Source organism: Dorea amylophila, from assembly GCF_025567265.1.
Taxonomy (GTDB): Bacteria; Bacillota; Clostridia; order Lachnospirales; family Lachnospiraceae; genus Dorea_A; species Dorea_A amylophila.
Map to the genome: position 1 here is coordinate 111280 of NZ_JAOQJW010000005.1, position 57671 is coordinate 168950.

Sequence of the window (57671 nt, forward strand, 5' to 3'; positions counted from 1 at the left end):
ATGAAGATTTCGCCATTTTCGTCCGTTTCAAGGGTAACATCATAGCCGTTTGCTCCGGTAATGCGGAAAGCGAAACCTTCCACCTTTCCGTCAGACGATGTTTTCACGATTTTCAGGTTTCCACGCATAGGCGCATTTGCGAAGCCTTTGCCCTCCGTGTTTTCCACCTGATAGGTCTTACCGTCCGTGTCGATGAATACCTCGTACACACCCTCGTCAAGAACGAAGTCCTCCGGCGCTTTGCTTTCTTTCACAAAATAGCGTCCGTAGAGCAAATCGTTCATTTCATACTGCCCGATTTCCTTTTCGGTCAGTGTCCCAATCAGCTCGTCCTCACTGTCAAGCTCGCCGTTGTCATTGGAATCCTTGTAGACTTCAAAAACAGCGCCTGCCAGTTTGGTATCTGTATATTCAGCGTCCACTTTCGTAAGAGCGATATTGCCACGCACCAACTTATTTACGATTTCAATCTCAATAACTTGCTCATTCTCTGAAATGTTTACATCGTAAACCGTTTCATCAAGGACGAATCCGGTCGGCTGCTTGATTTCACGGATATACCAGCTTCCGTAAGGCACATTCTCAAAGGAGAAGCTGCCATCGTCGCCGGATACGGCGGTCATCAGGGCGTTTTCTTCGGTAAATTCCACATCATTGCTCTTAAACAGACCAATGAGCGCACCGCCGAGTCCATCGCCGTTTTCGTCAACCTTCTTACCTGATACAGAGCCGTAGATCAGCTTATTTTCCATCGGCTCACCATTATTCACTGCAATCGCTACCGTTGCAGTTTCCTGTCCCGCATATTCAAATACAACGGGATATTTTTCGCCGCTGAGCTGATAATGCTCATCAGTCGCCAGCTCTTTTACATAATAGCTGCCCAAAGGCAGGTCAGTCCCTACGGTCGCTCTGCCGTTTTCATCAAGCGTGATGATTTCAAGCAGACCGTCTTTCGGAATGGAAGTGCCGCTTGCGGACACAAGCTCCTCATCGGCGAACAAGCCGAAGCTGATATTTTTGATTTCTCCGTTATTGCCGATACCAAACAGTTCGTTTGTCTCCAGCGCTTTTTCAAGGCTTACCTCAACCTTCTGCCGTTCATTGACAAAGGAAGTCGCCGTTTCGGTTACAGCTACATTCTGTCCGGCGTAAATGAGTTCTACGGTATGGACTTCACTGCTCAGCACCATTCCATAGCCTGCCTTGACCTCTTTTATCTCATATTTTCCGAGGTAGAGTTCCTTGCTTTTTGCAAAGCCGGTTTCATCGGTCGTAACCGTATCGACCAGCTCGCCCTTGCTGTATCGGAGAGTTCCGTCAGGCGTTACCACATCTTCGGCGGCACGGATTTCATAAACGGTATCCGGCAGCCCCTGTGTTTCATAGACCGGCTGATAGATAACGGGAAGCTCCTGCCCGTTTTCATCTGTTCCGCCGCTTACCGAAACGCCGAAGAATACCTCGCCCGTTTTTTCAATGCTGATCGTGCCTTTCTGCGGCATATTGGTTTTTTCAACTTTTATCACTGTTACCCCGCTTTCCTCAGAAGAATTTTCTTCCGTGACATCAAAATAGACGGGCGTAGAATCAAGGACATATCCATAAGGACTCTGTACCTCAACGATAGAAAAGCCCTGACCGTATGGCAGTGTTTCCGGCGTTACGAGCGAGCCGTTAGCGTCGGTATAGAAAGTGTCAACGGTTGTCGGGGTAGGATAGGTAAACTCCATCGTGATAAGATTGCCGGACGGATCATAAATCTGGAATCCTGCGCCCGCATAGGGAATGGTCTTGCCCGTTTCTGCGTCTACCTTGACTACTTGGATATAGCTTTCAAAATTGCTGTTGTTAATCAGATAGCGGTAGGTCTGGGCGTCCTTTGCGATGAATACATCAAAATCGTCCATCAGCTCCCTGCCTTCCCAGCCGGATACCTGATGAACGGTATATGTGCCGTAAGGCATATCCTTTGTCTGTGCAAAGCCATTCTCATCGCAGATGAGCGTATCACGCTCGGATTCCTTTGCGTTCGCAAAAGAGCCTGCGGATTTGAGATACACTTCAAAAACTGCGCCTTCTTCGGGCGTTTCAATCTGTGTTTCGCCATCGTCCGTATGTTTGATAATGGCGATATTGCCCTTGATGACCTGTTCTGTTACATCATTTGCGGTCTGGTTATGCTCGATGGTATAAAGCTCCGGCTCTGCGCCGACCTTATGGACGGTCGGATCGAGCAAATAGCCTTCACTCGGCTCCAGTTCCTTGATCGTCCAGTCCGCACCGCAGATATATTCTTTTGTGGTAAACTGACCGTTTTCATCGGTATAGTATTCATCAATGAGCTGTTCGCCTTTGAAAATCCCGTATTTTGCGCCTGCAAGCGAGGCATTGCCCTGAGCCGTTCCCGTCTCAGCGTCGCTTTTTGTGACGGTAACGGTAAACTTCTTCAGGATATTTGTGAAATTGCGGGTAGTGACCTCATTCCACTTGACGGGTGCGGTCTGATCTGCGGGAATGACATAACGGATTGCGGTATCCACTTCCTCGATGGTGTACGGCGTTGTGCCGCTGATCAGCACATCTTCAAAGGTCGCCACACCGTTTTTATCCGTAACGGCATACTCGTCCACGGCAATGCCGGAGAGCGATGTGCCGTAAAGATGGAAGGTCACGCCTTCATTGAAGTTATCCTCCGAGGATTTGATAACCTCAATATCGCCACGCTTCAGCGTGTTGTTGAAGTTGACGGTCGCAACCTGTCCCGCAACTACGGTTACTCTGCGGGACTCCTGCGGCTCGTAGCGGTCATATTCCTGCTCGGTTACGGTATATACTCCGGGCATTAGGTTATCGACCTGAATCTGACCGCCGTTTTCTGTCTTAACGGTTTTATCAATGCCGTTGCCCTGAATACGGAAGGAAATACCGTCAACTTTTCCGTCCTCACTGGTTTTGACGATTTTCGCTGATCCATAGGAAACCTTTAACTTAAGGAATCCCTTAACCGGATCATTGACCGTCTGAGCATAGGTTACGGTATCCTGCACACCGCCGTTCGGCCCATAGATACCGTCCGTCCAAGTGATAACGCCCTTTCTCTGAGCTGTTTTCTCTGCGGTAATCGTCAGCCCATCGCTCGGCGCTTTTTCAGCAGTGATCGTCAGCTTGTTGCCGCTTACGGAGAACTGAACACCCGAATTATTGGACGAAAACTTATATCCGGAAAGGACATTGTTGCTGTCCGTCAGCGTAACCGTGTATTTAGAGCCATCCCATTTAAGCTCAATTTCCTGTGCGCTTCCCGGCGTTTTGGAAAGGAAGCTCGGCAGCTTGGAATGCTTCTGCACACTTGCAGCCATTGAATTGTAGTAGCTCATAATCTTGTCATAAATCGGGTGGCTGCGACTGATCTGATCCAGAACAGCGTCCCTGCCGCCTGTGCTGACCTTGTTAAAGTTTTCATCACGCTCGCCGATCACGGTTTCCCAAATGAGAAGCTGTGTAGCGACTGCGTGAGCCAGCTTATCGCCGCCCTCGTTCTGAGAACGCCACGAGGTTGAGATTGTTCCCGTATAGCCGTACTGGAAGATACGACCAATGAACAGCTTAATATCGTCAGGAGAAATGGTGCTGTTATAGGACGCAGGGTAGTTGTCCCAAAAATCCTCGCCCTTTTTGGTAAAGCTGTCTCCGGTCTGCTGCGGGACGCCGATCTCAATACAGTAGCAGATATTTCCGTTGTACGATCCCATCGCACGGACGGTTGTATAACGGGAAGTGCCTGTTTTCCAGCCGTTCATAAAGGTAAGGCTGCCGTGTCCCCATTCGGCGTTGTAATTCGAGTCCCCATCACGGGGATATGAGATAAGGTACACATCGTCCGTTTCCTCTGCGGCATAGGCAGTCGTACCAATCCCTACAAGGGAAGTCACGCACATCAGCGCTGCAAGAAACAGCGACATAATGCGCTTTGGTTTCTTAATTTTCATCTGAAATCCTCCTTGAAAAAGAAAAACGCACCGTTTTTTTCGGTGCGTCCTCAAAATGGAATATTAAATTTAAGCATAGCAGATATAGATGTCGTAGATTCCGTCAGAGACTTCCTCCGCCCAAATCCATACGGCTGTGATTTCTTCGTCAGCCTTGTACCGATCCAAGCGGCTGTGAATATCCCTTTCAAGATATTTGCAGTGCGCTCCGGCTCGGATCGGATTATCCCAACAGTAAATTGCCTCGCTGTCTAACAGAAGTCCCACACTCTGAGCGTAGCCTTTTACAAAGGAAATCCAGTAGTCAATGTCAAAGTCGGTTTCGGTTTTGCTCGGTGTTTCTTCCGTTTCAGGCGGCTCAAGCGTTTCGCTTTCTTTTGGAATATCCGGCTGCGATGTGGATACGGAATGTTCGGTCTTATCCGCTTTATCGGGCTGTTCGGCGGACTGTGCCGCCTGCCCGCTTTCAGAAACAGTCTGAGGCTGTTCGGAGCTGACCGTATCCGTTTCCGTCGTTTCTTCCTGCTTTTCCGGCTTTACTTCCTGCACGGCTTCAGGCGTTGTTTCAACCTCCTTGCTTTCCTTTCCCGCAGGTGTTTCGGATTCAGAGGTGCTTTGAACACTCTCCGAAAAAGAAAACGGCTGCGGCGTATCTTCATTCGGCGGGGCATTGTTGCAGCCTGCAAGCACAGTCAGCAAAAGAGCCAATAAAAAAACAATCGTTTTTGTTTTCATTGCGTTTCACTCCTTTTCTGCCGCCATTGTAATGCGAAACAGCATTTCAGGCAAAGGTGTGAAACGAAGGTTAATCTTACATCATAGGGCATACCTCCTGTGCTTTGGAATGGTGCGTTTTTCTGAGATAGATTGAGTTAGGTGAGATAGCTGTAATCAGGAGAGATAGTTTTATTCTTTCGGATAGTGAGATAGTTTAGGGGTTGGAGTGTGAGGAAGGGGAAGAAGAAAAACACACTCCGCCTTACCTGCTGTCACGCTCGGCACGGTTTCGCAAAAACTTGTTGTAATGCTCCAGCGCCTTGCAGACATACTCCTCCGTTTGGTTGATGGGGATATTTTTCGGAATCAGGTTTCGCACCCTGTCCCCACGCAAAACAATCTTCTCACGCTGATTCGGCTTTTCCTCGCTCATAATTGCAGAGATTGCCTCCGTAGTCAGCTTGCCTTCCTCGAAAAACTTCCGCATACGGATTGCCTGATCGTGTGACGGGGTACAATCGTTTAAGTCGATTTCGTCCACCAAATCCCTCTGGCAGTCCTCGTTCAGATAGGACAGCTCAACGGCGGGGCGCATTTTAATCCTGCCCTCGTCCACAAATTCAAGCAGTTCGGGGACAAGGTTAGTCAAGCGGATATATCGGCGAACTTGATCTTTGCTTTCGCCTACTTGTTCAGCGAGTTCACTGTCAGAACGCCCTTTTGAAAAATTAGTCGCCACTGGCGACGCATTTTCTTTTCTCGGTCTGCCTGCCTGTCTTTTCATAGCGTCAAGCCGCATTTTATATGCGTGGGCTTTCTCCGAGGGAAGTATCTGCGACCTTTGGAAGTTGCTTTCGACCATTAAAATCGTTGCTTCATCACGGTCGAGGTCTACCACCTCACAGCGCAGCGTTTCAAATCCGGCAAGCTCGCAAGCCCTTTTTCGCCTGTGTCCTGAAATAAGCTCGTATCTTCCGTCCTCCTTCTGCCTTACGGTAGCGGGAGTAATCACGCCACGCTCTTTGATACTTTCCACAAGCTGAAACATATCCTCATCTTCCCGCACCTGAAACGGGTGGTCGGGAAAATCGTCGATTTCCTCAAGCGGAATATCCCTGATTTTTGACAGCTTCGCTTCGTCCCTTTCCTCCTGAGAGGAAAACAGCTCATCGAGCGTGTTCGTGGGCAGCGTGAAGTCGCTCTTTCTGCCTGCCATCGGCTAACACCTCCTTTGTGAAACTGGCGTAAGCCTTAGACACCGGACTGTTCGGCTCATAGGTGTAGATACTTGTCCCTTTAGAAGATACCTCTGCGGCTTTTACGGCTGCCGGAATCATTGATCGATATATCCTGATATGGCTGCCGAAATTCTCCCTGAGCGCTTCCACTGTGCTTTTCGCAAGATTTGTCCTTCCGTCCACAAGCGTCAGAAGAATACCGTCGATTTTCAAATCGGCGTTTGTGTGTTTCCTCACTTTCGCAATCGTCCCCAAAAGCTGCGTCATTCCCTTAGCGGGAAGATACTGCGCCTGAACGGGGATAATCACGCTGTCCGCCGCCGTTAGAGCGTTAAAGGTAATCATGCCCAAGCTCGGCATACAGTCAATAAGGACATAATCGTACTTGTCTTTTACAAGGCTCAGATAATTCTTCAGGACGCTTTCTCGGCTCATCGCCGTTACAAGCGTCATTTCCAATGACGATAGACTGAGATTGGACGGTACAAGGTCTACTTTCTCTTTATGTTGCAGAATACCGTCAAAAGGATTTTGCTCCTGTTCCGATATGATTGCCTGAAGCTTCTCTGTCAGCGTTACGGAAAGACTGTCGGTATCCCTCCAGCCGAGGCAGGTCGTTAAATCGCCCTGCGGATCAGCGTCAATCAGAAGCACCTTTTTCCCTTGCATAGCAAGTCCGACGCCTAAATTGACCGTAGTCGTGGTCTTGCCCACACCGCCTTTTTGATTGCATACCGCAATGGTCTTGCAGTTTGACATCTCCGGCTTTACCTCCTTTCATAGATTTCACAGCCTGCCTCAATAAGAGGCGGCTATGTAAAGACCGCAGTATTTGTTCTCAACGCCCCCTGCGGAAAGCGATTTGCTTTGTACGGGAAGCGCTAAGGTTACAGTTTGCGAAACCGTATCATAGGAATCTCACCTCTGCCGGGTACTCCGCCAGCTCCGTAGAGAAGTATCATTATCATTCTGACTGTCATTGCCGTTTCAGTAGCAAGCTGAATTTCAGGTCGGGGATTCTCGCTCATTCTCCATAAATACAATGGGAAAGTCTCGGCGTACCCACCTTCGGGCTATTCATCAGAACTAATGTCCTTAGCGCCTGACTATTCAATTTTCAAGGTACTTTGAAGGGGGAAATCCCTATCGGGAAAATAACCCCTTCACTCATTTGGACAAAGGGGGTCAAAATGCACACCCAAAATCGCCCCTTTTCCGAAAAAAATTTGAAAAAAATTTTTTTGACCTTGAAAATTGCCCTAAAAACGCAAAAAAGCCGCCTGCTTCTCCGTAAAGAAACAAGCGGCATAACTACAGTTTTATTTAGATGTATTGGACGGTAATTTTTTTCTTTCGTGCTTTTGTAAATTTGATAAGGACATCATCTACTGCGTCTGTATATCTGCCTTGCGCTATCAGATTATTTTTAAGGGCGATTAACGCCTGCAAAACCTGTCCGTACTCCTCGTCATCAAGATAGATATGAAATTGCCTGTCTTTCATCAAACCGCCTCCTTTATTTTTTCTGTCCTTTTCTCCATTCAAAAAACCTCTGCCGGATAAACGCTGTATCCTCATCTTCATTCGAGGTTATGAAAATATGTAAGCTGCGAAACGCTTTTTTGATTTTCATAGCGAAGTCTATTTCGCTGTTTCCTAATGTATAGGGGATTTTAATCAGTTTGATCTCCCGCTTCCGGCACAGATATGCTTTCAAGGTTTCTACATTCTCTGTCCGACTAACCGTTTCAATCGCTGCTTTTTCTTCAGGCAAATAGATTTCAAGCGGTATGCCGATAATCTTATCCGTATCCGTCTGTACCTTTATGCGCTTCTTCGCTGCATAATACATAACTGCCAGCTTCGGAAAAACCGTCAGATAGTCTTTTTCACACACCTTACAGCCTTTTCCTTCAATCGCTCTTTCTGAAATTTTTGCCTTCCACGAGTGTCCGAGTGAACATTTCCACCACACGCTCTGCATTGAGTGCCTTGATATTTTGTTTGGGGAAATATTTTTGTTCTTTTCGTAGTCCCATTCCGAAAGAAGATGTGCGTCCGTCGTTGCTAAATCATTATACCCTGCCATAACCGCCCGATCCGCACAGACAGGGCATACCGTTCCTTTTACACGGGCATAAACAACAGACTGCCATTCATACCCGCACTCTCTGCACTTCCACCAGACATTTCTGCGGGACTTTTCATTTATCATATCAGGAGTAAAGGGCAGATTCCGGTCTGACCATTCCTGTGCAAGCTGAGGGTGTGTTGTGGCGAAATCAATAAATCCTTTCAGCAGAAGTTGACCGCTGCAATAAGGACACCCGCTTCCGCCTGAACGAGTGGAAATAAGCGTGTTCCATTCGTGACCTTTGCTGCACCGCCACCATACCTTCCGATTTGCAAAGACCGTAACCATATCAGGCTTTAGTGGGTAATTTCTCTCAGACCATTCAGAAGCGATTTGAGGGCGCTGTGAGGCAAGGTCATTGAATCCTACTAAGATTTTATTATGGGAGCAATACGGACAGCCTGTGCCGTTTAACGCCCTGCTCTTAACCGTTGCTGTCCATTCGTGACCATATTTATCCCGCCAGATTACTTTCTTATGAGAGCCTGTCGTTACCATTGTCGGTTTCAGCGGATCATTCTTACTCGACCATTCATCAGCCAGTTCCGGCTTCAGCGTTGCCAAATCATTGACGCCCTCTATCACTCTTGCGCCTGAGCAGATTGGGCAGTTTTCGCCGTTTGAACGAGCCTTAACACTGGTCTGCCATTCGTGACCGCAAGCGCCCTTCCACCAAACGACTTTGTTTGAGCCGTATGTAATCCTATCCGGTGTAAGCGGCAGGTTTTTATCCGACCATTCCGCAACAAGTTCAGGGTGTACCTCTGATAAAATATTGCTCATACTCAATCCTCTCCTTCCTCTGCGATTAGCTTCATTATATTGAGAAAGCGTGGATTGGTATAGTTTGCGACGGGGAGAGTAAAAACTATGAGAAAATACAGAAGCCCCTGAGAAGCTATACCTTCTCAGGGGCGGTGTGAAACTAAAAATTATGCGATTTTTTTGTTACTGCACCGATTTTAGCACCGATTGGTGTAAAATTGGTGTATTTGTGTAAAATCCGAGGTTTTCGGAAAATGAAGTACATCCCGTTTTAGTAGAGCTTTGCGCCTGCCGGAATGTGGTCGTCTACCATCAAAAGATGGAGCTTTTCTTCGCCTTCCTCGTGGTGTACCGCACTGATCAGCATACCGCAGGAGTCAATGCCCATCATCGGTCTTGGCGGCAGGTTGACGATTGCAATACAGGTCTTTCCAACCAGTTCCTCCGGCTCGTAAAAGCTATGAATACCGCTTAAAATCGTGCGTTCCGTGCCTGTTCCATCGTCCAGCGTAAATTTGAGTAGCTTCTTGGACTTTGGTACGGCTTCGCAGGCAAGTACCTTGACTGCTCTGAAATCGGATTTACTGAAGGTTTCAAAGTCCACAAAATCCTTGAACAAAGGCTCAATCTCTACTTTGGAAAAATCTATCTTTTCCGGCTCGGCTTTTGGTGCTTCGGACTCGGTTTTGTTTACACCAATTTCGTCCTTTACACCATTCAAGGGTTTCATTGTGGGGAATAATAACACATCACGAATAGCCTGAGCATCTGTCAGCAGCATTACCAGTCTGTCGATTCCGTATCCGATTCCACCTGTTGGCGGCATACCGATTTCCAGTGCATTCAGGAAATCTTCATCTGTGTGGTTTGCCTCTTCATCACCGGCTGCAAATGCTTCTTCCTGTGCTGCAAAACGTTCTCTCTGATCAATCGGGTCATTTAACTCTGAGTATGCATTACACATCTCACGTCCATATACATATAACTCGAAACGCTCTACATAATTCGGGTCTTCCGGATTCTTCTTTGTCAGTGGTGAAATCTCGATTGGATGATCTGTTACAAATGTTGGCTGAATCATCTTCTCTTCACAGAACTCATCAAAGAAGAGGTTCAGGATGTCACCCTTCTTGTGACGTTCTTCATATTCTACATGATGCTCATCTGCTAATGCTTTAGCTTCTTCGTCTGTCTTAACTTCTGCAAAATCAACACCTGCATACTTCTTAACAGCATCGATCATAGAAATTCTTTCGAATGGTTTTGCCATATCGATAACTGTTCCGTTGTAGCTGATAACTGCGCTTCCGCACACTTTTTCTGCGAGGTAACGGAACATACTCTCTGTCAGTTCCATCATTCCCTCATAGTCTGTATATGCCTGATATAATTCCATCAGTGTGAATTCCGGATTGTGACGTGTATCTACACCTTCATTACGGAATACTCGTCCGATCTCATATACTCTCTCAAGTCCTCCGACGATCAGTCTCTTCAGGTACAATTCCAGAGAAATACGGAGTTTCACATCTTCATTCAGCGCATTGTAATGTGTCTCGAATGGTCTTGCTGCCGCTCCACCTGCATTGCTTACCAGCATCGGAGTCTCTACTTCCATAAATCCACGTCCATCTAAGAAGTTACGGATCTCTTTGATGATCTTAGAACGTTTGATAAATGTCTCTTTTGACTCTGGATTCATGATCAGATCTACATATCTCTGACGGTAACGTGTATCGGTATCTGTTAATCCATGGAACTTCTCCGGAAGGATCTGTAAACTCTTAGAAAGAAGTGTCATCTTCTCTGCATGGATAGAAATCTCTCCTGTTCTTGTTCTGAACGCAAATCCTTCTAATCCGAAAATGTCACCAATATCAGAACGTTTAAAATCTGTATAAGAGTCTGTTCCAATCGCATCTCTTGCAACATATACCTGGATACTTCCCTGCAGATCCTGAATGTTGCAGAAAGAAGCCTTACCCATAACTCTCTTGAACATCATACGTCCTGCGATAGATACATGAATTGGATTGGCATCCATGATACTTCTTCTCTCTTCATAATCTTTCTTCAGGACCTCTTTTGCCTGCTCTTCATCCATTCCCTCTACGTCTGGTGTCTGGTGGTCTTTTAAAAGTTCTGCTTCATGTGCTTCATACAGACTCTTCACTTCCAATGAGTGATGTGTCTGATTGAATTTTGTAATCTGAAATGGATCTTTTCCATTCTGCTGAAGGTCTGCTAATTTCTCACGTCGAACCTTTCTTAACTGGTTCACGTCCTGTTCCTGTCCGTTGTTCTGCTGCTTAGCCACTTTTTTATTCTCCTTCCTTATCCGAATTCAGACCTCCCGTGTGAGAGAGGCCTGAGTCATGTATTCTGGTTATTCTTCGACGGATGCCCGTCTGTCTCTTATTTTATAATGTTATAATGAACGGCTGATATCCAGTACCTTGTACTCCATTACTCCAGCCTGCGTCTCTACAGTTACGACATCTCCGATCTGTTTGCCCATCAATGCCTGGCCAACCGGTGATTCATTGGAAATCTTTCCTTCCAGACTGTTCGCTTCTGTAGAACCAACCAGTTTGAATTCCATCTCTTCATCAAATGTGATGTCGAATACTTTTACCGTACATCCGATATTAATCTTATTAAAATCAACTTCGTCTTCTACTACAACTTCTGCATTCTTAAGAATTGCTTCCAGTTCTTCGATACGTGCTTCAATGTCTCTCTGTTCATCTTTTGCTGCATCGTACTCTGCATTCTCTGATAAATCTCCCTGTTCTCTTGCTTCTTTGATCTTCTGGGCGATCTCTCTACGTTTTACAACCTTGAGGTTCTCAAGTTCATCTTCCAGTGCTTTTAAACCAGCATAAGTAAGTAATTTTTTCTTTGCTTCCATCTGTCTCCTGCTCCTTTTTCTGTTCCATATTACTCTGACATTTTTATGCCTGAATCATCTATCTGAATAATTAATCTGTCATAGAATAATGATACTTTCACAATTTCATTATTATACATAAATGCATGTTTTATGTCAATCTTTTTATCACCTGCAAGTACCCGTTTTTCCTTTATTTTCAGCATTTTTGTACATTATACGATTGCTTTGTCCAGAAGTACTTCCAGTTCCTCATAAGATTCCACCTGATTGATCGCATCCCTGAGTTTTGCAGAACCTTTCATTCCTTTTGTATACCAGGCGACATGCTTACGCATCTCCCTGATTCCGATGAAGTCTCCTTTGAATTCAATCTGCAGTTTTGCATGTCTTAGCATCGTCTCTTTGATCTTCTCCGGAGTCGGTCTCGGCGGAACAACACCGGTCCTTTCGTATTCCTGGAGTTCGTGGAATATCCATGGATTCCCCTGTGCACCTCTTCCGATCATCACACCATCACAGCCTGTTTCTCTTCTCATCTGAAGTGCCATCTCTCCGGAAGTCACATCACCGTTTCCAATCACCGGAATGGATACAGCCTCCTTGACCTGACGGATGATATCCCAGTCTGCTTTTCCGGAATAGTATTGTTCTCTTGTCCGTCCGTGTACTGCAACAGCTGCACCTCCTGCATCTTCGATAATCTTTGCGATCTCCACAGCATTGATATTATCATCGTCGAATCCTTTTCTGATCTTCACCGTTACCGGCTTTTTAATTGCCTTTGATACTGCCGATACGATCTCATGTACCAGCTCTGGATTCTTCATAAGTGCGGATCCCTCTCCATTCCGCACTACTTTTGGCACCGGGCATCCCATATTAATATCCAGGATCTGAAATGGCAGTTCTTCTATCATCTTTGCCATCTCGCTCATAATCTTCGGATCCGATCCAAAAAGCTGCAATGACACCGGATACTCATCCGGATGGATTGCCAGCAATGCTTTTGTATTTTTATTCTTATATTGCAAAGCTTTTGCACTGATCATTTCCATACAGAGAAGCCCTGCTCCCTGTTCTTTACATAAAAGTCTGAAAGGCAGATCCGTTACTCCCGCCATCGGTGCGAGTATATATGGATTTGCCAGATTAACATTCCCGATTTTCATTTTTCTACTCCTGTTATCACACTCAGATTACAATTATCTGTAATTTTTTCAAGAAACACACAGCACTATATATCAGATAAGACAGCCCCTAACATTCATAAACGAAGCTTTCTTGATATATAGTGCTGCATATTTCTTTGCAAGTCTACACTGTCAACACTGCAGATTATTTATTTTTTTTATTTTTTTCGTAAATGAACCGAAGTCCCTTTAACGTAAGCTGTGAATCATACACATCGATCATATCGGTCTCATTTGCAATTATCTTGCCAAGTCCGCCGGTTGCCACTACTTTCGCATTCGGATATCCGGATTCTTCTTTCATTCGTCTGATAATATATTCCGTCTGACCGATTTGTCCGTATACAAGGCCGGCCTGCATTGCCGTAATTGTCTCTTTTGCAAGAATTGATTTCGGTTTGCGGATCTCTATTGCCGGAAGCATATCTGCCTCTCCCCAGAGAGACTGTGCCGAAGTCCTGATTCCAGGTGCGATCACACCTGCTTCAAATGTTCCGTCCGGACCGATCACGTCAAATGTTGTTGCTGTTCCAAAATCCACAACAATTGTTGGTCCTCCGTATAAAGTATACGCACCGACTGCATCTACAATGCGGTCCGGACCGACCTGTCTCGGATTCTCTGTGACAATGCGGATTCCGGTCTTAATTCCAGCAGATACAACCACCGGTTTTACGCCGAAGTATTTGATGATCGCACTGCCAAGTGAATGCATCACATCCGGTACTACGGATGCAATGATCACTGCATTGATCTTGGAACTTTCAATCCCATGTCTTTCTACGAGTTCCTGTAAAGTAATTCCATATTCATCCGATGTTCTCGGCTGCTTTGTCTTCATACGGAATGTACCAAATAATTCTTCTTTGTCAAACACACCAAGTGTAATATTTGTGTTTCCTACATCGATTACAAGAAGCATCTTTCTCCTCCTGTTTTGTCTGCTGCCTTCTGGTTACTCTTCGCTGTTTATCTCTTCGCCCAGGAAGAATACTTTATAATATAACTGCAATGCCTGCAGAAGATCCTGTTTCTCTCTCTGCAGCTGCTTGATCTTAAGCTGGCTTCCGATCTCATCGAACATCGGATCAAATTCCTCGGTCGATACCTCAAAGCATAATTCTCCATCTTCTTCAAACACCAGCGTAAGGATTCCCCCTACGTCATGCACATACAATACGCACATAATCTTCAGTTCATTCTTCACATCATCCGGAAGCTGTTCAAAATCCGGATTCAGATAATACTTTTCTTCATATGAATTAGCACCGCAAAGCACTACTTTTCCATCATACATATCCATATACTCCTCTAACTGATACCTCTCCGGCATAGATTTCTTTCTCTTTTCCATCCGGCGTTCTTACAATCAGTTCTCCGGTCTGATTGATGCCGATAGCATATGCTTTATATTCATTCCCCGGTTCCAGGACCTTGACCTCCCGGTCCTTATTCACCAGCATGGAATTATAAAGTTCCTGCAATCCTGACAGATCTTCTGTCTCCTGAAAGATCTCATAATATTTTTCAAAGATTTTCATTACTGCTGCGATCAGCCCGGAACGCTTTATGCGCTTTCCGAGTTCCATCTTAAGTGATGAGGCAGTTTCCTTAATATCATCAGGGAACGTATCCTGATTCACATTAATTCCCACTCCGATCACTACATGATTGATGTAATCGATCTCTGTACTCATCTCTGTCAGGATACCACAGATTTTCTTTCCATTCACAACGATATCATTCGGCCACTTAATCTTTGTCTCAAGACCGGTAACCTCCCGGATTCCTTCTGCCACGGCAATCGCCATGATCAGTGTAAGCTGTGGCGCTTTTACAGGCGGAATATCCGGATACAACAATATCGTCATATAGATACTGCTCCCGGATGGCGATTTCCAGACACGGCCCCTTCGCCCTTTCCCTGCCATCTGCATATCTGCAACAAATAATGTCCCATGAGGTTCCTTATTATTTCCGGCTTCCTTTGCCCGGTTATTTGTGGAATCAGTCTCATCATAATATATGACGTTCTTTCCTGCCCACTTTGTATCTACCAGACTGTCGATCTCTGCTTTTGACATAACATCCGGACTTTCGATAAGGCGGTAGCCTTTGTTACGCACCGCCTCTATCTGATAGCCTTCCTTCTTAAGCTGATCGATCACTTTCCAGATGGCTGTTCTGGACACCTGGAACTGTTCGCACAGCTGTTGTCCGGAAATATATGTATCATTCTCTTTTAACAAACGTAATATTTCTGATTTCATACTCTGTCTGCTCTTGCCTACTCTCTTTCACCAAGTGTTGCCACCATGACAGCCTTGATCGTATGCATACGGTTCTCAGCCTCGTCAAATACCTTTGACTGTGGAGACTCGAATACTTCATCTGTAACTTCCATATCGTCCAGTCCGAATTTGTCATGGATCTGTTTGCCGATCTTCGTCTTCAGATCATGGAATGCCGGCAGGCAGTGTAAGAAGATAGCCTGTTCTCCTGCATTTTCCATTACTTTCTTTGTTACCTTGTATGGAGACAGTTCGCGGATACGTTCTTCCCATACTTCGTCCGGCTCACCCATGGATACCCATACATCCGTACAGATAACGTCTGCATCTTTGGTTCCGCTTTCGATATCTTCCGTCAGTGTGATGGTTGCTCCTGTCTCTTTTGCATATCCTTTGCAAGTCTCTACCAGTTCCTCATTCGGGAAATAGTTCTTAGACGTACATGCCACGAAATGCATACCTAATTTGGCACATGCGATCATCAGGGAATTGCCCATATTGTATCTTGCATCACCCATGTATACCAGTTTGATACCTTTCAGATGTCCAAAATGTTCACGGATCGTCAGCATATCCGCCAGCATCTGTGTCGGATGATACTCATTCGTCAGTCCGTTCCATACCGGAACGCCTGCATATTTGGCCAGTTCCTCCACCATCTCCTGTCCAAATCCACGATACTCGATTCCATCAAACATTCTTCCGAGAACTCTTGCTGTATCTTCGATACTTTCTTTCTTCCCGATCTGTGAACCTGAAGGATCAAGGTAAGTCGTTCCCATACCCATATCGTGAGCAGCTACTTCGAAAGAACAGCGGGTTCTGGTACTGGTCTTTTCAAAGATCAATGCCACATTCATTCCTCTGTATTTATCAACCGGAATTCCTTTTTTCTTTTTTTCTTTTAATTCTGCGGAAAGATCAAGCAGATATGTGATCTCTTCCGGTGTGAAATCTTTCAGTGTCAGGAAATTTCTGCCTTTTAAATCCATTGTTTTGTACCTCGTTTTTATTCTTTGACTTTTATCTTATGTCTTTTGTCTACTTTTCTTCTTTTTTATCATCTGCGCCAATCTCTGTAACAGATTTTACCAGACCTGCAATGCTCTGGATCTCTGACGGGATGATAATCTTCGTTGCTTTTCCATCAGCAGCTTTTGCAAATGCTTCCAGACTTTTCATGGTAAGAACAGCCTCATCGGCTCCTGCTTCTTTCAGGAAACGAATTCCATCGGCATTTGCCTGCTGTACTTTCATGATGGCTTCTGCCTTACCTTCAGCCTCACGGATCGTGGCTTCTTTCTGTGCTTCTGCTTTCAGGATAGCCGCCTGCTTCTCAGCTTCCGCATCCAGAATTGCAGACTCTTTGTGGCCTTCTGCCACAAGGATTGTAGATTTCTTCTCACCTTCTGCACGTAAGATTGCTTCACGGCGTTCACGTTCTGCCTTCATCTGCTTCTCCATTGCATCCTGGATGGCTGCCGGTGGGATAATGTTCTTAAGTTCCACGCGGTTTACCTTGATTCCCCAAGGATCGGTTGCCACATCCAGAGATGCTCTCATCTTCGTGTTGATCGTCTCTCTGGATGTCAGTGTCTGATCCAACTCCAGATCACCGATGATGTTACGAAGTGTTGTCGCTGTCAGGTTCTCGATCGCCATGATCGGATTCGCCACACCATAGCAGAACATCTTCGGATCCGTGATCTGATAAAATACAACGGTATCAATTCTCATCGTTACGTTATCTTTTGTGATAACCGGCTGCGGTGCAAAATCCACTACCTGCTCTTTCAGATCCACTCTTCTTGCCACACGGTCAAAAATCGGAATCTTAAAGTGAAGTCCGGTTCCCCATGTTGCCTGATATGCCCCCAGTCTTTCAATAACCAATGCCTGCGCCTGTCTGACTACCTTTACACAGGAAATCACCACGCAGATAATAATCACTAATAAAATCAATCCAAAAATCATACTCTACTCCTCTCTGGCATGCACGATCAGTTTCACGCCCTGAATACCATTTACTACAACAACTGTGTTCTTTGGAATCTTTCCGTCCGGCTCATCCGTCTTAGCCGACCATATCTGACCGCAGATCTCTACCTGCCCTTTTGCCTTTATCGTATCAATATCTTCTGTCACCAGTGCATGCTGTCCGATCAGACTCTCTGCGTTCGTCTTCTGCCTCTCCTGATTGAAGAACTTCACCGCGATCGGTCTTGTCAGAATCAGAAGCAGAATGGAAACTATAACAAATACTCCTATCTGCACTCCCAACCCAAAACCGACAAGTCCTGCACAGAATGCGATCAGTGCTCCTCCTGCGAACCAGATCGTGGTAAGTCCCATTGTCGCGATTTCAATGATCAACAGTACAATGAATATTGCCAGCCAATAGATCACTCTCATAAGCCGTCCCCTCTTTTCCGTATATATTATTTCTTGTTCACTATATTACTATACTCTGATAAAGAAAGCAATTTTCTTCTGTAAAATGAGTGGATTGTATCTCATTTAATTACACTTTCCTTCTCTGTCTTGCGGCTTCGAACATCAACACCGAAGAAGCGATTGCCGCATTCAATGACTCTACCTGTCCAAGCATCGGGATCTTGACATAGCAGTCTGCCATGTCTGCGATCTCGCGTCTCAGGCCATTCCCCTCGTTCCCAATCAGGAATGCACATGGATTCGTCAGGTCTTCCTCATCATAGGAATTCGTTCCTTCCAGATGTGCAGCATAAGTGGTGATACCTTTGTCTTTTAAATCCTGTATTCCTTTGCCAAGATCTTCCACATATACGAACGGCATGCGGTATATCGATCCCATCGTTGAGCGGATTGTCTTCGGATTATAGACATCGACGCATTCTCTGTCCATGAGGATGCCGGTCACGCCAGCTCCTTCTGCTGTACGCAGGATGGTTCCAAGATTGCCCGGATCCTGCAGATGGTCTAATACCATGATCAGCGGGCATTTTGCCGAAGTCAGTTCATTGATTTCATGGTTCATCTGTTCCACCACGCACAGGATTCCCTGAGGGGTCTTAGTATCTGATGCATGGGCGAATACAGTATCTGTCAGTTCTTCCACTCTTACTTTAGAGTCTTTCAGGACTTCTTTTACGGTATCTTTTTCTTTTTTGTAAAAGGATTCGGATACATAGACTTCTTTTAACTTGTCGATCGGCACTTCCCTGAACATACGGATTCCTTCTACCAGGAAGATGCTTTCTTCGTCTCTTAATTTTCTCTTCTTCTTTAAATTCACCAGACGTTTGATTCTGGCGTTGGATGTGCTTGTGATCATATATGTTGTTCCTCGTGTTTCTTATTTATTTACATTATCATATCATATCCTCCATTGAATAAAAACCCCCCGGAGGTGTACCAGACCTCCGGAGGGTTTTGCATCTCAAAATATTTTGCTACATTTTTACTTACACCTTAAACCGATACCCAACACCCCATATCGTCTCGATATACTGCGGGTTGGATGTATCTACTTCTACTTTCTCACGGATTTTCTTGATATGCACCGTTACCGTTGCGATATCCCCGATGGACTCCATATCCCAGATCTCCCGGAATAACTCTTCTTTCGAATATACGTGGTTCGGATGGCTCGCAAGGAATGTCAGCAGATCGAATTCCTTCGTCGTAAATGTGCGTTCTTCTCCGTTCACCCACACACGTCTTGCAGTTGTATCAATCTTCAGTCCTCTGATCTCGATCACTTTATTCTTCTCTGCCGCACTTCCGGTCAGACGGTCGTATCTTGCCAGATGCGCTTTTACTCTCGCCACCAGTTCACTTGGACTAAACGGCTTTGTCATATAATCATCCGCACCGAGTCCCAGTCCCCTAATCTTATCGATATCATCTTTCTTCGCAGATACCATCACGATCGGTGTATTCTTCACATCACGCACCTGACGGCAGATATCGAATCCGTCCGTTCCCGGCAGCATCAGATCCAGGATCAGAAGATCATAATCTTCGTTCAGGGCTTTCTGAAGTCCTGTATCTCCGTCATTTGCAACCTCTACGGTGAACCCGCTCAGTTCCAGATAATCCCGTTCCAGATCTGCAATTGCTTCTTCGTCTTCTACTATTAATATCTTACTCATTGACTGGTACCTCCTGATACTTTCTTAGTACAAAATACATTGTCGTTCCGGTCTCTTCTCTGCTTGTTGCCCAGATCTTACCGCCGTGTTCTTCTACAATCTTCTTTACTACAGACAAACCGATTCCACTTCCTCCGGTGGAAGAATTTCTCGACGCGTCGGTACGGTAAAACCGGTCAAAGATATTCGGCAGGTCTTTTGCCGCAATTCCTTTTCCGTTGTCTTCCAGTTCAATCTGTACAAAATCTCCTACATCTTTGACACGCAGATTGATCATTCCCTTTGGTTTGTCCATATATTTCAACGAATTGTTGACAATATTGTGAATCACACGTTTTACCTGCTCCGGGTCTGCAATGATCCGTACATTCTTCTCTACATAATTAAAATAACCAAATCCTACATTCTGTGCTGCCAGTTCAACCGACAGGTCATCCGCACAGTCGTTGAAATATTCATTCGCCGACACGATATTAAAATTGTAAGGGATCTTATTCGTATCGATCTTAGAATATAATGTCAGCTCATTGATCAGCGTATTCATCTCTGTCGCTTTATTGTAGATTGTTCTGACATACCGGTCTATCTTCTCCGGTGTATCTGCAACACCATCTATAATTCCTTCGGCATAACCTTTGATCGTTGTCACAGGTGTCTTCAGATCATGTGAAATGTTACTTATCAGTTCTTTACTTTCTTTGTCATATTTCAATTTTTCTTCGGCACTTTCCTTCAGGCGTCCTCTCATCTCTTCCAGGCTCTGGCAGAGTTTTCCAAGTTCATCGTCAGCCTCCGGTTTCAACTCAAAATCCAGATTCCCATCCTTGATATTCTGCGCCGCTGTCTGCATCTTGCCGATCGGCCCCATAACCGCACGGTAAATCCATATAATAAGAGCTGCCGAAGTAAGTATCAGTATTACTACAATTCCAATCAGGATTTCGCAGAAAAACTGTCCAACCTCCGGAATTACATTGGATACATCTGACACAATGAACGCACTTCCCTTATTGCCGTCATCATATCTGAAATCTACCTGTTTTACCAATGCTTCTGCATCCCCGCCAAGATAAATTCCGTTCTCCGATGTTGTATCTGTATCTCCATATTCCGGCAATTGTTCGATCACCGCTTTTACACGATCATCATCGCTGCCCGTATATACGATTGTTCCGTCTTTTCTCACCAGCAGGTATGCATTCTTATTCTCCAGTTTTTTATTAAACTGATCCAGTTCTGTCGCATCTTCCATCTCAGATGCCTGCTCTGACATATCCTTCAGTTCATGATACGGCTTCTCCGTAACACGTGCAAGTACCTGCATGGAATTCGTAAAATCAGAAATCGTCGTTCCTGTAATCCCATAATTCTTCTCCACCACTCCGATCTGATAGTGGCATACCATTGAAACCATCATGGCTGCCATAAGAACCGGTATAATGATAATCGTAAAAAATGCTATAACTAATCGCGTTTTCAGCTTCATGTATCTGTCCTCCACTAAAAAAATTATAGCATGAAAAATGGGTGCTTCACACCAAAGCACCCATAAACTTTTATAAAATTTCTATAAATATTTTTTCAGATCTTCTACTTTGTCTAGTTTCTCCCATGGAAGATCAATATCTGTACGTCCGAAATGTCCGTAAGCCGCTGTCTGTTTGTAGATTGGTCTTCTAAGATCAAGCATCTGAATGATTCCTGCCGGGCGGAGATCAAAATTCTCACGAACGATCTCTACCAGTTTATCATCTTCTACTGCACCTGTTCCGAATGTATCTACCATGATAGATGTCGGATGTGCTACACCGATTGCATAAGACAACTGAATCTCACATTTCTTAGCAAGTCCTGCAGCAACAATATTCTTGGCAACGTAACGTGCTGCATAAGCGGCAGAACGGTCAACCTTTGTACAGTCTTTTCCAGAGAAAGCCCCGCCGCCGTGACGTGCCATTCCACCGTAAGTATCTACGATGATCTTACGTCCTGTAAGTCCACTGTCTCCGTGTGGTCCGCCGATTACAAAACGTCCTGTCGGGTTGATGAAGAACTTTGTCTTCTCATCTACCATGCCCTCCGGAATGATTGCATCGAATACATATTTCTTAATATCTTTATGGATCTGATCCTGTGTCACTTCCGGATCATGCTGTGTCGAAAGTACGACTGCATCCAGACGTGCCGGAACACCATTCTCATCATATTCAACCGTAACCTGTGTCTTTCCATCCGGTCTTAAGTACGGAAGTGTTCCGTTCTTTCTTACTTCTGTAAGCTTTCTTGAGAGCTTGTGTGCCAGTGCGATCGGGTATGGCATATATTCCGGTGTCTCATCAGAAGCATAACCAAACATCATTCCCTGATCCCCGGCTCCGATTGCATCGATCTCTTCTTCGGACATTGTATGTTCTTTTGCTTCCAGCGCTTTATCAACACCCATAGCAATATCAGCCGACTGCTCATCGATTGCTGTGATCACACCGCAAGTCTCTGCATCGAATCCGAATTTTCCTCTTGTATATCCGATTTCTTTGATCGTGTCACGTACGATCTTCTGGATATCAACGTATGCATTCGTTGTGATCTCACCCATAACAAGTACCATACCTGTTGTAGTTGCTGTCTCGCATGCGACACGGCTCATTGGATCCTGTGCCATCAATGCATCCAGAATGGCATCAGAAATCTGATCACACATTTTATCCGGATGTCCCTCTGTTACTGATTCTGACGTAAATAATCTTCTTTCCACGTTCTTCTCTCCTTTTTTCTTAAAACATTCCTGCATTCTTTCTCTCAGGATTGCCGACAGTTTTTTGTAGATTCCCCTGTTTTACCGAACTGAAAAACCGTCCACTTACATAAGTGGACGGTTTGATATCTTCATAAACCAATCCTCTTATTGTTCGATCACTCGCTCAGGCTGGCACCTTCCATATATGGGGTTGCCGCAGTTTCATAGATCCTTTGTATCTCCACTGCTCTGAATAAGAGAAAGTTTGCTTTTATTATATTTCTGGTACGACTAAGACTTTACTCTATTTTACACATACTGTCAATAGACATACCTAAGAAAATGTATCATCTAGCCTACTTTTAATTTGAACTTCTGAATCGCTTTTTCAGAATCTACTCTTTCGATGATTCCACCAATGCTGCGAAGTTTCTCTTCGAATCTTTCATATCCTCTCTGGATATATACGATATCGTCTACGATTGTGATTCCGTCAGCTGCCAGACCAGCTATACAGAGTGCTGCTCCTGCACGAAGATCCGGTGCGCTCACTCTGGCTCCCGAAAATTCTGTCACGCCTTCAATCGTTGCAGAATTACCTTCTACTTTCACATTTGCACCCATTCTTGCAAGCTCATCCAGATATTTGAAACGGTTTTCAAAAATACTCTCTGTAATGATACTTGTCCCCTTACATAAAGCCAGTGTTACGCCGATCTGCGGCTGCATATCTGTCGGGAATCCAGGATACGGAAGGGTCTTCACATGTGTGCTTGTAAGATCTCCTTTTGATACGACACGTACAGCATCATCGAATTCTTCCACTTCACATCCGATTTCTACCAGTTTTGCGATCGTAGCCTCCAGATGCTTCGGAATAACATTCAGTACCGTTACATCTCCCTTTGTTGCTGCTGCTGCGAACATGAATGTTCCTGCTTCGATCTGATCCGGGATCACAGAATATTCTGTTCTGTGAAGGCGCTGTACACCACGGATCTTGATCACATCTGTACCTGCTCCCCTGATGTTGGCTCCCATGCTGTTCAGGAAGTTCGCAACATCTACAACATGTGGCTCTTTTGCAACATTTTCCAGAATGGTAAGTCCTTCTGCCATAGCTGCTGCCATCATAACGTTAATCGTTGCTCCAACACTTACCACGTCGAAATAAATATGCTTTCCGACAAGACGGTCTGCCTCTGCAACGATCTTGCCATGTTCAATATCTACATCTGCACCTAACGCACGGAATCCTTTGAGATGCTGGTCGATTGGTCTGCTTCCGATATTACATCCTCCCGGAAGTGCAACTTCGGCACGTTTATACTTTCCAAGTAATGCGCCAAGAAGATAATAGGAAGCACGGATCTTCTTAATATAATCATACTCAATATCTACGTTCTTGATACTGGCTCCATTAATCTTTACTGTATGACGGTCGACACGGTGTACCTTCGCTCCAATCCCCTCGATTGCATCGATCAGTACGTTAATGTCATTCACATCTGGTAAGTTATCGATTAATACGGTCTCATCTGTCATAATTGCTGCTGCAAGAATTGCAAGTGCCGCGTTCTTGGCACCGCCGATTTCCACTTCTCCCACAAGCGGATGACCGCCCTTAATAATATACTGTTCCATTAATTACACCTCATTAATATTTATATGAATCTCTAATTACAATAAATCTTTTGTTCAATATTTATAACTATCTCAAATTGTACATAAATTTCTGCATCACAATATAACCCCAAAAGGGTTCGCGCCTATTATAGCACAAATTTCTCAATTGTAAAATATTTTTTACAGTTATGTAATTTTATTGTAACATATTCCAATTGTTCTATCTATACTTGTGCACTTTTACTCCCCTAATGCATCTAATACCGATTCAATCGTATCTTCCAGCTTCTGATTATCTTCACACACTGTAATATCTGCATACTTTTCAAAAAGCTTTACTCTTTCATCATACAGATCTTTGAGCGTCTGTCCGTCACGCAGTACCACTCCACGGCCTTTGGCGTTTTTAAGTCTGCTGTTTATTGTCTCAAAGGATGCCTGTAAATATACGACTTTGCCGATTTCTTTATAATGTTTCATCGCATTTTCACAATATACTACGCTGCCTCCCGGCGAGATAACGGTACGTTCCGCTTTCACCTGTGCATTGACCCGGTCTTCTACTTTCAGGAAGCCATCCGGTCCAACGTCAGCAATAATATCTTTCAGAAGTTTTCCTTCTGATTCCTGGATCAGAATATCCGTGTCTACAAATCTGTATCCCAGTCTCTTTGCAATTACCACACCAACTGTACTTTTCCCGACTGCCGGCATCCCGATAAAAATAATGTTATTATCTGCCATGATGTGCCCTCCTGTATGTTATGTTCTGATTTTTTCTTTCATTTGAAAACTATAATTATCATCGCACAGTATAACATACAAGAGGGCGAAGTGGAAGTTTTTTTCCAGATGCCCTCTTGTAGATCAATATATTTTTTTACGTATCTCTCTATGTTCCACACGTCTCCTGCAAAGTTCCTGATATGTCATAACCTCGATCAGATCCATAAGCCAGGCACCCGGGTTCTCTTCTTCCTTCTCCGCCTTATCATAGATCCTGCGGCACATCAGACGAAGCTGCAGGCGGTCCGGATATTCATCATACATCATGCTTCCGTCATATTCCATTCTGTCACATTCCTCTTCCATATAAGGAAGTACTCTCTTCGCCGTATCCGGGTAAATGCTTTTCATATAGTCATAGTCTCTTCTCGCATTCCGGTCATCATTATACAGCAGCGGAACCGGATAAGCCATATAGAACGGTAATTTATTCTCCATAATCCTGATTGCTCCTTGGCGGTTCTATCTGTATTAAGATATGCACGGGGACATCAATCGGTGAATGAGAAACTATCTCTTCTAATTGAATGTTATCTCATATTTTTCAATATTAACGGTTGCCGCTTCATCACTAGTAAATATAATTTCATTTGCTTCCAATGGCGTAGGAATGACCACACTTGCCGTCTGCTCTCCATCATTAATAAATAATTCTACAGAATATCTGTCCATGATAAAATGTAGTTTCGGCGCATGATGTTTTTCCGCAATTTCTATCTTTCTCACACAGACAACATCAGCATTTACACCACTGTAGGTCCGGTCAATTTCAATCTGATGTTTTTCCGGATAATATGTAAATGTTGTTGTATATTCTTCATTATGTGCCACATCTACCTTGAACTCCCGGCCTTCTACATTCGTAAGTTCTACCGTCATGTCAATCACCCGGCCATTGATACCATCCAAAGACATCTGTCCGCTAATTTTCTGTTCTGTATAGATGATTGGATTTTTCTTATACTTTTCCAGTTCTCTCACCGGACTTTGCCAGATTTTCCCATCTTTGATTTTTAATTCTCTTGGGAGTGTCATCATTCCCTGCCATTTCTGTCCTTTTGTCATGACACGTGCATCCCACGACTTCATCCATGCGACCATAATCCGCCTGCCATCCGGAAGTTCTGTTGTCTGTGGTGCATAAAAGTCCAGTCCATAATCTAGGCTTCTCTTTTTCTCCCATGCAAAATCCGATATTTCTTTTTCTGCATCTCCAATAATATAAATGGAATTATGACCGTTATGAAATTCATACTTTTGAGCATGCATATTCTGCGGAGAACAAATGATTACAGGATACCCGTCTACTTCCAGATAATCCGGACACTCTAACATATCTCCATTCTTTCCGTCATTTCTCAAAAGAACTTTTTCATACCGCCAGTTTTTATAGTCCGCACTGCTAAATAAGACTATTTGCCCACAATTTTCCTCATAGCGATTGCCTACAACGCAATAATATCTGCCATCCTTTTTCCATATCTTCGGATCACGGAAGTCTTTTCTGTCAAATTTCTCCGGCATGATATCTCCTTTTATAACTGGATTATCCTGCCATTTTTCATAAGTCTTCCCATCTCCAATGGCAATGCACTGATTCTGGATTTCTTTTCCGTCTTTCTGGCTTACTCCTGTATAAAGCAGCACATGCTTTCCATCAGCTTCTACTGCACTTCCCGAGAAACATCCAATGTGATCATAATCCTGATCAGGTGCCATAGCTACCGGATATGCTTCCCATTTTACCAGATCTTCGGTCACTTGATGCCCCCAGTGCATCGGTCCCCATTCTGTTTTATATGGATAGAACTGATAGAATAAATGTACTTTTCCCTGATATACAGAGAAACCATTCGGATCATTCATCCATCCTGTTTCCGGTGTCACATGGAATAATGATTTTTCTTTTTCATCTATGTGATTCTGTCTGATATATTCATTGGCTTTTTCAAGCATACGTTCTTCCTCTTTTATTCTAAATTATTCTGCTCCGATCACCTGCTCTGTTTCCTTATCAAAGAAATGCATCTTATGTGGCATAAAGGTAAATTCCACCTCATCTCCCACCTGGCTTACTTCATATTTTGATACTCTTGCAATCGTTACGCTTCCTCCGAAGTCAAAATACAGATTATTCTCATTTCCCATAATCTCCGTATTGTCAATAACTGCTTTCTGATGACTTCCATAGACATCCAGATTAGTTGTATCAAACTTGATATCTTCTCCTCTGATTCCCATGATAACTTCTGAATAACCGGCAATACGATTGGCGATTGCTTCCGGAAGTTCAATCTTATTTCCATCTTTGAAGATCAGATTTCTTCCGTCTATTTTTACATCATAGAAGTTCATCTGCGGAGAACCGATAAATCCTGCCACAAATTTATTCACCGGATGTTCGTACAGATCCATCGGTTTTCCAACCTGCTGGATCACGCCATCTTTCATGATTACAATGCGGTCTGCCATTGTCATGGCTTCTACCTGGTCATGTGTAACATAGATGGTTGTACTTCCAAGATTTCTATGTAACTTGCTGATCTCATTTCTCATGCTGACACGCAGTTTTGCATCCAGGTTAGAAAGTGGCTCATCCATCAGAAAGACTTTCTGGTCTTTTACAATCGCTCTTCCAAGTGCCACTCTCTGTCTTTGTCCACCTGATAAATTCTTAGGCTTACGGTAACGATATTCTTCGAGTCCCAGGATATCAATTGCCCAGTCTACTTTTTTCTTGATCTCATCTGCCGGAACCTTCATGTTCTTCAATCCATAAGAAATATTTTTTTCTACCGTCATATGTGGATACAGTGCATAGTTCTGGAACACCATAGAGATTCCTCGATCCGCCGGTGCAACCTCATTCACACGTTTTCCATCAATAAAAAGGTCTCCACTTGTAATCTCTTCAAATCCTGCGATCATTCGGAGTGTTGTGGATTTACCGCATCCGGATGGTCCGACAAATGCGATAAATTCTTTTTCTTCTATATCTAAGTTAAAGTCTGTCACGGAATTCTTATCGTTTCCTGCATATTTTTTACATATATTTTTAAATTCGATAAAGCTCATCTTTTAGCCCTCCTTGGAACCTGTTGATATTACACCCTCTACGATCTGTTTTGAGAAGAGTGAATAGATAATAATGACCGGAATTGTTACCATTGTGATAACTGCAAGGGTCTGTCCTGTTGTTGTGTTATCATTTGATGTAATCGCATTCAGACCAATCTGTGCAGTCAGAAGATCACTGGATGTAAATACAAGTGACGGCCACAGATAATCATTCCATACATTCAGGAATGTAAATACACTAACCGTTGCCACTACACTCTTTGACATTGGAAGAACCATAGTAAAAAAGTATTTTACCGGTCCACAGTGATCTAACTGTGCTGCCTCATATACATCATCCGGAAGTCCCAGGAATACCTGACGGAACAGGAAAATGTTAAACGGATTCACGATCATTGGAAGTACATATCCAAGCACCGTATTCAGAAGTCCAAGTTTTGCAATGATCAGGAAATGTATCGTAATGATCGTCTCCATCGGTACGATCATCAGAAGCATAATGATCAGAAGCCAGCGTTCTCTGAATGGAAAATTAATCTTAGCCAATGCATATCCTGCCAGTCCATTTACAATTACACCAAGTACGATCAATATTGCTGCATAGAACAAGGTATTACACATATATCGTACAAATCCTGTATTTGTTAATACAGATACATAATTTTCAAAGAAATTGCCGTTCAATGCCGGTGGAATGAATGCCGCCATACTGTTCATATCAGCAGTGATTACCGCGTCTGGTTTGAATGAGTTTGCCAGCATCCAGATAACCGGGAACAGGAACAACAATGATACGATCAGAAGTACGACCGTCAGTATCCAATTATTTCTTTTTTGCTTTTTTGTTAACATTCTGATCCTCCTTATCTCTTGTTGCGATTGTCTGGATCACGGTCAGTATCATTACAAAGAATGCGAATACAATAGCCATTGTAGATGCCAGTCCAATTTCCCAGTTAACAGTACCTGTTTCATATATATCATACACAACCGTATACGTTGAATTCGATGGTCCTCCTCCGGTCATAACCATTGGCTGTACCAACATACGGAATGCTCCGATCGTAATCGTAATTAAAACGAACACACACAATGGTTTCAATTCCGGCAGGGTAATGTCCTTGAATTTCTGCCACGGTGTTGCATGGTCCATCTCGGCCGCTTCATAAAGTGCCGGATTGATTGCCTGGATTCCTCCCAGGAAGATAATCATCTGATATCCCATTCCCTGCCATGCACTCATGATCGCGATGGATGGAAGTGCCTGACTGGCACTGTTGATGAATGGCTGTGCATCAATTCCAAAGAAAGAAAGGATTGCATTCATAATTCCTTCCGGGCTGTAGATCTGGATCCACAGTGTTGACACAACAGCAAGTGACATGACCACCGGAACAAAGAATGCTACTTTGAAATACTTCTTACAATGCGTCACTTTATTAATCAGAAGTGCCAGCACAAGCGCTCCAATTCCCTGCAGCGGAACAATAATGATCACAAACTTTACGGTATTAAAAAATGCCTGTGAAAACACATCATCTTTAAAAATCTGAATATAGTTGTCCAGTCCGACAAAATGCGTCAGTCCCGGATTTAAAGCAAAGAAATCAGTAAAACTGAAAATCAATGTCAGGATCATTGGCAGGAATAAAAATATCGTAAGTAACACAAGTGCCGGTCCAAAAAACGCCATTCCCATAATGGATTCTGTTCTTTTCTTCATTATTTCATCACATAACGCTTTAATTTTGCGTTAATCCTTTCTACAGATTTATCCAGTTCTGTCTTCGCATCTTTATCGGTAAGCACCGAATTTTCCAGTACTTCCTGTACCGATGCACTAACCTGTGGATATACAGGTGTTTTTGATCTTGGATGTCCATATTTACTGAGCTGATGATATAAGGCTTTATAATTCTCATCTTCTTCAAAAATCGGACTGCTCTCAAACGCTTCATATGTAGATGGGAAACTCTTACTTTCATCCCACAGGCGCTTTCCACTTTCTACACCACTCATCCACTGTACCAGCTTTGTCGCACCTTTTAGTTTCTTCGTCTTTGATGATGCCGCAAATGCCCAGGAACCGGTTGGTGTATATCTTCCGCCATCCCAGTTATCGGATACTACATATGGTGCAACTCCAAGGTTTACATCCGGATAGTTATTATAGATTGTATTTACTTCCCATGCCCCGTCGAACTTAAATGCTGCTCTTCCGCTTTCGAACAGGTCTGTGATCTGTACTTTAGACATATATCCATTATCCAAAAACGATTTAAAATAATTCACTGTTTTCAGATTCTCTTTTGAATTGAATACACCGTTCACCTTCAGTCCATCTTTACTTACAAAGTCACCGCCATTTGACCAGAAAAACGGTGCATAATAATAAATCGTAGCTTCTCCTGTCGGGAAAGTCATATCCAGCGCATAACCTTTTTTCTTCTCTACTACCGGCTGTACTTTCTTTAACACCTTTGTGAATTCACTCCATGTCCATGGGTGATCTGCATCTGGAACTTCTACACCCGCTTCTGCGAGAATATCTTTGTTATAATAAAGTCCCACGCTGGATTCCATTGCTCCAAGCGCATAGAGCTTGTTATTATACGTTCCCTGCTGAATAATGGAATCCAGATACACGCTCTTTTCTTCGTCTGTTAATTTTGCAAGCGGCTGGATAATTCCGTTCTCTGCATATGCCGCTATATTAGGGCCATCAACAGTAAGCACATCCGGCAGATCTCCTGACATCACGGATGCATTGATCTTATCCGAATAGCCTCCACCACTGTCATTTCGTGGAATAAATTCAATATCTGCAAAATATTTCCCATCATATTTCTTATTAAATGCATCTACAGATTTCCTGTAGCACTGTCCTTCTTCTGTGTCTTCGATTGAATGTACCCAGATAGAAAGATATTCTTCGCCTTTGTCATATCCCTTTACTTCTCCTGGTTGCGGCTGTTTATCTCCACACCCCGTCAATGCCATTGCAAAGAATGCTGCCAGCAGTACCCCTACTGTTCGTTTCTTCATAGCTTTCTCCTTTCAGATTCACGATTGCGTAACCAGTTAAGTAACCGGTTACTTTATATGTTCATAATACTATCCAGAGTCTTACTTGTCAATAGATTTCAAAGAAAAAAGTTACCGGTTACTTAACCAATTATTTTTCATTTGATTTTTTTCAATGCACTTGCTATACTGATAATATACATTATAAGGAAGAGGATTTACATGAAACAGAAAAAAGTAACTTTTGCAGATATAGCCGCTTATACAGGCTTTTCAAAAACTACCATTTCCAGATATTTTAATAATCCGGATTCTCTGACTCTTGAAAATCAGGAAAAAATCACTCATGCACTGGATGTCCTTGGATACCGGGAAAATAAGCTCGCCAAAGTACTGGCTAATGGAAAAAGTGAATTTGTTGGAATTATCATCCCCAACCTGTATCTTCACTATTACTCTGAGATGTTAAACCAGTTACTTTCTACTTACGAAAAGTATAATTATAAATTTCTTGTATTCATTGGAAATAATAAAAAAGAGATTGAAGAAAAATATATTCATGAACTGATGGCTTATAAGATTGAGGGACTTATTGTCTTAAGCAATACCATTTCGTCTGAAGAACTTGCTTCTTATAAACTCCCGGTTGTCACGATTGAGCGGGAATGTGACCATGTCTGCAGCGTGTCTACAGACAACTATCTGGGTGGTGTTCAGGCAACCAGTTTGTTGATACGTAATAACTGTGATGTCATTTTACATATCAATTCCATATTTTCTGATACCCTCCCGACTTATGGGCGTATTCAGGGATTTGAAGATATCTGTAATGAGCATCATATTACTCACGAACTGATCCAAAGAAATATGGGAAACACTTATCAGGAAACTTTAGCTCAGCTAAAGAATATATTTAATGAAATTGAAGAGAAATATCCGGCACAAAAAAAGGGAGTCTTTCTTGCGAATGACACTTATGCCAGTATGTTCCTGAACCTGATATTCCAGAAATACGGAAAACTTCCGAAGGATTATCAGATTGTCGGATTCGATGATTCTCCTATTGCAAGCGAAGCTATCCTTCCAATCACAACCGTTGGACAGCAGATTGAGAAAATTGCACAGACTGCCATGGAGCTTCTGGTTCTCCAGATGAATGAAATGAAAAAAAGAAAACCAACTCCTTTAAAAGAGCCGGTTCATAAACAAATTACGCCTGTATTGATCCGACGTGATACTACGGAATAATACCGGTAGTGAGCAAATGATAAATTCCCTGAAGTTTTATTATTCACTTCAGGGAATTCTTTTGACAAATTCTATATTTGGCTTTTTAATTTCTCAACCACTTTTTGAATTATGTTTATATCTTCTTCTAATTCATCTGCTATCTGTTCTGTTGATTTTCCTTTTTTCAATTTCTTCTTTATTATTTTTTCTAAGAGTATCCGCTTTCCAATTTCGATTCCATCCTGTCTTCCAATCTCGATTCCGTCCTGTCTTCCAATCTCGATTCCATCCTGTCTTCCAATCTCGATTCCATCCTGTCTTCCAGCCTCATACTCTGCTTTCCGCAGTTTCTTTTCTTCAAACTCTTTGTCATATTCATAGATGCTCACTTTGATCACCTCAGTCTTATTCTTCAATAAAAACTCTGCCAGGATTCCTTCTTCTATGCATTCGTCAACTGCTCTCGTAACTGCTTCTTCTAAAGAGACATCCTGTTTCGCCGCATATTTTCTTACTCTGGCGACATACTGTGCATATTCCTTTAATGTTCTACAATGTTCCATCAAATCTGAACTGTGGCCATCATTCACATTCAGCATAGTCACTCTTAACTCCAGATCTGGATTTTCTGTTGGATTCTCGTATGCAGAAGATAATCGGAACTCACTACGATCTTCTACTTCTTTTGTTCCATTATAAAATACTAAAAATCTTGGCGTTGGTATCTTTTGTATCACAGTTGAATATAATGATTTCCGAACCACTAATCGTTGATACTCATCCGCAATATAAAACAAATTTCTAAGTGGAATATTCGGATTATACGTTGACTGATGTTCATATAAATATAAATTCATATCCATGATAAACGCCAGATCATTTTTCATTCCCATATAAATCGCATTTTCCAATGTAACAACCTGCAACTTTTCCGGATCTGTGTACTCTCTTCCATTCACCGCATTGTACAATGATAACAAATTCTCTTTGTCATGGTACAACATTCTAAAAATTGTATCCTTGTACATCCTTTTTGCCTTTAACTGCCGGTTATTCACCTGATACTTTTGATTACGTCTTTTCTGACTCTTTCTTTTCGCCATATTCTGTTTCCTCCTGTATGCAGGAGGATGTCTTTTTACTCTTTCAGCCATCTCCTGCTTTTTTACAATTGATTGGTATGAAAGCATAGATTTCTGAAATAAAATTAGATTATAGATGGTATATGTCCGTTTTTATATACCGTTGATTTTTTTGAAATATGCTTTGGTACATATTAACATATCAATAAATATTAATCAATGTATTTTTTACTATTTCCTTTTTTGATAATGTTAATCACCTTAGCAATAAGGTATTACAAAATAATATTTTTTTCTTGTTTCAATTCTGTATACAGAACTTTTTGTATCCCATGAAACATAATATAATCCCGGAATAATTTTTTGCGTATCAACATCCACTATTTGCTTTTGTGTTTCTTCATTCTTTTGATATACTATTTCTTTTTTAACTTTTGGAGCAGACCATCCAAAATATACAATATAAATACGTGTACCATTTTCACATTTATGCCGGCGTGCTGGTCCTAACTCGTATAATTCATCAAAAGAATTTACACTCTGCCTCGTTACTAATCCATCTTTCATGAAGGCAATTGGTCCATATATATACAAAAATACGATTCCAATTATGAGCAAACATAATATTTTGATTTTATTATTCTTTAACATGCGGCACCTCCTAAAACAGAGTATATTTTTGAATATAGCTCCTGTTTTTAGATTAGAATAACATTCCTTATTTTATTTTCAATATGTAATTTAGAAATGCTCAATTTTTATAAAACTTCTACAACTCTTTCATCTTTCCAAGAATCTTCTGAGTAAAATGCTTCATGATTGCATTATATAATCTCATGTTCTGCTCTTGCTTTATCTTCCTTTCTCACCAGAATTTCATATTCATATGCCTTATTCTGATCTACTCCGATACTTCCAAATTGGGATCTCTTCGTTCCTTTTCCCTGAAAAAGCCACTCTGAGTCCTGATTTCTTACTTTATGTTTGTATGGAATCTTCGCTAGATCCAGCGCATCCCGGATCTCGTTGAACCGCTTCATGTCATGTCCGATATAGATAGATTCTGTCATTAATTTCATAGGCCGATCCTCTTTTCGTAATTTCTTAATTTTGATTATACTCTATTCTTTTGGGCGATTCTATAACAACTTTCTTAATATTTCTTATCTTGATACAAGCAAAAAGCTGCCCTGTACTTCTACAGCAGCAGCCTTTCACCATTATCCTTCAGCAGCTTTTTCGTTCTGTATCTTTTCTTCCCACGTCTGCATATACTTCACCTCTGTCTTCTCACTTGCTCTGATCTGACAAACACGTCTATGCATTTCTTGAATCCGTCTACTTTCGCATGCCCCTGACACTTCATCTGTACTATGTTGCATATACTTCAAAAGTTCTATCAGCTCTGATGGTACCAACTCTGGATGTTCCCCTCTGGTATTTAAAAATATCCTCGTTGCTCCATCATCCAGTTTCAATTCCGGGATCTCCTCACATTTCATCTGAAATGTGTAACGATATAAGCCATATCCAAACAAATCAAATGGCGTAATCATCACAACCAGGACTTCATTCAACAAGTTGAAATCAGCGGCTCCCGGTGGTAATGGTTTACTGTCAATGATTTGTCCAGCAAGTTTAATTCTTTTAATGATCTTCTTTGGTCCATAAGTAGCTCTCCTCTCTTATACAGGTATGTTCCCTGTAAAGAAGAGCTGTTTATCTTTATGGATATGATAACACAGAGTTTATATATATACCAGTATATACAGTCAACTTCTTTTATCAGGCATGCATTATCTGTTTGTTGTATTGTTCATTTTGGATTCTTTCCCGATTATCTGGGTCTGAAATAAATGAATGGTAACTATAAATACAGTGCAGATATTAGAATTCATCTGCGTATCGATACAATAACATGCCTGATTTTTATTTTCAATACGTGGTTTAGAAATGCTTAATTTTTGTGAACCTTCTACAACTCTTTCATCTTTCCAATAATCTCTTGATAAAAAGATTCTTGATTTCTATTATTCTCCAAGTCTTCCAATATCACACCATCTTTCAGCAGAATCAGCCGGCTACAATAACTTGCCATCTGTGGGTCATGTGTAACCATAATGATTGTCTTTCCCATATGTTCATTAATATCCTTCAACGCATCAATCACAGTCTTCCCGGACTTTGAGTCAAGATTTCCGGTCGGCTCATCCGCAAAAATAATCTCTGGATCATTTATTAATGCTCTGCAAATGGCAACTCTCTGCCTTTCACCTCCTGACAGTTCGGCCGGCATCTTTTTTTCCAAAGTCCTAATTCCGAATTTATCCATTAACACTCTCGCTCGTTCCTTTTTGGAATCATCTACTGTTTTGCTGATATAGAAAGGCAACATAATGTTTTCAAAAACATCTAAACTATCCATCAAATAAAATTCCTGAAATACGAAGCCTAATTCTTCTCTTCGTATTCTCGCAAGTTCTTTATCTGACAGTTTTGATATTTCATCTTTCTTGTATAAAAGTGCCCCATCTGTTACAGATTCAATGAGCCCCAGAATTTTCAAAAGTGTCGTCTTTCCACTTCCTGATTTTCCCATAATTCCTACAAATTCGCCATCCTGTACATTCAAATTAATACCCTTTAACACTTTAAACTTACCGTAACTTTTCACAATTTTCTCTCCGCTGATCACTTCCATATCTTTTCCCTTCTTTCACTCTGAATTTGCTGATTAGCAAGTCTCCATCCATACTCTCTCAATAAGATAATGTACCCGGCCTGGAATAATAACAGTTCAAAAAATGTTATCAACACCTGTTTTTTCAAGAGCCAATCAACGTTCCATGTAATATAACTCAAAGCACCACCACTTATTACAATCGAAAGTATAAATGCGATCCATAAAGAAAGCGAAAGTTCCTTTTTCACATTTTTCTTTATTTCTTTGGTCTCCATGCCTATTTTTTTCAAGAATCCATATTTCATACTTACATTAGAAATGTCTGACCATATTTTTATAGATAAAATCATTATTCCACTAATAATCAAAAATGCACCAATACAAATGTAAAAGATAAGAGTTGTCAGGTCATCCGATCTGTCTTCTTTCATCAATGAGCCTTTATAAAAACCAATTATCTCATATTTCTTTTCACATACTTTTAATTTGCCCTCATCAATCACCGTCTCTTTTTCTGTTTGCTGCGTCATAATAACCGTATTCTTTTTCTGCAAAGATCTAAGCATATCAAAATCACTATTATTCATAACCAGAATTCGTATAATATCCGACTGTTGAGCAACAAATAAAACTTCTTTCTCTTCTTTTTTTATCGCAAATTTACACATTCCTGTTGCTGTTTTTAAATAAACATGTTTATCCTGAAACATGTTTTCATCGTCTTGTTTTGATTTTTCCAGAACTGCCTTTACCTCTCCCTGTTTGATATGCTCTTTCTTATTCTTCGTAAGTTTGTTATAGGAATCCTCCGAAATACCTACATATTCCCCTCCATCATTGCTTATGAGCGGAATATACGCATATTCATCTATTTTTTCATCTGGTTCTTTTATAACCTTATGAATTTCGTCTGTATATTTTTCTTCTGTCATACATACATAATTATATGGATATTTCCATAAATACTCGGAAGAAAGATTACCGTATTCTATAATATTGATATTTACAATCACCCATACAAATACATTAATAATAAAAACAATTAAAATTATATTTTTATTTTCTGAAAATCTGTGATACAACGTTTTTAGCGTAAGAATATGTCTGTCATACCATTTTTCTTTCTTTTTCACCCATCGCAATATAACATTTCCCAAATAAGTAAACCAAAGATATAATCCGATCAGCGAAAAAAGAACTCCATATTTCATACGTGGATATGTCATAGGAACCTTCGAAAAAAGAATAATTGCAGACACAAAACAGATCAGCCCTGCAATCGCACCTATCACGCTTGCTTTAACAGACGGAACCGTCCCCCTTTTCTGTTCCGTATTCAAAAGCGAAGCCAGTGAATTGTTTTGAATTTTTATTATATTCATGATTACGGCAATGCACAAAATAACACACATATAAAAACATGTACTTCCAATATTCTTTAGAAACCAGCATGGATCTTGAACTGTTTGAATCCCTTCTTTTCTGAATATAGACTGAAGAAGAATTACAAAAGGCGTTCCCACTACACACCCAATCAGCCACGAAATACCACATATAATCCCATATTCCAGAATTATCATCCGGATAATATCTTTCTTTTCTTCTCCGAATACCATAAACATTCCATAATCTTTGATTCTTATCCGGCTATAATTGCTTACTGTATAGCTGATCAAAATCAGACCAATAAACAGCAATATATACATGTACGTTTGAATCGCAACTCCTTGTTGCGACCGAACCCTTTCTTCCATACTCATTGTTCCAAGAACCAATTCTTTAACTCCCAGAAACACGAATAATATAATTGCAACTAAAATAGTACTCATAAAACATACAATACTATTACGCACATTCTTTTTTAATATTTTCAATAATACTTTCATATACTATTCCTTTAAGGAAAAATGTTTCCCCATCTTTTGTCATCTATTCTCAACTTCTATCTGTTCTCCTGCCGGTCTGTTCCTTCTTGCTCCAACCAGATACAGAATCGCCGGAACAAAATCAACAATAATCCCAACAATCATAAGTGGAAAGTCCGACGCTTTCAAAAATGCTTTTCCTGTATCTATTGCAATAATAATTTCATTGCAATATATTAACAGATTAATAATCATATAGATAGAACTACCTACTGTTAACTGTTTTATTTTTTCCGTATTATTACAGTTTGCTTCCCCATAATGTCCCAGATACCACATGCCGATTGAATAAGCAAGTATCCATAACTCATGCATGCGTTCTCCATTTAAAAAGCAAATATTAATCAAGGAACCTACAATCCCACAAAGTCCAAATATCTGAAAATATATCGAAGTCGCTCTAAGCAATTTCCGTCCTCCCGGTGCTCTGCTTCCTCCTACAGAATAAATCAGATCATCACAGAATTCATGAACCGACTTTCCCAATACTGTTTCAAAATCTTCATTACGCTCCTGTGCTTCTTCCGCCATTCCCGTAATATCCTCAACCATCTGATTTATTTCTCTTTCCGTAAGTGGAAATGTCTTTATATACTTACGCATCTTCCGGATCATTCTTTTATTTTTCTTCGTTAACATAATCTACTTCTCCTTTTTCAAAATTCTATTTACTGATGATTGTACTTCCGTCCAACATTTAATAAATTCCTTCAAATATGCCTGCCCCTCATCCGTTAGTGAATAATACTTTCTTTTCGGTCCAAGCGGCGAAGACCGTAATTCTGAAGAAATCATTCCTTTCTTTTCCAATCGTACAAGTAATGGATAAATACTTCCCTCTTTTACATCTTCAAATCCGAATTCTTCTAATGTTGTTACAATCTCATATCCATATGTAACTGTCTCGGATAAAATCTGTAATATACATCCTTCTAAAGTTCCCTTCATTAATTGTGATTTATCATACATGTTCCCACCTACCTTGCATACTATAGTAGTTCTTAACTATATTGTATCACATAGTAGTTGTTTGTCAAGTAATTTAAGAAGCTTATTTTGAAACAGAATATTTGACACTGAAAAAAATATTTTTGTATCTACAAAACCTGCCATCAGCAGCTTCTTCCGAACGAATGGCGATAAAAAACCGCAGATGCAAGCTTTTCAACTTACCTCTGCGGTTTTTTACAATATAGTCTTTTATTCTCTCTCTTTATAATGATGCGCATCCTCCAGCATCATATCTTTCACCTTCATCAGACGGATCTGGGTGCTTCGTTCATTCTCATCAAGCTTCATCGTAATATACTTGATATTCTTCTGCGCTTCCGGAATGATCACATGCTCCAGGGCGTTGACACGTCTTCTGGTCTTCTCGATCTCAGCCGCCATAAGCTGGCAGGCTTTTTCTGTCTCTGCAAGCTTTAGCATATCCGGAAGGATATCTGCAAGAGATTTTACAGCTCCGTCCAGATCACTGGATGTAAATGCAAATCCATACGAATAAATATCATTCGCATCGGCGGTTCTTGTCTTTGTCTCGAATACAGGAATGTCTACACTCATGACATTCTTCTGTCCGACTTCCAGATCCACCTCCTGCTTCGGCGCCATCAGTGCCGTGTTCAGGGTTGCTTCGTCCATTCCGGCTTTGGCTATGACGAAGTTCTTATTGGCCGAACGGATACCCGCTTCTACCTTCTCCCGAAGTTCCATGTTCACTTTTACCAGATCCAGGAACTGACGCATCAGTTCGTCTCGTTTATCTTTCAGAAGTTTGTGACCTTTTATGGCTGTGACCAGTTTCTTCTTGGTTCTGGTCAGTTCCATACGGGTAGGGGTTACCTGGGTTGACGCCATAGTATCACTCCTTTCTATACTTTTTTATACCGGACGCCATGCCGGCTCGAATCTGCTTCGCATAACTTACTATTTACCATAGTATAAATCCAAGAACTTATCATCAATTCGTTTCAACTCTGATCTTGGCAGCATAGACAACAGCTTCCATCCGATCTCCAGTGTCTCTTCAATCGGTCTGTCGGTATCGTATCCTTGTGATACATATTCTTTTTCAAATGCATCTGCGAATTTCGCATATACCAGGTCAATATCGGTAAGAGCTGCCTCTCCTAAAATAGTCATTAATTCTTTCGCATCTTTTCCTCGCGCATATGCCGCAAATAACTGGTTCATGGTATTTGCATGATCGGCTCTTGTCTTACCTTCTCCGATTCCCTTATCTTTCAGACGGGACAGGGATGGCAATACATCGATCGGCGGTTTGATACCTTTACGGTACAAATCACGGCTTAAGATGATCTGGCCTTCGGTGATGTATCCGGTAAGATCCGGGATTGGATGCGTCTTGTCATCTTCCGGCATGGTCAGGATCGGAATCAGTGTGATACTTCCCTTCTTGCCATTCTGTCTTCCGGCTCTTTCATATAACGTTGCAAGGTCGGTGTACATATATCCAGGATATCCACGGCGTCCCGGTACTTCCTTACGTGCGGCAGATACTTCTCGAAGCGCATCTGCATAGTTGGTAATATCTGTCATAATTACCAGTACATGCATGTCTTTTTCGAATGCAAGATACTCGGCTGCTGTCAGTGCCATACGAGGTGTAGAAATACGCTCGATTGCCGGGTCATTTGCCAGGTTGACGAACAGTACGGTTCTGTCGATGGCACCTGTCTCTTTGAAAGATTCTACAAAGAAGTTCGACTCTTCGAATGTGATACCCATAGCGGCAAATACTACGGCGAACTTCTCATTGCTTCCTCGTACTTTTGCCTGTTTTGCGATCTGCGCTGCCAGGTTGGCATGTGGAAGTCCGGATGCCGAGAAGATCGGAAGTTTCTGCCCACGAACCAATGTGTTCAGTCCGTCAATAGCCGATACACCTGTCTGGATAAACTCTTCCGGATAGCTTCTTGCCGCCGGGTTCATAGGCAGACCGTTGATATCACGTCTTTCATCCGGCAGGATCTCCGGTCCCCCGTCGATTGGGCGGCCCAGTCCGTCGAAGACACGTCCAAGCATATCTTCCGATACACCAAGCTCCATGCTTCGTCCGAGAAAACGTACTTTACTGTTACTTAAGTTGATACCCGTGGCACTTTCGAATAACTGCACCAGTGCATCATTTCCATTGATCTCCAGAACCTTGCAGCGGCGCTTCTCACCGCTTGCAAGCTCAATCTCACCTAATTCGTCATAGGCTACATTTTCAACGCCGCGTACCAGCATCAGAGGTCCGGCAACTTCCTGTATGGTTCTATATTCTTTTGGCATAATTTAGAAGTCCTCCTTCCCGAATGCAGCCGCAACTTCCTTGTCCAGTTCTTCTTCTACATTCTTATATTCACTTTCGATATCGGCGTCTGTTGTATATTTATAACGGCCGATCTTTTCTCTTACCGGCATGGCGATCAGTGCATTCATGTCCGCACCCTTGTTCAGTGCATCGACAGATTTCTCATAAAATGCCAGTACCAGTTTCATCATCAGATACTGCTTACGAAGCGGTGTGTAAGTGTCAATCTCGTGGAAGGAATTCTGATGTAAGAAGTCCTCACGGATGGATCTTGCCGCTTCCATCTTCAGACGGTCGGTCGGTGACAGGGCATCCATACCTACCATCTGTACGATCTCATTTAACTCGGCTTCTTCCTGAAGGATTGTCATCATCTTCTGACGGTCTTCCATCCAGTCCGCTGCCACTTCCTCGTTGAACCAGTTTGCCATATTGTCAACATACAGTGAATAACTGGTCAGCCAGTTGATGGCTGGGAAATGTCTCTTATACGCAAGTGCGGAATCCAGTCCCCAGAATACCTTTACAATACGAAGGGTTGCCTGTGATACCGGTTCGGAGATATCACCACCCGGAGGAGATACCGCTCCGATAACGGAAAGTGCACCTTCTCTTCCTTCTTTACCAAGGGATACCACATGTCCGGCTCTTTCATAGAACTGCGCCAGACGGGAACCTAAGTATGCCGGGTAACCTTCTTCACCAGGCATCTCTTCCAGACGTCCCGACATCTCTCGAAGTGCCTCTGCCCAACGGGATGTAGAATCTGCCATCAGCGCTACAGAATATCCCATATCACGGAAATATTCTGCGATCGTGATTCCGGTATAGATGGAAGCCTCACGGGCTGCAACCGGCATATCCGATGTATTTGCAATCAGCACGGTCCTTTCCATCAGAGACTGTCCGGTCTTCGGGTCTTTCAGTTCCGGGAATTCATTCAAAACATCGGTCATCTCATTACCACGTTCTCCGCATCCGATATAGACCACGATATCTGCCTCTGCCCACTTAGCCAACTGGTGTTGGATAACTGTCTTGCCGCTTCCGAAAGGTCCCGGAACAGCTGCCACACCACCTTTGGCGATTGGGAAGAATGTATCGATAACACGCTGACCGGTTACCAGTGGTTTTACCGGCGGCAGCTTCTTCTGATACGGACGGCCCTTTCGTACCGGCCATCTCTGCATCATCGTCAGTTCTTTGTCACCTTTTTCGGTAGCGATCACTGCTACCACTTCTTCTACGGTAAATGTTCCGGCTTTGATCTCTTTTACCGTTCCTTTTACTCCATAAGGAACCATGATCTTCTGCTGTACAACGATGGTCTCCTGCACAGTTCCGAGTACGTCACCTGCTTCGACCTCATCGCCGGCTTTTGCGACCGGTACAAATTCCCATTTCTTATCACGTTTTAACGAAGCAACTTCCACGCCTCGCTTTAAGTTATTTCCGGAGATTTTCATAATGTCATCCAGCGGTCTCTGGATTCCATCGTATATGCTTGTGATCAGTCCGGGACCAAGTTCTACTGACATTGGTACTCCCATAGACTCTACCGGCTCTCCAGGTCCAAGTCCTGATGTCTCCTCGTATACCTGGATGGATGCCTCATCTCCGTGAATCTCTATGATCTCTCCGATCAGACGCTGGCTGCTTACACGTACCACGTCAAACATGTTGGCGTCACGCATACCTTCTGCAATGACCAGCGGTCCTGCTACTTTTTTAATCGTTCCTGTACTCATACGGACGAATCAACCTCCTTTAGCTGCCAAATATAATATCGGAACCGACAGCCTGCTCTACCGATTTCTTCACACCTGCAACTCCGGCGCCTGTATTTCCGGCGATACCCGGAATCTGAATGATCGCCGGTGTGACCTGTTCCTGATATTTTTCTATCTCATGCGTTAATTCAGCGGCAAGTTTCTCTGTGATATAGATGATCCCATATCCACCCTGTGCCAGCTGATGTAATTTCTCTGCGGCTTCCTCACGGGTCTGGACGGCAAATGTATCAAGGCCCAGTGCTGCGAATCCGAAGATGCTGTCGTAATCGCCTAATACTGCAATCTTATACATACATTTTCCTTACCCTTTCCCGGATCGAATCATCCGGCAGTTCGTTCTGCTTTCCGGATAAAATGATTCGTACCGTTTTAATCTCATTCTGTCTTGCAATTACATAGGCGATTACCGGTCCTATCGTAAATGCATGATATTTCTCCGGACTGATGGTCTGGATGATCCGATTGTCACACCATCTTTCGAATGCTGACGGCGACTCTGCCAGTGCTTCCGCACCTTCTGCATAAGCCGTTCCTCTTAAGTATTCGCAGATGGCGTCCATGCCGCTAAGTGCTGCTTTCGATAACTGGCTCACACTTAAAGAATCACATTCTGCCATTGCCCGTTTCATAAATTCCGTTGATTTTGCGGTCTTCTGTGACCGGACGGCAATCTTGATATCCGCCACTGCCACTGTGGATTCTGCGTAATCCTGTATGATCTTATCCGGTGACTCTTTCCCGGCCTGATAGATGGCATCCAGCGCCGCCCGGTCTATGATCACATCACAGAGCTGCCCGTCTCCGGTATGAAGAAGTGTCTCGTATGCTTCTTCTCCTGCGATCCGCATACTGTCCGGAAGCTTTCCGAAGTCTCTGTCTTCTACGATCTTTCGCATCTCTTCCCCGGGAATCCGAACATCTTCATAATAGATATGCCGGTTCTTATCTCCGGTGCATACTTCCTTGACCGCTGCCTTTAAATTATGAAAAAGCTTCGGATAAGAAAGCACATCGAAATGTTCCATTCCGATCGACAGTTCTTTGACCACTTCCCATGTCTTTTCTTCTTCTCTCGTCAGGATTTTTTCCGCATCCCCGCTGCTTTCGGTATCTCCCCATCCCTTCTCTTCTAAGAACTGCAATGCCTGATCATAACTCTGGCACGCGATCAGCTGGTCGATGGTACTGTCAGAGAACAGGGATACTTCCAGGGCACGGATTCTTGCGACCGCATAGGTATATTGTTCACTCATGTTGTCCCTCCATATCATACAAAGAGCATCCGGTGAACGATGTCCGCAAGTTCATCCCGCTTCGCATCGAACATTGCCCTGATCGTACAATTCTCTTCAATTCCACCGTACGCAAGAATGAATCCATTGTCAATATTATCTCTGCCCGCTCCGGCTACAGTAAGTTTTCCTCCCTTTGCCAGAGCTATTTCTTCAATTTCTTTGCCAAATCCTACCGGCATATTTTCCAGATCTTTTACGGAGAAATAGATCTCTCCCTCCTGCGGAAGTACGTATGCTTCCAGAATAGACAGGAGCATCTGGTAATACTCATCCGGCGCAAGACTTATAACCTTTTCATACGCCTTCTCGATGATCTCTGCGATCATCTCCTGCTTTGCTTCCAGAAGTCTCGTTCTTCTCTGAAGATCGATGGCTGACTTCACACGCTCTTTCTGTGCGGCAACTTCCGCTTCAGACTTCTTCAGGATCTGTTCTGCCTGTGCAGCTCCTTCTGCCTGCGCCTGAGTCTTCATCTGTTCTGCCTGCGCTTTCGCATCTTCGATCTTTACATTTGCCGTCTCTTTTGCCTCGTCAAGGATCTGACTTTTGATCTTCTCTAATCCAGCCATTTTCCTTCACACTCCTTCTATACCTGAATTGCTGTTACGGAAAGGATAGAAATCAGAAGTGCAAGGATGGCATATGTCTCAACCATTGCAGGGAACAGCATTGCTTTACCGAACTGATCCGGCTTCTTTGCTACGATTCCGATTGCTGCCGCTGCTGTCTGTCCCTGTGCTTTTCCTGAAATCAGACCTACAATTCCGATTGGAAGGCAAGCTGCAAGAATCAGAAGTCCGGTCTTCGGATCCAGATCTGCTGCTCCGCCGCCAAGAAGTCCGATCTTAGATAATGTAATAAATCCAACCAGCAATCCGTAGATTCCCTGTGTACCAGGAAGCAGCTGCATGATCAATACTTTTGCGAATTTGCTTGGGTCTTCTGTTACAACTCCGGACGCTGCCTGTCCTGCAATACCTACTCCGATCGCAGATCCTGCACCTGCCAGGAATACTGCCACTGCCGCACCAAGAAGTGCATATACCATTCCCATATCATTCCAAATACTCATATCTATTTTTCCTCCTTAATATCTACATATTTTGTCTCCGCATGAAACGGTTCGAAAGGTTTTCCACCACCTTCGTAGAATTTTCCAAAGAATTCCACAAATTGAAGTCGGTTGGTGTGGACATATGCACCAAGCAGGTTGATTGCCAGGTTCATTGCATGTCCGACTATAAATACTACGATAAATAAGATGACCCCGAATACACTCTTACCAAGCATACTTCCCATCTGATTGACAACGGATGCGATAACGCCTGTCGCAAGTCCCAGTGCCAGAAGTCTGGAGTATGATAATACATCACTTAACCATCCGGTAATGTTGTAGATATCATATGCTCCAAGTGCAAGTCTGAGTGCCGGATTCTTGCTTGATCTTCCGGACATCAGTAACAGTCCGAGTGCTCCGATGATCGCCATTGCTTTCGACAATGTAATCAGTGCTGCAGGGAACACGATCTTCGTCTGTGCGATCGAAGCAAATATCTCTGACGGAAGCAGCATCAGGATCAGTCCGATCAGGAAAATGTACCACAGTACGATATCACAGAAGAAATCCAGTACCTTTCCGTCTTTTAACAACATATATCCTTTGATTCCAAGACCCACGAACAGATGAACCAGTCCGAATGCCATCGAATAGATCAGAAGTCTCATCGGATCATTTAACGGTGCAAACCAAAGTGGTTTGATCGTCAGCTCTTTTCCAAAGAATGTGCTCGATACAACATCTACGACATCTCCAAAATATCCACCGAACAAAATTCCCCATACCATAGTAGAAATTCCACAATACATGAACATTTTCATGGATTTTCTCATACCTGCGCTCATGCGCGGGAATTTCTTAAGAACGACCAGACACACGATTGCGATGATCGCACCATATGCTGCATCTGATAACATCATTCCGAAGAAAAATACATAAAAGAATGACATGATCGCAGTCGGATCAATCTCTCCTTTATGCGGAAGTCCGTAAGACTCCAGAACTCCTTCCACGCTTTCCGAAAATCCGTTATTTTTAAGGATCACCGGTGGTTCTTCATCTTCTTTTAACTCTTCTACATCGATTACACAGTCATATGCTTCCCCGATTCCTTTCCGGATCGCCGGTACCGCTTCTTTCGCTGCGTAACCACTGATAATAAATGTACGTCTGGACTGCGGAAGTGTTCCCAGTACTTCGTACTTTTCTGCACGCATCCGGTAATAATCGCCGATGACCTCCAGTTCCTCCCGGTCTTCTGCGTGGGATATGATCTCTTCCCGGATATTTGCGATATCTTCTTCAATCTGTCTGATCTGCTCTTCCAGTTCTTCTTTCTGCTTTGCCGGAATCCTTTCTGCCGATACGACCGGTCTTGAGAATCCAACCGTACGGAGTGTGTTCTCCACGTCTGCCGCCTGCTCCTTCATACAGAATACGCTTAAGTACACGGCATCTTTATCCCGGCTTATAACCGATATATCTACAGCTTCAATCTCTGGATGCTCTTCGGCAAGCTTTCCGTAGATCATTTCCAGTGTCGTCTCCGCCGCCATGGTTCCAAGAAGCATTGCCGTCTTTTTCGTACCCGGATAATTCATCTCCACTTCCAGACTCATCCACGGCGCAAGTGCCTCTATCTGGGTATTCCGCTTCACGATCTCGGCCTGTGCTTCCGCAATTCTCTTATGATCAGCAATCAGAAGTTCCGCCACTTCCATGACCTCCTCCTGTTTCACCGCTGCTGCTTCCATCGTCTTCTTATCGATCAGCTTATTGCCTTCCAGACTGGCGAACATCGACTTTTTCTCCGGAGCATACTGATTCAACACATCCAGTGCATTTTCCGTGATCTGCACCCGTTTCTCAAAGCTTGATTTCGCACTCTGCGTATCCATCTTCTCGAATCCGGCTTCGTCCTGTGCGACCTGATGCATCTCTATCATGCCCATGGACTGCAGTTTTTCCAGAATCGCTTTCCGGTCATGCTTTAATGCGCAGATACTGATTCGCTGCATCTGCAATACTGCCATAACTGCATCCCTCCTTTTCTTCTTTTTCAGGCTTTTTCTCTTCCCGTATCATCAAAGCAACGCTTTCATGACTGCGGATACCGCCTCCTCTTCTTTTCCCTGAGCCAGTGCTTTTAACGCTTCTGTCTCCTGTTCTGTCTTCTCGCAAGCCTTTTTCTTTAAGGTTTCGCCTTCTTCTTTCACCTGCAAAAGTTCTGTTTCTGCCTGTTTCTTTGCATTTGCTACAGTCTGTTCTTTTATCTCTTTTGCTTCTTTAGCAGCTTTTTCAAGGATCTCGGTACACGTTGCATCTGCTTTTCTTATGATCTCATCCGCTTCATTCTCCGTTTCCTTGATGGCCTTAATGGTTTCTTCTACCATTTTTCTACCACCTCTCCTTCAAAAAATACAAAATCTAGTTTAAATTATAATCTTATTTTCGTGATTTTGCCATACATTTCTTATATTTTCTTTAAATTGTATGTCACTTTGATACATTTTTATCATTTTGTCGTTTTATATCTGTGCACATATTAATAAGTAGAAATACTGAAAAACCTCCTGCGTTTACTTATATACCTGGTATGCAAATAAGGATATCATCTCATTTTCTTAACGAAAATGGACAATATCCTTATTTTGTCTAAATAATATGGAATTTATACAATCTCTGCAGCTTCGCTTATGCCGCTCTTAACGTTTTCCACATTTCTGGTTTCTACTTTTTCTCCCGAAGTCACAATGACAATAACGCTGTCACTTTTGCCTGCTTTTCTGATCTTTTCAAAATCCACTTCAACCAGTGGATCTCCACTTTTTACATTCTGTCCTGTCTTTGCAATGATATGGAATCCATCACCGTTCATTGCTACGGTATCAATACCGATGTGAATCAAGATTTCTTTTCCATCATCTGTAGAAAGACCAACCGCATGTCCCGTCTCATACATAAGTTCTACGGTTCCATTAATTGGGGATTTGATTATGGAATCTTCCGGAACAATGGCAAATCCATCCCCCAGCACCTTTCCCGCAAATGTCGGATCAGTCACTTCTTCCAATGGAATTACTTTTCCTGATACTGGAGCTATAATCTTATTTCCATCCATGGACTCTTTATGTTCCCGGTTCTCCTCATTTGTCATTTCTCCATTTGCTTCCATCTCCAATACTGATCCATCATCCATTCCGTCCTCTGGCAGCATTGCTTCTTCCGGCACTCCGAACAGGTATGTCAGTACAAAACATAATGCAACCGAACAGATGGAAATAATCAGATACCACAGGAACTGTCTTCCTTCATAAATGTACATCAGATAAGAAGGGATAACTGCCAGTCCGTAAGAATTAGACTGAATATTTAATAATGATAACGATGCAGCTCCAAGTCCTGATGTAAATAACATGATAATCAACGGTTTCAGATTATAGCGCAGCTGGATACCGAAGAGTACCGGCTCGCTGATTCCGAACAGTTGCGATAACATAGCTCCAATACTCGTCTGTCTGACCGTAGTATTTTTTGATTTTACAAAAAATGCAAGACACGTTCCAACATTGGCAAATCCGTACATTGCACATAATGTAATCACCGGATTGAATCCTGTGTTCGCAAGAAGTGAAGTCTCGATCATTGTATATGTATGATGCAACCCGGTAATTACAAGAAGCGGGTATGTCGCTCCGATGATAAAGCCACCGATTCCAAATGGCAGATGTACCAGTGCTTCAACGATGCTGACAAGCTTTAATTCCACCACATGCATCACAGGTCCTACACAAAGGATTACGATTAAGAATGTAACCAGCATCACTACAAATGGCGTCATGATCAGATCCAGTGCATTCGGCATGATTTTTCTGAGCTTTTTCTCAAGCTTTGCCCCGATCAGTGCCGTAATGATCGCTGTCAGTACACTACCCTGGCATCCAACGATTGGAATCTTTCCAAATGCCATGATTGCTGATATTCCGCTGTCCGGATTCGCTACCGAATATGCATTTGGCAGGATTGGTGAAACGAGCATCAGACCAAGTACCATACCAATGACCGGTGTTCCGCCGAATACCTTGAATGCAGACCAGCAGATGATCGCCGGCAGGAACGAGAATGCCGTCTCAGTCAGTACATTTACCAGTGTTACGATGTAATCCGGAATCATATCTGTAGATGCACCGAACAATCCCAGTACATTATCGTTGAACACGCAGCCTTTTAATCCCAGGAACAGACCGGTCGCCGCGATCACCGGGATGATCGGGATAAAGATATCTCCCAGTATCCGCATCAGGCGCTTTACACCTTTTTGCTGATTCTTGATTGCTTCATCCTGTTCTTTTTTTGATAATGTTTTTAATCCAAGATTCTCTATTTCTTCATATACTTTATTGACAATTCCGGTTCCCAGAATGATCTGGAACTGACCTGCATTGAAAAATGTTCCCTTTACAAGCGGCAGTTTTTCCAGTTTCTTCACATCGATTGCTTCTTTATCTTTGACGATTAGACGCAATCTGGTTGCACAATGTGTTGCAGATACAATATTGTCTTTGCCGACGATCCGGATAATCTCCTCCGCCGTTTTCCTGTAATCCTTTCCTTCCATGATTTTTGCTCCCTTTTTCCCTTTATTTTTCTTCCTTTATCTCTTTTAATAACACTGCCTGAAATGGCTTAAGTACTAATTTATTTTCTTTGATATTGAATTCTTTCTCTTTTCTGTCGGAATTTTGCCAGATCAATTCTTTTTTCTCTACAACTACATTTTCTTCCACCGTCTCCGAACTCAGATTGATCCAGCATTCAATGCTTTCTTCTTTGGTAAATCTACGGTACGCGATTACGTTGTCACTGCTCTGTAACGGTTCGATATCTCCAAATATCAGGCAGTCCCGGTATTCGCCTTTCTGTCTGAACGCTATCATTTCTTTATAGAACTGATAGATACTTCCGTCATGTCCAATCTGATCTTCTGCATTAATCTTCGGATATTCTTCTGTCATTCCAAGCCATGGTTTTACATTCGAGAATCCGCCATACTGTTCATTCGTCCACGGGAATGGTGTTCTTGTGTTGTCACGACTTCTGAGATTTACGATATGTAATGCTTCTTTTTCTGTCAGTCCCTCTTCGATCGATCTGTGATACTGGTCAATACTTGAAATGTCATTAAACTCTTCGATTCCATGTCTTTCAAAATTCACCATTCCCAGTTCCTGTCCCTGATAAATGAACGGTGTCCCTCTCAGGAAGAAATACATTGCCGCAAGTGCCTTTACCGCGTCACTGTTGTTCTGGTATTCTTTCAAATATTTTGACGTTGCTCTTGGTTGATCGTGATTTTCGATAAAGTTTGCACCCCAGCCGCACTTTTGCAGTGCCCTCTGACTTGCCATAACTTTCTGATTCAGATCTTTTACCGTCCACGGAATCCGTTTGAACCATTCACTTCCCGATGCAATATCCAGATCCGCATAACGGAAATCAAATATCATCGAAAAGTATCCCTGTTCCCCGATAAATTCTTCCAGCTCTTCATACGGAACTCCCGGCGCCTCCGCAACCGTCACACAATCATGTCTCTGGAATGTATTTTCTTTCAGCTCATTTAAAAATGTACCGATTCCCGGTTGATTTCTGGATGCCTTGGTGCATTTTGCCAGACCATCTGCTCCGTCTGCTTCCCGGTCTTCCCAGGTCAGATCCTTTTTGATAAATGTAATCGCATCAATCCGGAACCCGGCAATGCCTTTATCCAGCCACCAGTTGACCATCTGATACAATTCTTTTCGTACTTCCGGATTCTCCCAGTTCAGATCCGGCTGCTTTTTCCCAAATGCGTGAAAATAATACTCGTCTCTTCCCGGAATCTTTTCCCACACATTTCCGCCAAATACAGATCTCCAGTTATTGATCTCTTTCTTTCCGGATTTAAAAATGTAATAATCATGATATTTACTTTCCGGATTCTTTAACGCTTCCTGGAACCATGGATGTTCATCTGATGTATGGTTGATTACGAGATCCAGTATGATCTTAATATTTCTTTTCTTTCCTTCACTGATTAATTCATCCATGTCCTCCATAGTTCCGAATTCTTCAGCAATCTTCATATAATCAGAAATATCATATCCGTTATCATCCATCGGTGACTGATAACACGGACAGATCCATAACATGGTAACCCCCAGATCCTTCAAGTAGTCAAGCTTTGATGTAATTCCTTTCAGATCACCGATTCCATCCCCGTTACTGTCACAAAAGCTTCTTGGATAAATCTGATATATAACTTCTTCCTGCCACCATTTTCTTTTTACCATCTCTTGCCTCTCCTTAATGATTTTCCTGTTCACCAGTTCTTTGTAAATACCATCTTCCTGTACTGTTCCGCAGATACTGTCTGCTATCTTTTTTAATTCTGCACTGCCGTTTTCCATGGCCACTCCCGTTCCTGTTGCTAGTAACAGTTCTTCATCATTCTCTCCATCTCCGAAGCTCATGCTTTCGGATTTTTCGATTTCCAGTTTCTGATTCAGATATCTGACTGCATTGCCTTTATTGCATCCTTCTGGAAGGCATTCCAGCAAGTAATCCTTTCCAAATGGTATCATCTGTACAATCTCGCATCTGTTCTCTATCTCTTCTTTTATACGGTTTATTACCGCTTCTGTTCCAACGATACAAATCTTATGTGCTTTTTCCTGATTCGAATCATATGCTTCCATATTATCTTTGTACAAATATCTATTCTTTCTTTTGATTTTTTCTCTTTCTTCTTCTGTACAATTCTTTGTCTTTTCTTTAAATAACTGCTGATATATTTCTGCTGCCTTTTGATCCATATAGACATTCTTTTGTGTTTCCAGCACCAGCCCGGCCTGTTGCTTTTCTGTTAATATCCTGACCTCTTTCAGCCATTTATCAGAATACTCTTTCCTGCTCAGTTCCTTGCCCCGGTACAAAATTCTTGTACCTCCTCCACTGATGGTTCCATCCATCTGAAGTTCCTGCACATCTTTTTGAATACTGCCCGTATTTCTTCCGGTGCATATGCATGTCAGAATTCCCTGTCTTTTACATTCCCGGATTGCATACCTCGTTTTTTCAGATACCTCTGCATTTTCTTCTCTAAGAGTTCCGTCTATATCAAAGTAGATCATCTTCACACTTTGATCTTTCACGTTTCCGCTCACCTGCCTTATTGCTTTCTGTTTTGTTTCTGAAGTCATATTAACAAAAGAAACGGAGCCATTCAATGCATTGGCTCCGTTTAAAAAATATGTACACTTTTCGTACATTGTTTTGCTTTATAAAACTTTGTTCATGTATATTTATATGTCTTCCTTTTTATCCGATTTTCCAGCCAGATAATTCTGATATGCCAGATAAAGTAATTCAATCAGAATAAAATACGGCGTTGTAGATTCATAATCTCCGTATTCTCCCACTTCAGCATGTAAAGACTCAATATACAGATTCTCATCACAGCATGCAGATAACGGATTATTACTCATCCTTGTAACTGATACCAGAAATGTACCTTTTACCCGCAATCTCTTTGCCAGATTTATCATATAGTCTGCCTCTCCCGATAAAGAGATAAGAAAGACCATGTCATCCTTATGAATATTCTTTTCTATTGCCTGACACATATCATGACCATGTAGGTCTATTAGTGTTTTTTCCGGGAGAAATATTCTCTTCATCTCGCTGGCCACACGTGCCTGCGACGATCCACTTCCATATACAACCACTCTTTTTGCATGACACAAAGACTCAAAGATCCGGTTATAATCCCGCTTTAGAAAATCATCCAGCATCTTATGATAGCTTTCTGTCATTGTTTCAAGCAGATTCCATTCCGTCACTTTACTTTCCCGCTCTTCGATACGCAGCATCGCCTTTAATTCACGAAATCCGTTCAGACCGAGATGCTTTGCAAACCGTACCAGCAGGGATTTGGACACGCCGCATTTTCTTGCAGTCTCGTCTATCGTATCTCTGCAAAAATCTTTCCGATTCTCATATAGATACTGGCAGATATATCGCTCATTCTCATTCATTTCCGAATAATACAAATTCATCAGCTCATCTGTATTCATCTCACTCTTCTCCTGTATCAGACTGGTTGTTACTGTTCACAAATTCCAGATATCGCACAGACAATATATCCAGCAGCATATAAAACGCAGCTATCATCTCATATGACTGATCCTGCCCTTTATGTATAACTCTGGTTCCTACATAAAGGTTATATTCCGCCAGCCTTGCAAGTGCATTATTATTCCATCTTGTAATAGACAACGTATGGATCTTCCTCTCCTGCGCCAGACGCACTGCCCGGAGTATCGACTGGTTCTCTCCTGATAATGACACTGCTACAAACAAATCTTTCTCTGAAAATTCTGTCTGTGCAAACTCAATCTCTCCGAGGTCAAATAAGTCTACACACCATTTTCCCATGATCATAAAGATACGCTTAAACTCATCTACAATTGCTTTCTGTTCATTTCCCGTACCGTACAGGTATATCGTATCTGCTTCATAGATTCTTTTACATATCTTACTATAATCATAATTCTGCAGTTCTTTGATCATCTCATGATAATCATCAATGATTCCCTGCATATCCAGCTTCTTATGCTCTGTTTCTCCGGTTCTTTGTTTTAATAGCAGCTGAAACTCAGCATAAGATGAGATCCACAGCTTTTTTAACATACGTACAAGTGTCGTTCTTGATACACCGAGATGTCTGGCAAGCTGTGTACTATTCATAGTTCTTACCAGTTCTTTATTCTGCCGGATTTCCTGTACCATCAACCGGTCCGTGGCTGTCAGATAGCTGTAATTCTCATCTATCCGTTTTTCAAAATCCATATAATCTCCTACCAGTGTAATTTGTGAAGATGTCCCTCCAGATTCATTCCTGCAAATCCGTTCTGTCTGAGTGCTTCGTAAAGCACGATCGCAACCGAGTTGCCAAGGTTCAGCGAACGGATGTCGCCTACCATCGGGATACGCACGCAGTCTTCTTTATGATCTACCAGAATCTCTTCCGGAATTCCGGCACTTTCTTTTCCGAACATGATGTAACAGTCCGGTTCATAGTTCACTTCTGTATATACCTTTGGTGCTTTTGTCGTTGCCATGTAGATCTTGGCTCCCGGGTTCTTTTCCAGGAAATCATTGTAATCAATATAGGTTCTGACATCCAGATGCTCCCAGTAGTCCATGCCGGCACGCTTTAAGTTCTTCTCATTTAAGCGGAAGCCGAGCGGCTCGATCAAATGTAATCTGGTGTTGGTGGCTACGCAGGTTCTTCCGATATTACCTGTGTTTGCCGGAATCTCTGGTTCGTGTAGTACGATGTTTAACATGTTGTGTTCCTCCGTTTTTCACTAACTTACTTTTACAAAATCAAATATGGATTGCACTGAAAATGCATCCTACTCTTTTTCAAATAAAAATTCTATATAGCTGTATATTTCCGAAAAGTCAATCTGACATTTTCCAGCAAATATATTCACCGGCACCTGGTCTTCAAAACCATAGATAGCCGGTAATTCATTATGTTCCAAGTCATATACTACAACTTTTTTCTTATCCGGGTCAACCATCCAGTATTCTCTGACTCTTGCAGTGATATATTTTTTCAGTTTTAATCCCATATCTTTTTTTCTTGTGGATGGTGATAATATCTCAATTACCATATCCGGTGCTCCATAGACATGACTTCGAAGGATTTTATCCCTGTCGCAGCATATCACGACATCCGGCTGTATCATCGTCCTATCATCTTCATCCAGCTGTACACTGACAGGTGACTGAAGAACCATGCATAATCCTTTGTTCTGTCGGATGTACTCTCTTAATCTGATGCTGATTTCAAATGCAAGCTGCTGATGGATCGTGGTTGGCGTATTTAGGTCATAGATGACTCCGTCAATCAATTCTACTCTATATTCGTCCGGAATCGCTTCATACTCTTTTAGCGTGTATTCTCCTTGCCTTTTTCCACAAAAACTTTTCCAGATATCACCCTCATGATCTGTGCCATCTCCATAGATGCTATAAGCCGATACGCTTTCTTTCATCATACCAAGATATGGATTAGAAACAGATCCTTTCATATCTTCTGGTGCCCCTATGTTTCCAGACGCTTTGTAGTCTCGTCCATAATTATCTTTAAATATAATATGTTCAATCGGAAATGCTTTTTCCAACTGACAAATTGTGTCATATCTTGGTCTTTTGGTTATTCCGCTGAATATCTTTTGTACCGTTCCCAATGGTACCCCGGAACGATCTGATATCTGTTCGCAGCTGAAACCTAATTCCGTTTTCTTCTTTTTCATCTCTTCTACAGTCATAGGATCATCTCCTTCCTTCTACAGGACCCTCCTTCCAAACATGTGGTAATCTATATTTCTGATGTTGTTTTCCATATTTTATTATATATCATTCCATTTATCAAGTATATTTTCCATATTTTATTATACATTATTCCATTTTATTTAAGAATATGCAAAATCCGCCGGACATTTTCCCGTCCGGCGAATTCTCGCATTTCTATAATATATTTATTTTTCAGATACACTTCCGTACTCTCTCTGAATCTCCCTTAATACTTAGACATACTTCTCTCCACCTGCACTGCTGCGATCGCACCATCTGCTACTGCAGTCACTACCTGGCGCAGGCTCTTGACTCTTACATCTCCGACAGCATAGACACCTGGTACGTTGGTATGCATGTCCTCATCCGTCTTAATGTATCCCTTGTCATCCGTCTCTACTTTATCTGCAAACACGCCGGTATTCGGGATCATACCGATGAATCCAAACAGTCCGAACAGTCCGTCTTTCGGATCGGCTTCTATCTTTGTAAGTTCCCCCGTCTTCACATTCTTCACAGTCATCGTCTGAAGCAGTCCGTCGCCGCCCACTTCTTCGACTACCGAATCCCACAGAAATGTGATCTTCGGATTGGCAAATGCTTTCTCCTGAATAGACTTTGCTGCACGCAGCTCGTCTCTTCTGTGAATGATCGTAACTTTTCTGGCAAATTTTGTAAGATACAGCGCTTCTTCCACCGCTGCATCCCCGCCGCCCGCTACATAGACTTCCAGGTCAGTAAAGAAGTTCGCATCACAGGTTGCACAGTAAGAGATTCCGCGTCCCTTGTACTCCTGCTCGCCTTTGCATCCGATTGGTCTTGCATATGCACCGGTTGCAATGATGATATTTTTCGCCTGATAGGTATCTTTTTCGCCTGTCAGGACTTTGATGTCTCCGCTCAGTTCTGCATTTGTGATCGTATCACGGACATGTTCTGCGCCGAACTGTTCTGCCTGTTCGTACATTCTGCGTACAAGAGAAACTCCCGTCTCTCCTTCTACAATCTGTCCCGGATAGTTTTCTATTTCGTCTGTGTTGATAATCTGGCCGCCGGCCTGTCCTTTTTCGATGATCAGGGTGTCCAGTCTGCTTCTGCCTGCATATAAGCCTGCGCTTAATCCCGCCGGACCGGCGCCAAGGATGATTACGTCATATATGTGATCCATGTGTGTGTCCTCTCTTTCTTTTCGTATGTATTTTTAAAATTATTGATCGTATGATTCTATCTTATTTTACATGATTTTAGCTGTTGGCATACCAACAAATTACAATTAAAAATTCCCTTTTTGTTTTTATATTACTTGCTAAAGATATATTTCTATAATATTATAATTATACAAAAAACAACCGCTCAAAGTGGTTGGCCATATTGAGTAATAGAAATCCACCCATATTGCGGTTGTTTATAGTAGTATATCACATACGTTTTATTTATTTATTCAATTATTAAATAAACTTCATTATATCTTCCACAATCTGCTCTTTCGTCAGATGATTCTCTTTCAGAACTTCTGCTACATCATAACGGTCGAGGAACTCTTTCTTCAGTCCGAAGTTCAGAACCTTCATGTCCGAATCTCCGTAGAATCTTGCGATCTTCTCGCCGAATCCGCCATCCAGAATACCATCTTCCAGAGTGATCACAACATCATGATCTTTCTTAAGCTCTTCCAGAAGTTCTGCATCAATACCTGTAATATAATATGGATTGATCACAGTTGCATCTGTTCCGGTTACTTTCTTGAGCTCTTCTGCAACTTCTTTGCCAAGTCCGTAGAATGTTCCAAGTCCGATCACTGCAACCTTGGAACCTTTCTGTGTTACTTCGTATTTGTTCAGGTCTCCGAAGTCTTTTGTAATCTCTTTTCCGTCAGAGATCACACTGCCGCCCGGAAGTCTGATTCCTACCGGATACTCATTCTGCTCGATACTCCAGTCGAGCATTGCCAGGTACTCTTCCTTGGTTGTCGGAGCAAGGTATACCAGATTCGGAATATTGGCCATCATTGGGATGTCATATAGTCCAAGGTGTGTCACATCATTCATTCCGTATACCGAACCACAGAATGTTACAATAGTTGCCGGGCTGTTATTAATGCAGAGATCCTGTGCGATCTGGTCATAAGTTCTCTGTACAAATGTACTGTATACTCCATAAACCGGTTTTCCGCCATTTGCGGCAATTCCGGAAACCAGTGCTACGGCTGTCTCTTCTGCGATACCGACATCTACGAACTGTTTTCCTGCTTCTTTTCTCTTATCTTCTGTGAA

General features: G+C 42.5%; 53 protein-coding genes and 1 riboswitch (2 of these 54 only partly in view). Of the genes, 1 reads left to right on the forward strand and 52 read right to left on the reverse strand.

The features are described 5' to 3' along the window. From OCV72_RS04400 to OCV72_RS04530, 27 genes are all read right to left on the reverse strand, one after another. Positions 1-3992: the 5' portion of a SpaA isopeptide-forming pilin-related protein gene (locus OCV72_RS04400; RefSeq protein ID WP_055282134.1), read on the reverse strand. Its footprint begins 265 nt before the window's first position; 3992 of the gene's 4257 nt are visible here — the first part of the coding sequence; its start codon is at positions 3990-3992; its stop codon lies beyond the left edge, outside the window. 69 nt (positions 3993-4061) lie between these two features. Beyond that, a complete protein-coding gene (locus OCV72_RS04405; protein WP_055282136.1) occupies positions 4062-4727 on the reverse strand; it encodes a hypothetical protein in 666 nt (221 codons plus the stop codon). Between the two features lie 244 nt (positions 4728-4971). Continuing rightward, the gene (locus OCV72_RS04410) at positions 4972-5925 is read right to left on the reverse strand and encodes a ParB/RepB/Spo0J family partition protein (protein WP_055282138.1); all 954 of its coding nucleotides are present in this window, start codon (positions 5923-5925) and stop codon (positions 4972-4974) included. Further along, the gene (locus tag OCV72_RS04415) at positions 5876-6706 is read right to left on the reverse strand and encodes a ParA family protein (protein WP_055282140.1); all 831 of its coding nucleotides are present in this window, start codon (positions 6704-6706) and stop codon (positions 5876-5878) included. Before OCV72_RS04415 ends, OCV72_RS04410 begins: the two co-directional genes overlap by 50 nt. A 564-nt stretch (positions 6707-7270) precedes the next feature. Next, a complete protein-coding gene (locus OCV72_RS04420; protein ID WP_022278688.1) occupies positions 7271-7450 on the reverse strand; it encodes a hypothetical protein in 180 nt (59 codons plus the stop codon). A 13-nt stretch (positions 7451-7463) separates the two neighbouring features. Beyond that, positions 7464-8864 carry a zinc-ribbon domain-containing protein gene (locus OCV72_RS04425; RefSeq protein WP_055282142.1) on the reverse strand — a complete coding sequence of 467 codons (1401 nt, stop codon included), beginning with the start codon at positions 8862-8864 and terminating at the stop codon, positions 7464-7466. A 253-nt stretch (positions 8865-9117) separates the two neighbouring features. Then, positions 9118-11163: a lysine--tRNA ligase gene (lysS, locus tag OCV72_RS04430; protein WP_055282145.1), complete on the reverse strand. Its 2046-nt coding sequence runs from the start codon at positions 11161-11163 to the stop codon at positions 9118-9120. A gap of 111 nt (positions 11164-11274) precedes the next feature. Then, a complete protein-coding gene (gene greA, locus OCV72_RS04435) occupies positions 11275-11757 on the reverse strand; it encodes a transcription elongation factor GreA (RefSeq protein WP_055282147.1) in 483 nt (160 codons plus the stop codon). A 194-nt stretch (positions 11758-11951) separates the two neighbouring features. After that, a complete protein-coding gene (gene dusB, locus OCV72_RS04440; RefSeq protein WP_055282149.1) occupies positions 11952-12908 on the reverse strand; it encodes a tRNA dihydrouridine synthase DusB in 957 nt (318 codons plus the stop codon). Positions 12909-13074: 166 nt separating this feature from the next. Continuing rightward, a complete protein-coding gene (locus OCV72_RS04445; protein ID WP_028086637.1) occupies positions 13075-13851 on the reverse strand; it encodes a type III pantothenate kinase in 777 nt (258 codons plus the stop codon). 33 nt (positions 13852-13884) lie between these two features. After that, positions 13885-14226, reverse strand: a complete 342-nt coding sequence (locus OCV72_RS04450; RefSeq protein ID WP_028086636.1) for a DUF6145 family protein — start codon at positions 14224-14226, stop codon at positions 13885-13887. After that, a complete protein-coding gene (locus tag OCV72_RS04455) occupies positions 14219-15199 on the reverse strand; it encodes a biotin--[acetyl-CoA-carboxylase] ligase (protein ID WP_055282151.1) in 981 nt (326 codons plus the stop codon). The genes OCV72_RS04450 and OCV72_RS04455 overlap by 8 nt, the downstream gene beginning before the upstream one ends. A 17-nt stretch (positions 15200-15216) precedes the next feature. After that, positions 15217-16212, reverse strand: coding sequence for an ornithine carbamoyltransferase (gene argF, locus OCV72_RS04460; RefSeq protein WP_055282153.1), 996 nt, complete (start codon positions 16210-16212; stop codon positions 15217-15219). A gap of 49 nt (positions 16213-16261) precedes the next feature. Then, a complete protein-coding gene (locus OCV72_RS04465) occupies positions 16262-17194 on the reverse strand; it encodes an SPFH domain-containing protein (RefSeq protein ID WP_055282155.1) in 933 nt (310 codons plus the stop codon). Positions 17195-17197: 3 nt separating this feature from the next. Next, complete coding sequence (locus OCV72_RS04470; protein ID WP_055282157.1) at positions 17198-17632, reverse strand: NfeD family protein; 435 nt, start codon at positions 17630-17632, stop codon at positions 17198-17200. A gap of 109 nt (positions 17633-17741) precedes the next feature. Beyond that, positions 17742-18533: a 23S rRNA (guanosine(2251)-2'-O)-methyltransferase RlmB gene (rlmB, locus tag OCV72_RS04475; protein ID WP_055282159.1), complete on the reverse strand. Its 792-nt coding sequence runs from the start codon at positions 18531-18533 to the stop codon at positions 17742-17744. 130 nt (positions 18534-18663) lie between these two features. After that, complete coding sequence (locus tag OCV72_RS04480; protein ID WP_028086630.1) at positions 18664-19353, reverse strand: response regulator transcription factor; 690 nt, start codon at positions 19351-19353, stop codon at positions 18664-18666. After that, the gene (locus tag OCV72_RS04485) at positions 19346-20839 is read right to left on the reverse strand and encodes a HAMP domain-containing sensor histidine kinase (protein ID WP_055282161.1); all 1494 of its coding nucleotides are present in this window, start codon (positions 20837-20839) and stop codon (positions 19346-19348) included. Before OCV72_RS04485 ends, OCV72_RS04480 begins: the two co-directional genes overlap by 8 nt. An 81-nt stretch (positions 20840-20920) precedes the next feature. Beyond that, the gene (gene metK / locus OCV72_RS04490; RefSeq protein WP_022415062.1) at positions 20921-22108 is read right to left on the reverse strand and encodes a methionine adenosyltransferase; all 1188 of its coding nucleotides are present in this window, start codon (positions 22106-22108) and stop codon (positions 20921-20923) included. Positions 22109-22252: 144 nt separating this feature from the next. Continuing rightward, a riboswitch (SAM riboswitch) is annotated at positions 22253-22350 on the reverse strand. 91 nt (positions 22351-22441) lie between these two features. Continuing rightward, positions 22442-23734, reverse strand: a complete 1293-nt coding sequence (locus OCV72_RS04495) for a UDP-N-acetylglucosamine 1-carboxyvinyltransferase (RefSeq protein WP_055282163.1) — start codon at positions 23732-23734, stop codon at positions 22442-22444. 222 nt (positions 23735-23956) lie between these two features. Then, positions 23957-24460, reverse strand: coding sequence for a shikimate kinase (locus OCV72_RS04500; RefSeq protein ID WP_022415063.1), 504 nt, complete (start codon positions 24458-24460; stop codon positions 23957-23959). Between the two features lie 123 nt (positions 24461-24583). Next, a complete protein-coding gene (locus OCV72_RS04505) occupies positions 24584-24940 on the reverse strand; it encodes a hypothetical protein (protein ID WP_028086626.1) in 357 nt (118 codons plus the stop codon). Between the two features lie 81 nt (positions 24941-25021). Then, a complete protein-coding gene (locus OCV72_RS04510) occupies positions 25022-26458 on the reverse strand; it encodes a glycoside hydrolase family 32 protein (RefSeq protein ID WP_055282166.1) in 1437 nt (478 codons plus the stop codon). A gap of 24 nt (positions 26459-26482) precedes the next feature. Beyond that, entirely contained in the window at positions 26483-27577 is a 1095-nt protein-coding gene (locus OCV72_RS04515) for an ABC transporter ATP-binding protein (protein WP_055282169.1), read from the reverse strand. 3 nt (positions 27578-27580) lie between these two features. Next, complete coding sequence (locus OCV72_RS04520; RefSeq protein ID WP_055282172.1) at positions 27581-28432, reverse strand: carbohydrate ABC transporter permease; 852 nt, start codon at positions 28430-28432, stop codon at positions 27581-27583. Next, positions 28404-29303 carry a carbohydrate ABC transporter permease gene (locus tag OCV72_RS04525; RefSeq protein WP_006428715.1) on the reverse strand — a complete coding sequence of 300 codons (900 nt, stop codon included), beginning with the start codon at positions 29301-29303 and terminating at the stop codon, positions 28404-28406. The genes OCV72_RS04520 and OCV72_RS04525 overlap by 29 nt, the downstream gene beginning before the upstream one ends. Further along, on the reverse strand, positions 29303-30625 hold the full coding sequence (locus OCV72_RS04530; RefSeq protein WP_055282174.1) for an ABC transporter substrate-binding protein: 1323 nt from the start codon (positions 30623-30625) through the stop codon (positions 29303-29305). The genes OCV72_RS04525 and OCV72_RS04530 overlap by 1 nt, the downstream gene beginning before the upstream one ends. Before the next feature lie 201 nt (positions 30626-30826). Here OCV72_RS04530 and OCV72_RS04535 point away from each other — a divergent pair, with 201 nt between their 5' ends. Further along, complete coding sequence (locus OCV72_RS04535) at positions 30827-31852, forward strand: substrate-binding domain-containing protein (RefSeq protein WP_055282176.1); 1026 nt, start codon at positions 30827-30829, stop codon at positions 31850-31852. A gap of 71 nt (positions 31853-31923) precedes the next feature. Here the strand turns inward: OCV72_RS04535 and OCV72_RS04540 are convergent, their stop codons facing one another. The 25 genes from OCV72_RS04540 to OCV72_RS04665 all read right to left on the reverse strand — a co-directional run. Next, entirely contained in the window at positions 31924-32937 is a 1014-nt protein-coding gene (locus tag OCV72_RS04540; protein WP_055282178.1) for a FliH/SctL family protein, read from the reverse strand. Between the two features lie 240 nt (positions 32938-33177). Continuing rightward, positions 33178-33567, reverse strand: a complete 390-nt coding sequence (locus OCV72_RS04545) for a hypothetical protein (protein WP_055282179.1) — start codon at positions 33565-33567, stop codon at positions 33178-33180. Between the two features lie 173 nt (positions 33568-33740). Next, the gene (locus OCV72_RS04550; RefSeq protein WP_055282181.1) at positions 33741-33995 is read right to left on the reverse strand and encodes a hypothetical protein; all 255 of its coding nucleotides are present in this window, start codon (positions 33993-33995) and stop codon (positions 33741-33743) included. A gap of 141 nt (positions 33996-34136) precedes the next feature. Then, on the reverse strand, positions 34137-34496 hold the full coding sequence (locus tag OCV72_RS04555; RefSeq protein ID WP_055282184.1) for a hypothetical protein: 360 nt from the start codon (positions 34494-34496) through the stop codon (positions 34137-34139). 395 nt (positions 34497-34891) lie between these two features. After that, positions 34892-35617: an ABC transporter ATP-binding protein gene (locus OCV72_RS04560; RefSeq protein ID WP_055282186.1), complete on the reverse strand. Its 726-nt coding sequence runs from the start codon at positions 35615-35617 to the stop codon at positions 34892-34894. Beyond that, positions 35608-37485: an FtsX-like permease family protein gene (locus tag OCV72_RS04565; RefSeq protein ID WP_081020998.1), complete on the reverse strand. Its 1878-nt coding sequence runs from the start codon at positions 37483-37485 to the stop codon at positions 35608-35610. Before OCV72_RS04565 ends, OCV72_RS04560 begins: the two co-directional genes overlap by 10 nt. A 39-nt stretch (positions 37486-37524) precedes the next feature. Beyond that, complete coding sequence (locus tag OCV72_RS04570; protein ID WP_055282190.1) at positions 37525-38163, reverse strand: hypothetical protein; 639 nt, start codon at positions 38161-38163, stop codon at positions 37525-37527. A gap of 3 nt (positions 38164-38166) precedes the next feature. After that, complete coding sequence (locus OCV72_RS04575; protein ID WP_006428722.1) at positions 38167-38493, reverse strand: PadR family transcriptional regulator; 327 nt, start codon at positions 38491-38493, stop codon at positions 38167-38169. Positions 38494-38724: 231 nt separating this feature from the next. Next, positions 38725-39384 carry a V-type ATP synthase subunit D gene (locus OCV72_RS04580; protein WP_055282192.1) on the reverse strand — a complete coding sequence of 220 codons (660 nt, stop codon included), beginning with the start codon at positions 39382-39384 and terminating at the stop codon, positions 38725-38727. A gap of 69 nt (positions 39385-39453) precedes the next feature. Continuing rightward, on the reverse strand, positions 39454-40824 hold the full coding sequence (locus tag OCV72_RS04585; RefSeq protein ID WP_055282194.1) for a V-type ATP synthase subunit B: 1371 nt from the start codon (positions 40822-40824) through the stop codon (positions 39454-39456). 3 nt (positions 40825-40827) lie between these two features. Beyond that, positions 40828-42594 carry a V-type ATP synthase subunit A gene (locus tag OCV72_RS04590; protein ID WP_022416411.1) on the reverse strand — a complete coding sequence of 589 codons (1767 nt, stop codon included), beginning with the start codon at positions 42592-42594 and terminating at the stop codon, positions 40828-40830. A 19-nt stretch (positions 42595-42613) separates the two neighbouring features. Further along, entirely contained in the window at positions 42614-42931 is a 318-nt protein-coding gene (locus OCV72_RS04595; protein ID WP_055282197.1) for a V-type ATP synthase subunit F, read from the reverse strand. Continuing rightward, on the reverse strand, positions 42924-43892 hold the full coding sequence (locus OCV72_RS04600) for a V0D/AC39 family V-type ATPase subunit (protein ID WP_055282199.1): 969 nt from the start codon (positions 43890-43892) through the stop codon (positions 42924-42926). Before OCV72_RS04600 ends, OCV72_RS04595 begins: the two co-directional genes overlap by 8 nt. 14 nt (positions 43893-43906) lie before the next feature. Next, positions 43907-44503: a V-type ATP synthase subunit E gene (locus tag OCV72_RS04605; RefSeq protein WP_055282201.1), complete on the reverse strand. Its 597-nt coding sequence runs from the start codon at positions 44501-44503 to the stop codon at positions 43907-43909. Positions 44504-44520: 17 nt separating this feature from the next. Continuing rightward, positions 44521-45006 (reverse strand): V-type ATP synthase subunit K, encoded by a 486-nt coding sequence (locus tag OCV72_RS04610; protein WP_006428729.1) that lies wholly within the window; start codon positions 45004-45006, stop codon positions 44521-44523. A 2-nt stretch (positions 45007-45008) separates the two neighbouring features. Beyond that, positions 45009-47024 carry a V-type ATP synthase subunit I gene (locus OCV72_RS04615; protein WP_055282204.1) on the reverse strand — a complete coding sequence of 672 codons (2016 nt, stop codon included), beginning with the start codon at positions 47022-47024 and terminating at the stop codon, positions 45009-45011. Between the two features lie 51 nt (positions 47025-47075). Further along, a complete protein-coding gene (locus OCV72_RS04620; RefSeq protein ID WP_055282206.1) occupies positions 47076-47384 on the reverse strand; it encodes a hypothetical protein in 309 nt (102 codons plus the stop codon). 278 nt (positions 47385-47662) lie between these two features. Then, positions 47663-49609: a PTS sucrose transporter subunit IIABC gene (locus OCV72_RS04625; protein ID WP_055282208.1), complete on the reverse strand. Its 1947-nt coding sequence runs from the start codon at positions 49607-49609 to the stop codon at positions 47663-47665. Positions 49610-49631: 22 nt separating this feature from the next. Then, positions 49632-52184, reverse strand: coding sequence for a Cof-type HAD-IIB family hydrolase (locus tag OCV72_RS04630; protein ID WP_172677206.1), 2553 nt, complete (start codon positions 52182-52184; stop codon positions 49632-49634). Positions 52185-52334: 150 nt separating this feature from the next. Beyond that, entirely contained in the window at positions 52335-53105 is a 771-nt protein-coding gene (locus OCV72_RS04640; RefSeq protein WP_055282210.1) for a MurR/RpiR family transcriptional regulator, read from the reverse strand. A 1-nt stretch (position 53106) separates the two neighbouring features. Then, on the reverse strand, positions 53107-53880 hold the full coding sequence (locus OCV72_RS04645; protein ID WP_055282212.1) for a MurR/RpiR family transcriptional regulator: 774 nt from the start codon (positions 53878-53880) through the stop codon (positions 53107-53109). An 8-nt stretch (positions 53881-53888) separates the two neighbouring features. Continuing rightward, positions 53889-54380 carry a tRNA (cytidine(34)-2'-O)-methyltransferase gene (locus OCV72_RS04650; protein WP_055282214.1) on the reverse strand — a complete coding sequence of 164 codons (492 nt, stop codon included), beginning with the start codon at positions 54378-54380 and terminating at the stop codon, positions 53889-53891. Between the two features lie 69 nt (positions 54381-54449). Beyond that, positions 54450-55373 carry a Uma2 family endonuclease gene (locus OCV72_RS04655; RefSeq protein WP_055282216.1) on the reverse strand — a complete coding sequence of 308 codons (924 nt, stop codon included), beginning with the start codon at positions 55371-55373 and terminating at the stop codon, positions 54450-54452. Positions 55374-55624: 251 nt separating this feature from the next. Next, entirely contained in the window at positions 55625-56566 is a 942-nt protein-coding gene (gene trxB / locus OCV72_RS04660) for a thioredoxin-disulfide reductase (protein ID WP_055282218.1), read from the reverse strand. 280 nt (positions 56567-56846) lie between these two features. Then, a protein-coding gene (locus OCV72_RS04665; protein ID WP_055282220.1) for a 1-deoxy-D-xylulose-5-phosphate synthase crosses the window boundary here: on the reverse strand, positions 56847-57671 show its final stretch. 930 nt of this gene lie beyond the right edge of the window; the window shows 825 of its 1755 coding nt (coding positions 931-1755); its start codon lies off the right edge, out of view; the stop codon is at positions 56847-56849.

Coding starts and splice junctions, on each gene's coding strand:
- OCV72_RS04405 (WP_055282136.1), bottom strand. CDS start 4,727: ATGAAAACAAAAACGATTGTTTTTTTATTGGCTCTTTTGCTGACTGTG.
- OCV72_RS04410 (WP_055282138.1), bottom strand. CDS start 5,925: ATGGCAGGCAGAAAGAGCGACTTCACGCTGCCCACGAACACGCTCGAT.
- OCV72_RS04415 (WP_055282140.1), bottom strand. CDS start 6,706: ATGTCAAACTGCAAGACCATTGCGGTATGCAATCAAAAAGGCGGTGTG.
- OCV72_RS04420 (WP_022278688.1), bottom strand. CDS start 7,450: ATGAAAGACAGGCAATTTCATATCTATCTTGATGACGAGGAGTACGGA.
- OCV72_RS04425 (WP_055282142.1), bottom strand. CDS start 8,864: ATGAGCAATATTTTATCAGAGGTACACCCTGAACTTGTTGCGGAATGG.
- greA (WP_055282147.1), bottom strand. CDS start 11,757: ATGGAAGCAAAGAAAAAATTACTTACTTATGCTGGTTTAAAAGCACTG.
- dusB (WP_055282149.1), bottom strand. CDS start 12,908: ATGAAAATCGGGAATGTTAATCTGGCAAATCCATATATACTCGCACCG.
- OCV72_RS04445 (WP_028086637.1), bottom strand. CDS start 13,851: ATGCTTCTTGTAATCGATGTAGGAAACACAAATATTACACTTGGTGTG.
- OCV72_RS04450 (WP_028086636.1), bottom strand. CDS start 14,226: ATGTATGATGGAAAAGTAGTGCTTTGCGGTGCTAATTCATATGAAGAA.
- OCV72_RS04455 (WP_055282151.1), bottom strand. CDS start 15,199: ATGAAATCAGAAATATTACGTTTGTTAAAAGAGAATGATACATATATT.
- argF (WP_055282153.1), bottom strand. CDS start 16,212: ATGGATTTAAAAGGCAGAAATTTCCTGACACTGAAAGATTTCACACCG.
- OCV72_RS04465 (WP_055282155.1), bottom strand. CDS start 17,194: ATGATTTTTGGATTGATTTTATTAGTGATTATTATCTGCGTGGTGATT.
- OCV72_RS04470 (WP_055282157.1), bottom strand. CDS start 17,632: ATGAGAGTGATCTATTGGCTGGCAATATTCATTGTACTGTTGATCATT.
- rlmB (WP_055282159.1), bottom strand. CDS start 18,533: ATGATCACAAGCACATCCAACGCCAGAATCAAACGTCTGGTGAATTTA.
- OCV72_RS04480 (WP_028086630.1), bottom strand. CDS start 19,353: ATGAGTAAGATATTAATAGTAGAAGACGAAGAAGCAATTGCAGATCTG.
- OCV72_RS04485 (WP_055282161.1), bottom strand. CDS start 20,839: ATGAAGCTGAAAACGCGATTAGTTATAGCATTTTTTACGATTATCATT.
- OCV72_RS04495 (WP_055282163.1), bottom strand. CDS start 23,734: ATGGAACAGTATATTATTAAGGGCGGTCATCCGCTTGTGGGAGAAGTG.
- OCV72_RS04500 (WP_022415063.1), bottom strand. CDS start 24,460: ATGGCAGATAATAACATTATTTTTATCGGGATGCCGGCAGTCGGGAAA.
- OCV72_RS04505 (WP_028086626.1), bottom strand. CDS start 24,940: ATGGAGAATAAATTACCGTTCTATATGGCTTATCCGGTTCCGCTGCTG.
- OCV72_RS04510 (WP_055282166.1), bottom strand. CDS start 26,458: ATGCTTGAAAAAGCCAATGAATATATCAGACAGAATCACATAGATGAA.
- OCV72_RS04515 (WP_055282169.1), bottom strand. CDS start 27,577: ATGAGCTTTATCGAATTTAAAAATATATGTAAAAAATATGCAGGAAAC.
- OCV72_RS04520 (WP_055282172.1), bottom strand. CDS start 28,432: ATGTTAACAAAAAAGCAAAAAAGAAATAATTGGATACTGACGGTCGTA.
- OCV72_RS04525 (WP_006428715.1), bottom strand. CDS start 29,303: ATGAAGAAAAGAACAGAATCCATTATGGGAATGGCGTTTTTTGGACCG.
- OCV72_RS04530 (WP_055282174.1), bottom strand. CDS start 30,625: ATGAAGAAACGAACAGTAGGGGTACTGCTGGCAGCATTCTTTGCAATG.
- OCV72_RS04535 (WP_055282176.1), top strand. CDS start 30,827: ATGAAACAGAAAAAAGTAACTTTTGCAGATATAGCCGCTTATACAGGC.
- OCV72_RS04540 (WP_055282178.1), bottom strand. CDS start 32,937: ATGGCGAAAAGAAAGAGTCAGAAAAGACGTAATCAAAAGTATCAGGTG.
- OCV72_RS04545 (WP_055282179.1), bottom strand. CDS start 33,567: ATGTTAAAGAATAATAAAATCAAAATATTATGTTTGCTCATAATTGGA.
- OCV72_RS04550 (WP_055282181.1), bottom strand. CDS start 33,995: ATGAAATTAATGACAGAATCTATCTATATCGGACATGACATGAAGCGG.
- OCV72_RS04560 (WP_055282186.1), bottom strand. CDS start 35,617: ATGGAAGTGATCAGCGGAGAGAAAATTGTGAAAAGTTACGGTAAGTTT.
- OCV72_RS04565 (WP_081020998.1), bottom strand. CDS start 37,485: ATGAAAGTATTATTGAAAATATTAAAAAAGAATGTGCGTAATAGTATT.
- OCV72_RS04570 (WP_055282190.1), bottom strand. CDS start 38,163: ATGTTAACGAAGAAAAATAAAAGAATGATCCGGAAGATGCGTAAGTAT.
- OCV72_RS04575 (WP_006428722.1), bottom strand. CDS start 38,493: ATGTATGATAAATCACAATTAATGAAGGGAACTTTAGAAGGATGTATA.
- OCV72_RS04580 (WP_055282192.1), bottom strand. CDS start 39,384: ATGGCGTCAACCCAGGTAACCCCTACCCGTATGGAACTGACCAGAACC.
- OCV72_RS04585 (WP_055282194.1), bottom strand. CDS start 40,824: ATGCCAAAAGAATATAGAACCATACAGGAAGTTGCCGGACCTCTGATG.
- OCV72_RS04590 (WP_022416411.1), bottom strand. CDS start 42,594: ATGAGTACAGGAACGATTAAAAAAGTAGCAGGACCGCTGGTCATTGCA.
- OCV72_RS04595 (WP_055282197.1), bottom strand. CDS start 42,931: ATGTATAAGATTGCAGTATTAGGCGATTACGACAGCATCTTCGGATTC.
- OCV72_RS04600 (WP_055282199.1), bottom strand. CDS start 43,892: ATGAGTGAACAATATACCTATGCGGTCGCAAGAATCCGTGCCCTGGAA.
- OCV72_RS04605 (WP_055282201.1), bottom strand. CDS start 44,503: ATGGCTGGATTAGAGAAGATCAAAAGTCAGATCCTTGACGAGGCAAAA.
- OCV72_RS04610 (WP_006428729.1), bottom strand. CDS start 45,006: ATGAGTATTTGGAATGATATGGGAATGGTATATGCACTTCTTGGTGCG.
- OCV72_RS04615 (WP_055282204.1), bottom strand. CDS start 47,024: ATGGCAGTATTGCAGATGCAGCGAATCAGTATCTGCGCATTAAAGCAT.
- OCV72_RS04620 (WP_055282206.1), bottom strand. CDS start 47,384: ATGGTAGAAGAAACCATTAAGGCCATCAAGGAAACGGAGAATGAAGCG.
- OCV72_RS04625 (WP_055282208.1), bottom strand. CDS start 49,609: ATGGAAGGAAAGGATTACAGGAAAACGGCGGAGGAGATTATCCGGATC.
- OCV72_RS04640 (WP_055282210.1), bottom strand. CDS start 53,105: ATGAATACAGATGAGCTGATGAATTTGTATTATTCGGAAATGAATGAG.
- OCV72_RS04645 (WP_055282212.1), bottom strand. CDS start 53,880: ATGGATTTTGAAAAACGGATAGATGAGAATTACAGCTATCTGACAGCC.
- OCV72_RS04650 (WP_055282214.1), bottom strand. CDS start 54,380: ATGTTAAACATCGTACTACACGAACCAGAGATTCCGGCAAACACAGGT.
- OCV72_RS04655 (WP_055282216.1), bottom strand. CDS start 55,373: ATGACTGTAGAAGAGATGAAAAAGAAGAAAACGGAATTAGGTTTCAGC.
- trxB (WP_055282218.1), bottom strand. CDS start 56,566: ATGGATCACATATATGACGTAATCATCCTTGGCGCCGGTCCGGCGGGA.